56 protein-coding genes and 1 rRNA gene (1 of these 57 only partly in view) are annotated in these 57,303 nt (G+C 55.7%); 36 read left to right on the plus strand and 21 right to left on the minus strand.

Annotated features, from left to right (window positions below; translation table 11 throughout):
- Positions 1–8 precede the first annotated feature (8 nt).
- The 5 genes from rrf (at position 9) to J7395_RS13460 (ending at position 2,898) form a co-directional block, all read left to right on the plus strand.
- Positions 9–123 (plus strand): 5S ribosomal RNA (gene rrf, locus J7395_RS13440).
- 228 nt (positions 124–351) lie between these two features.
- Positions 352–651 carry a DUF2282 domain-containing protein gene (locus J7395_RS13445; RefSeq protein WP_062953136.1) on the plus strand — a complete coding sequence of 100 codons (300 nt, stop codon included), beginning with the start codon at positions 352–354 and terminating at the stop codon, positions 649–651.
- A 58-nt stretch (positions 652–709) separates the two neighbouring features.
- Entirely contained in the window at positions 710–1,597 is an 888-nt protein-coding gene (locus J7395_RS13450; RefSeq protein WP_247742180.1) for a DUF692 domain-containing protein, read from the plus strand.
- Positions 1,594–2,352, plus strand: coding sequence for a DNA-binding domain-containing protein (locus J7395_RS13455; RefSeq protein ID WP_209221848.1), 759 nt, complete (start codon positions 1,594–1,596; stop codon positions 2,350–2,352). Before J7395_RS13450 ends, J7395_RS13455 begins: the two co-directional genes overlap by 4 nt.
- Positions 2,353–2,355: 3 nt before the next feature.
- Complete coding sequence (locus J7395_RS13460; protein ID WP_209221849.1) at positions 2,356–2,898, plus strand: DoxX family protein; 543 nt, start codon at positions 2,356–2,358, stop codon at positions 2,896–2,898.
- An 8-nt stretch (positions 2,899–2,906) separates the two neighbouring features.
- On the opposite strand, the gene J7395_RS13465 is transcribed toward J7395_RS13460, so the two are convergent.
- The 3 genes from J7395_RS13465 to J7395_RS13475 form a co-directional block, all read right to left on the minus strand.
- The gene (locus J7395_RS13465; RefSeq protein WP_247742181.1) at positions 2,907–3,821 is read right to left on the minus strand and encodes a sigma-70 family RNA polymerase sigma factor; all 915 of its coding nucleotides are present in this window, start codon (positions 3,819–3,821) and stop codon (positions 2,907–2,909) included.
- Positions 3,800–4,150, minus strand: coding sequence for an antibiotic biosynthesis monooxygenase family protein (locus J7395_RS13470; RefSeq protein ID WP_209221850.1), 351 nt, complete (start codon positions 4,148–4,150; stop codon positions 3,800–3,802). Before J7395_RS13470 ends, J7395_RS13465 begins: the two co-directional genes overlap by 22 nt.
- A gap of 93 nt (positions 4,151–4,243) precedes the next feature.
- On the minus strand, positions 4,244–4,960 hold the full coding sequence (locus J7395_RS13475) for a GntR family transcriptional regulator (RefSeq protein ID WP_209221851.1): 717 nt from the start codon (positions 4,958–4,960) through the stop codon (positions 4,244–4,246).
- 358 nt (positions 4,961–5,318) lie between these two features.
- Here J7395_RS13475 and dctP point away from each other — a divergent pair, with 358 nt between their 5' ends.
- The 4 genes from dctP (at position 5,319) to J7395_RS13495 (ending at position 10,099) form a co-directional block, all read left to right on the plus strand.
- Complete coding sequence (dctP, locus tag J7395_RS13480; RefSeq protein WP_062961360.1) at positions 5,319–6,437, plus strand: TRAP transporter substrate-binding protein DctP; 1,119 nt, start codon at positions 5,319–5,321, stop codon at positions 6,435–6,437.
- Between the two features lies 1 nt (position 6,438).
- On the plus strand, positions 6,439–7,026 hold the full coding sequence (locus J7395_RS13485; protein WP_209221852.1) for a TRAP transporter small permease subunit: 588 nt from the start codon (positions 6,439–6,441) through the stop codon (positions 7,024–7,026).
- 6 nt (positions 7,027–7,032) lie between these two features.
- Positions 7,033–8,358: a TRAP transporter large permease subunit gene (locus J7395_RS13490; protein ID WP_062961362.1), complete on the plus strand. Its 1,326-nt coding sequence runs from the start codon at positions 7,033–7,035 to the stop codon at positions 8,356–8,358.
- Between the two features lie 157 nt (positions 8,359–8,515).
- Positions 8,516–10,099, plus strand: a complete 1,584-nt coding sequence (locus tag J7395_RS13495; protein WP_209221853.1) for a gamma-glutamyltransferase — start codon at positions 8,516–8,518, stop codon at positions 10,097–10,099.
- Positions 10,100–10,108: 9 nt separating this feature from the next.
- Here J7395_RS13495 and J7395_RS13500 read toward each other — a convergent pair whose 3' ends face one another.
- From J7395_RS13500 to J7395_RS13530, 7 genes are all read right to left on the minus strand, one after another.
- Positions 10,109–11,014, minus strand: coding sequence for an MBL fold metallo-hydrolase (locus tag J7395_RS13500; RefSeq protein ID WP_209221854.1), 906 nt, complete (start codon positions 11,012–11,014; stop codon positions 10,109–10,111).
- Positions 11,015–11,058: 44 nt separating this feature from the next.
- Entirely contained in the window at positions 11,059–11,868 is an 810-nt protein-coding gene (locus tag J7395_RS13505) for an SDR family oxidoreductase (RefSeq protein ID WP_209221855.1), read from the minus strand.
- Positions 11,869–11,959: 91 nt separating this feature from the next.
- A complete protein-coding gene (locus J7395_RS13510) occupies positions 11,960–12,523 on the minus strand; it encodes a cysteine hydrolase family protein (protein WP_209221856.1) in 564 nt (187 codons plus the stop codon).
- Between the two features lie 150 nt (positions 12,524–12,673).
- Positions 12,674–13,495 carry an alpha/beta hydrolase gene (locus J7395_RS13515; protein WP_209222536.1) on the minus strand — a complete coding sequence of 274 codons (822 nt, stop codon included), beginning with the start codon at positions 13,493–13,495 and terminating at the stop codon, positions 12,674–12,676.
- A gap of 312 nt (positions 13,496–13,807) precedes the next feature.
- Complete coding sequence (locus J7395_RS13520; protein ID WP_209221857.1) at positions 13,808–14,380, minus strand: hypothetical protein; 573 nt, start codon at positions 14,378–14,380, stop codon at positions 13,808–13,810.
- 109 nt (positions 14,381–14,489) lie between these two features.
- A complete protein-coding gene (locus J7395_RS13525; RefSeq protein WP_348541228.1) occupies positions 14,490–17,246 on the minus strand; it encodes a winged helix-turn-helix domain-containing protein in 2,757 nt (918 codons plus the stop codon).
- A gap of 172 nt (positions 17,247–17,418) precedes the next feature.
- Positions 17,419–18,438, minus strand: coding sequence for an aldose epimerase family protein (locus J7395_RS13530; protein WP_348541229.1), 1,020 nt, complete (start codon positions 18,436–18,438; stop codon positions 17,419–17,421).
- A 178-nt stretch (positions 18,439–18,616) separates the two neighbouring features.
- Between J7395_RS13530 and J7395_RS13535 the strand changes: the two genes are divergently transcribed.
- From J7395_RS13535 to J7395_RS13555, 5 genes are all read left to right on the plus strand, one after another.
- Positions 18,617–19,567: an ABC transporter substrate-binding protein gene (locus J7395_RS13535; RefSeq protein ID WP_062953026.1), complete on the plus strand. Its 951-nt coding sequence runs from the start codon at positions 18,617–18,619 to the stop codon at positions 19,565–19,567.
- A gap of 172 nt (positions 19,568–19,739) precedes the next feature.
- Positions 19,740–21,245 (plus strand): sugar ABC transporter ATP-binding protein, encoded by a 1,506-nt coding sequence (locus J7395_RS13540; RefSeq protein ID WP_209221859.1) that lies wholly within the window; start codon positions 19,740–19,742, stop codon positions 21,243–21,245.
- A gap of 41 nt (positions 21,246–21,286) precedes the next feature.
- Complete coding sequence (locus J7395_RS13545) at positions 21,287–22,315, plus strand: ABC transporter permease (protein WP_052268416.1); 1,029 nt, start codon at positions 21,287–21,289, stop codon at positions 22,313–22,315.
- Entirely contained in the window at positions 22,305–23,282 is a 978-nt protein-coding gene (yjfF, locus tag J7395_RS13550; protein WP_209221860.1) for a galactofuranose ABC transporter, permease protein YjfF, read from the plus strand. The genes J7395_RS13545 and yjfF overlap by 11 nt, the downstream gene beginning before the upstream one ends.
- A 55-nt stretch (positions 23,283–23,337) precedes the next feature.
- Positions 23,338–23,592, plus strand: a complete 255-nt coding sequence (locus tag J7395_RS13555) for a hypothetical protein (protein WP_209221861.1) — start codon at positions 23,338–23,340, stop codon at positions 23,590–23,592.
- 137 nt (positions 23,593–23,729) lie between these two features.
- On the opposite strand, the gene J7395_RS13560 is transcribed toward J7395_RS13555, so the two are convergent.
- Complete coding sequence (locus J7395_RS13560) at positions 23,730–24,479, minus strand: FadR/GntR family transcriptional regulator (protein WP_007092507.1); 750 nt, start codon at positions 24,477–24,479, stop codon at positions 23,730–23,732.
- Positions 24,480–25,103: 624 nt separating this feature from the next.
- Between J7395_RS13560 and J7395_RS13565 the strand changes: the two genes are divergently transcribed.
- From J7395_RS13565 to J7395_RS13590, 6 genes are all read left to right on the plus strand, one after another.
- Positions 25,104–25,877 carry an SDR family oxidoreductase gene (locus J7395_RS13565; protein ID WP_209221862.1) on the plus strand — a complete coding sequence of 258 codons (774 nt, stop codon included), beginning with the start codon at positions 25,104–25,106 and terminating at the stop codon, positions 25,875–25,877.
- A gap of 66 nt (positions 25,878–25,943) precedes the next feature.
- The gene (gene araD1 / locus J7395_RS13570; RefSeq protein ID WP_209221863.1) at positions 25,944–26,933 is read left to right on the plus strand and encodes an AraD1 family protein; all 990 of its coding nucleotides are present in this window, start codon (positions 25,944–25,946) and stop codon (positions 26,931–26,933) included.
- Positions 26,934–27,152: 219 nt separating this feature from the next.
- On the plus strand, positions 27,153–27,407 hold the full coding sequence (locus tag J7395_RS13575) for a type II toxin-antitoxin system prevent-host-death family antitoxin (RefSeq protein WP_082832882.1): 255 nt from the start codon (positions 27,153–27,155) through the stop codon (positions 27,405–27,407).
- A complete protein-coding gene (locus J7395_RS13580) occupies positions 27,404–27,658 on the plus strand; it encodes a Txe/YoeB family addiction module toxin (RefSeq protein ID WP_209221864.1) in 255 nt (84 codons plus the stop codon). The genes J7395_RS13575 and J7395_RS13580 overlap by 4 nt, the downstream gene beginning before the upstream one ends.
- A 221-nt stretch (positions 27,659–27,879) precedes the next feature.
- Positions 27,880–31,446: a hypothetical protein gene (locus tag J7395_RS13585; protein WP_209221865.1), complete on the plus strand. Its 3,567-nt coding sequence runs from the start codon at positions 27,880–27,882 to the stop codon at positions 31,444–31,446.
- Between the two features lie 366 nt (positions 31,447–31,812).
- Positions 31,813–32,748 carry a pirin family protein gene (locus tag J7395_RS13590; protein ID WP_209221866.1) on the plus strand — a complete coding sequence of 312 codons (936 nt, stop codon included), beginning with the start codon at positions 31,813–31,815 and terminating at the stop codon, positions 32,746–32,748.
- 128 nt (positions 32,749–32,876) lie between these two features.
- Here the strand turns inward: J7395_RS13590 and J7395_RS13595 are convergent, their stop codons facing one another.
- A complete protein-coding gene (locus tag J7395_RS13595; RefSeq protein WP_209221867.1) occupies positions 32,877–34,085 on the minus strand; it encodes an MFS transporter in 1,209 nt (402 codons plus the stop codon).
- A 126-nt stretch (positions 34,086–34,211) separates the two neighbouring features.
- Here J7395_RS13595 and J7395_RS13600 point away from each other — a divergent pair, with 126 nt between their 5' ends.
- On the plus strand, positions 34,212–35,189 hold the full coding sequence (locus J7395_RS13600) for an AraC family transcriptional regulator (protein ID WP_209221868.1): 978 nt from the start codon (positions 34,212–34,214) through the stop codon (positions 35,187–35,189).
- Between the two features lie 19 nt (positions 35,190–35,208).
- Here J7395_RS13600 and J7395_RS13605 read toward each other — a convergent pair whose 3' ends face one another.
- A complete protein-coding gene (locus tag J7395_RS13605; RefSeq protein WP_209221869.1) occupies positions 35,209–35,862 on the minus strand; it encodes a LysE family translocator in 654 nt (217 codons plus the stop codon).
- An 81-nt stretch (positions 35,863–35,943) separates the two neighbouring features.
- Complete coding sequence (locus J7395_RS13610) at positions 35,944–36,705, minus strand: IclR family transcriptional regulator (protein WP_209221870.1); 762 nt, start codon at positions 36,703–36,705, stop codon at positions 35,944–35,946.
- 137 nt (positions 36,706–36,842) lie between these two features.
- Between J7395_RS13610 and J7395_RS13615 the strand changes: the two genes are divergently transcribed.
- Together J7395_RS13615 and J7395_RS13620 are read left to right on the plus strand one after the other, a co-directional pair.
- Positions 36,843–38,558, plus strand: coding sequence for a thiamine pyrophosphate-requiring protein (locus tag J7395_RS13615; protein WP_209221871.1), 1,716 nt, complete (start codon positions 36,843–36,845; stop codon positions 38,556–38,558).
- Positions 38,559–38,691: 133 nt separating this feature from the next.
- Positions 38,692–39,102: a cupin domain-containing protein gene (locus tag J7395_RS13620; RefSeq protein ID WP_097050092.1), complete on the plus strand. Its 411-nt coding sequence runs from the start codon at positions 38,692–38,694 to the stop codon at positions 39,100–39,102.
- Between the two features lie 721 nt (positions 39,103–39,823).
- On the opposite strand, the gene J7395_RS13625 is transcribed toward J7395_RS13620, so the two are convergent.
- The gene (locus J7395_RS13625; RefSeq protein ID WP_209221872.1) at positions 39,824–40,720 is read right to left on the minus strand and encodes a LysR family transcriptional regulator; all 897 of its coding nucleotides are present in this window, start codon (positions 40,718–40,720) and stop codon (positions 39,824–39,826) included.
- 116 nt (positions 40,721–40,836) lie between these two features.
- Here J7395_RS13625 and J7395_RS13630 point away from each other — a divergent pair, with 116 nt between their 5' ends.
- The 4 genes from J7395_RS13630 to J7395_RS13645 all read left to right on the plus strand — a co-directional run bounded on the left by J7395_RS13630 (position 40,837) and on the right by J7395_RS13645 (position 44,706).
- A complete protein-coding gene (locus tag J7395_RS13630; RefSeq protein WP_209221873.1) occupies positions 40,837–41,466 on the plus strand; it encodes a hypothetical protein in 630 nt (209 codons plus the stop codon).
- A gap of 236 nt (positions 41,467–41,702) precedes the next feature.
- Complete coding sequence (locus J7395_RS13635; RefSeq protein WP_209221874.1) at positions 41,703–43,517, plus strand: alpha-amylase family glycosyl hydrolase; 1,815 nt, start codon at positions 41,703–41,705, stop codon at positions 43,515–43,517.
- A gap of 136 nt (positions 43,518–43,653) precedes the next feature.
- Positions 43,654–44,124, plus strand: a complete 471-nt coding sequence (locus J7395_RS13640; protein ID WP_209221875.1) for a hypothetical protein — start codon at positions 43,654–43,656, stop codon at positions 44,122–44,124.
- Between the two features lie 90 nt (positions 44,125–44,214).
- Positions 44,215–44,706, plus strand: a complete 492-nt coding sequence (locus J7395_RS13645) for a hypothetical protein (protein WP_062953044.1) — start codon at positions 44,215–44,217, stop codon at positions 44,704–44,706.
- Between the two features lie 26 nt (positions 44,707–44,732).
- Here the strand turns inward: J7395_RS13645 and J7395_RS13650 are convergent, their stop codons facing one another.
- Positions 44,733–45,632, minus strand: coding sequence for a LysR family transcriptional regulator (locus J7395_RS13650; protein ID WP_209221876.1), 900 nt, complete (start codon positions 45,630–45,632; stop codon positions 44,733–44,735).
- A gap of 99 nt (positions 45,633–45,731) precedes the next feature.
- On the opposite strand from J7395_RS13650, the gene J7395_RS13655 reads away from it, so the two are divergent.
- Positions 45,732–46,571, plus strand: a complete 840-nt coding sequence (locus J7395_RS13655; RefSeq protein WP_209221877.1) for an SDR family oxidoreductase — start codon at positions 45,732–45,734, stop codon at positions 46,569–46,571.
- 58 nt (positions 46,572–46,629) lie between these two features.
- Here the strand turns inward: J7395_RS13655 and J7395_RS13660 are convergent, their stop codons facing one another.
- Together J7395_RS13660 and J7395_RS13665 are read right to left on the minus strand one after the other, a co-directional pair.
- Positions 46,630–47,862 (minus strand): hypothetical protein, encoded by a 1,233-nt coding sequence (locus tag J7395_RS13660; RefSeq protein WP_062953047.1) that lies wholly within the window; start codon positions 47,860–47,862, stop codon positions 46,630–46,632.
- A complete protein-coding gene (locus J7395_RS13665; protein WP_209221878.1) occupies positions 47,855–48,685 on the minus strand; it encodes an HAD hydrolase family protein in 831 nt (276 codons plus the stop codon). Before J7395_RS13665 ends, J7395_RS13660 begins: the two co-directional genes overlap by 8 nt.
- A 285-nt stretch (positions 48,686–48,970) precedes the next feature.
- Between J7395_RS13665 and J7395_RS13670 the strand changes: the two genes are divergently transcribed.
- From J7395_RS13670 to J7395_RS13685, 4 genes are all read left to right on the plus strand, one after another.
- Positions 48,971–49,819 (plus strand): transporter substrate-binding domain-containing protein, encoded by an 849-nt coding sequence (locus J7395_RS13670; protein ID WP_209221879.1) that lies wholly within the window; start codon positions 48,971–48,973, stop codon positions 49,817–49,819.
- 176 nt (positions 49,820–49,995) lie between these two features.
- Positions 49,996–51,168, plus strand: coding sequence for a 4-hydroxybenzoate 3-monooxygenase (gene pobA / locus J7395_RS13675; protein WP_209221880.1), 1,173 nt, complete (start codon positions 49,996–49,998; stop codon positions 51,166–51,168).
- Positions 51,169–51,397: 229 nt separating this feature from the next.
- Positions 51,398–51,691 carry a DUF883 family protein gene (locus J7395_RS13680; RefSeq protein ID WP_062953051.1) on the plus strand — a complete coding sequence of 98 codons (294 nt, stop codon included), beginning with the start codon at positions 51,398–51,400 and terminating at the stop codon, positions 51,689–51,691.
- Positions 51,688–52,185 carry a hypothetical protein gene (locus J7395_RS13685; RefSeq protein WP_209221881.1) on the plus strand — a complete coding sequence of 166 codons (498 nt, stop codon included), beginning with the start codon at positions 51,688–51,690 and terminating at the stop codon, positions 52,183–52,185. The genes J7395_RS13680 and J7395_RS13685 overlap by 4 nt, the downstream gene beginning before the upstream one ends.
- 41 nt (positions 52,186–52,226) lie before the next feature.
- Here the strand turns inward: J7395_RS13685 and hpt are convergent, their stop codons facing one another.
- Together hpt and J7395_RS13695 are read right to left on the minus strand one after the other, a co-directional pair.
- Positions 52,227–52,763, minus strand: coding sequence for a hypoxanthine phosphoribosyltransferase (gene hpt, locus J7395_RS13690; RefSeq protein ID WP_062953053.1), 537 nt, complete (start codon positions 52,761–52,763; stop codon positions 52,227–52,229).
- Positions 52,764–52,957: 194 nt separating this feature from the next.
- A complete protein-coding gene (locus J7395_RS13695) occupies positions 52,958–53,620 on the minus strand; it encodes a glutathione S-transferase (protein ID WP_209221882.1) in 663 nt (220 codons plus the stop codon).
- A gap of 360 nt (positions 53,621–53,980) precedes the next feature.
- Between J7395_RS13695 and J7395_RS13700 the strand changes: the two genes are divergently transcribed.
- The 3 genes from J7395_RS13700 to J7395_RS13710 all read left to right on the plus strand — a co-directional run bounded on the left by J7395_RS13700 (position 53,981) and on the right by J7395_RS13710 (position 55,808).
- The gene (locus J7395_RS13700; RefSeq protein ID WP_062953055.1) at positions 53,981–54,199 is read left to right on the plus strand and encodes a DUF3126 family protein; all 219 of its coding nucleotides are present in this window, start codon (positions 53,981–53,983) and stop codon (positions 54,197–54,199) included.
- Positions 54,200–54,368: 169 nt separating this feature from the next.
- Positions 54,369–55,046, plus strand: a complete 678-nt coding sequence (locus J7395_RS13705; RefSeq protein ID WP_209221883.1) for a hypothetical protein — start codon at positions 54,369–54,371, stop codon at positions 55,044–55,046.
- Positions 55,047–55,154: 108 nt separating this feature from the next.
- The gene (locus J7395_RS13710; RefSeq protein WP_209221884.1) at positions 55,155–55,808 is read left to right on the plus strand and encodes an exopolysaccharide biosynthesis protein; all 654 of its coding nucleotides are present in this window, start codon (positions 55,155–55,157) and stop codon (positions 55,806–55,808) included.
- 14 nt (positions 55,809–55,822) lie between these two features.
- Here J7395_RS13710 and J7395_RS13715 read toward each other — a convergent pair whose 3' ends face one another.
- Positions 55,823–56,671: an oxidoreductase gene (locus tag J7395_RS13715; protein ID WP_209221885.1), complete on the minus strand. Its 849-nt coding sequence runs from the start codon at positions 56,669–56,671 to the stop codon at positions 55,823–55,825.
- A 148-nt stretch (positions 56,672–56,819) separates the two neighbouring features.
- On the opposite strand from J7395_RS13715, the gene J7395_RS13720 reads away from it, so the two are divergent.
- A protein-coding gene (locus J7395_RS13720; RefSeq protein WP_085643553.1) for a LysR family transcriptional regulator crosses the window boundary here: on the plus strand, positions 56,820–57,303 show its 5' portion. Its footprint extends 434 nt past the window's final position; the window shows 484 of its 918 coding nt (coding positions 1–484); the start codon lies at positions 56,820–56,822; its stop codon lies beyond the right edge, outside the window.

Below are 57,303 nucleotides of genomic sequence, written 5' to 3' on the forward strand. Positions count from 1 at the left end.
TTCGACGGCCCGGTGGCCATAGCGGCCGGGAACCACCTGATCCCATCCCGAACTCAGAAGTGAAACCTGCCTGCGCCGATGGTACTTTGTCTTAAGGCACGGGAGAGTAGGTCACCGCCGGGCCTTCCAAACACAGCAATTCATATTCCCTGTTCAACGACTTCATGAAACCCCTGACCTTAAATGGTCGGGGGTTTTGTCGTTTCACGCATCCGTGATGAAATGCCGGAAAACTCTCACACTGACTTGATGTTTCGTGTGCCGAAGTTGCAATGACGGTGGTCCGTTCGCCTGTTACCAAAAAGACATCGCCAGACAGGCGATCAGGTTTCACGCAAAAAGGATGACATCATGAAAAACGCATTGGTTCTGGGCGCGGCACTTTCGGCGGCGGTTTCGCTTGCGGCGGTTGGTCAGGCGCAGGCACAGGGTGCCAAGGAAAAATGTTTCGGTGTATCGCTTGCCGGACAAAATGATTGTGCGGCGGGGCCGGGCACCACATGTGCCGGGACATCGAAAGTCGATTATCAGGGCAATGCCTGGAAGCTGGTTCCGGCCGGGACATGCGAGGATATGAGCTTTACGACGGCGGATGGTCGTGAAGTGATGGGCAGCCTTGAGGCGCTTGAGCGCGATCTTCCGAAATCCTGACGTGATGGTGCCGACCGGTCTGGCCGGTCGGCATATTCTTTTTTCCGGGAGGTTTGCGATGATCAGTAACCCGCATGGCACCAGATTACCCGACCAGGCCGGTGTCGGTTTCAAGGGTGCGCATGCCGATGATGTGATCGGCAAGCCAAAACAGGTCGGCTGGTTTGAAATTCATCCGGAAAATTACATGGTGGCCGGTGGGCCGCGCCTTGCGGTGCTTGAGGCATTGCGCGCCGATTATCCGATATCGATGCATGGCGTTGGATTGTCACTTGGCGGCGGGGAGCGGCTTGACCCCCACCATCTGGCCGATCTCAAGCGTTTGGTGGATCGGTTTGAGCCCGCGATGCTGTCGGAACATATTGCATGGTCAAGCCATGACGGGCTTTACATGGCCGACCGGTTGCCAACACCGATGACACAAAAGTCGATTGATCAACTGGTTGAGGCGATTGACGAGGTACAGACGGCAACAGGGCGGGCAATCCTGATTGAGAACCCGACGTCCTATCTGGCGCTGCCGCAAAATTCGATCCCGGAAATTGATTTTATTACCGAAGCCGCGCGGCGTTCGGGCTGCGGGCTTCTGATTGATGTAAACAACATTTACATTTCGGCCTGCAATCTGGGCTTTGACGCCAGCGATTATGTTGATGCGATCCCCGGCGATCTGATCGGGGAAATCCATCTGGCCGGGCATGAGGCGGATGCCAATAGCAATGAGAAGGTTTTGATCGATACCCATTCGCGCCCGGTGGCCGATCCGGTCTGGGATCTGTTTGATCGCCTGATTGCGCGCATCGGGGCGCGGCCGACCCTGATTGAATGGGATAATGATGTGCCCGATTGGGCGACACTTCGGGCCGAGGCGGCGCTTGCGGACTTGCACCTTGAGGGGCGTCCTCAGCAGTTTTCGGGTGCCGATCCCGTGCGGGCGGCGTCATGAGTGAAGCAGGGGCCTTTCAGGCGGAATTTTCCCGCGCCCTGATGGCAGCAGACCCGTCGGCGCGGCCCGATGGCCTTGACCCGGCGATGGCGGGACGGTTTGCGATTTATCGCAATAATGTGCATCGCGGGCTTGGCGATGCGTTGATCGCGGCCTATCCGGTGGTGGCGAAGCTGGTGGGCGAGGATTTCTTTCGGGCGATGGCGCAGGGCTTTTTCCGGGCCGAGCAGGCACGCACCGGATCGCTTGCGCTTTATGGTGCCGGTTTTGCCGAATTTATCGATGGTTTCGATGCGGCGGCGTCGGTGCCGTATCTTTCCGACATTGCCCGGCTGGAACGGGCGCGGCTTGAGGTGCTGCATGAAGCCGATGAGGTGGTGCTGGATGCCAATTCACTTGCGGCTTTTGGCGATGATCTGGCGGCCTGCCGGTTTGTAGCGCATAGCGCCTGCCGGTTGGTGAACTCGTCCTTTCCGATCCATGCGATCTGGTTGCGGCAGCAGGCGGATCAGGACGGCAAAGAAGCAGCACCCGTCGTGCAGCAGGCGGAAAATATCCTGATTACCCGGCCCGGTATGACGGTGCGCCAGATCGTACTGGATGATGGGGGCGCGGTATTTGCCCGATGCCTTCTGGACGGCATGACGGTTGCCGAGGGTTATGACGCGGCAATCGAGTGTGATCCGCAATTTGATGTGACATCCGCGTTCGCCCAACTGATAGCGGTCGGTGCGTTTGCCGGTTTGAGGGAGTGAAAAATGCAAATAGCGATCAAAAAAATGACCGACCTGCATGCCAGCCTGTTTGGTGGTCTGGAGGCGCGGACCGATGGCTGGTTCATCGGGCTTTCGGCACGGTTGTGGTTTGCCGCGATTTTGCTGCCCTATTATTTCAATAGCGCGATGACCAAGCTGGCGGGGGATAGTTTCCCCAGTGCAGGGGCGTTTGCGCAGATCGTGCCGTCGATTGCCGATCAATATCTGTATGACACGGCGGCCATTCCGTTTTTCCCGTGGCATATCATCGTGATTGCCGGGACCTTGGCGGAATTTGTTTTGCCGGTTCTGATCGTTCTGGGCCTGTTTGCGCGCCTCGGTGCGTTTGGCATGATCGGGTTTGTGGTGGTGCAGAGTGTGGTGGATATCACGGCCCATGGTGCGGCGGCAGGCACACTTTTTGATGGGCTGCCTGATCAGTTGATTGATCAGCGGATGTTGTGGGTTTTTGTGTTGCTGATGCTGGTGATCAAGGGGGCGGGGGCGGTGTCGCTTGATCACCTTCTGTTGCGGAAAACCGGATAAGGCTTGGCTTATTGCAGTGTCCGGTGATGGGCAAGATGGCCGAGCTTGTCCGGGTTTCGCGTGACATAAAGTGCAGTAATGCGACCCCGTTCGATCTGCAGGGCGGTTGTTTGCAGGATGTTGCCGGCCTCGATTGTGATGAAGCCGGGCAGGCCATCGATCATGGCAAAACGCACCAGCCGTGACGGGGATTGTGCAAAGCCTTCTGCCATTTCCATATGACGTTGCATCACAGCGGAAATGCCGGTTAGCGGTACGGGTGTTGCGGGAACGCGGCCGCCACCATCAGCATAGGCGGCAACATCATCGGCTAGAAGATCGCGCAATGCCTGCAGATCCCCGGTGCGCGAGGCGGTGAAAAAGGCCGATGCGATTTTCATGCCCTGATCTTTTGGAACGGAAAAGCGCGGACGGGCGGTATGGATATTCTGCCGGGCGCGACTGGCAAGTTTGCGGCAGGTGGCGGTTTCCCGGTCAATGACCGGGGCGATTTCGTCAAAGCCCATGCCAAAGACATCATGCAGCAGAAAAGCCGCCCGTTCCAATGGTGAAAGCCGTTCAAGTGCGATCATCAAGGGCAGGGTGATGTTATCGTCAATCCGGGTTTCATCAGGTTCGAACACCGGTTCGGGCAGCCACGGTCCGATATAGGTTTCGCGTTGCCGTCGGGCGGATTTCAGAAGATTGAGGCAAAGACGGGTGACGATGGTGCGCAGGAAGGCGGCGGGTTCGCGGATGTCGGTGGGGTTGACGCCAAGCCAGCGCAGATAGGCTTCCTGTACGATATCCTCGGCATCGGCGACCGATCCCAGCATGCGATAGGCCAGCCGGGTGAGGCCGGGACGCAAATCGGTGAAAACGGGATCGGTCGGGCGTTCTGTCATGGATACCAGCCAGCGTGTCAGGCGGCGTTTTTTGCGCAATGGACCTGATCGACGTGATACAGGCCGGGCGAAACCGATTGGGCGATTGCGGCAAACTGTTTCAGGCTTGCCTGCGTTTCGGGTTTTTGCATGAAGGCCTCGAAATCGTTTTTTGAGGCCCACTGAGCGTAATTTACCACTTTTTTCCCATCCAGACTGCTGTGGATGGAGACCGACACAAAGCCGGGTTCATGCCGGATCGTGTTTTCGGTGATTTCCGATAGCAGGCGGGCAAGGTCGCGCTGCTTTTCCGGGGCGACATCATAGATATTGACAAGGGTAAGGTATGAGGCGGTTGGGTCAATACCTGCGATTGCGTTTTTGGTCATTCGTTCCTCCTGATAACCGGGTTCAGAAAGAATGACAAAACACGATGCCCGAACGTGACATCCGCCGCAGATTTTGTGGCCGGGTTGCCCCGGTTACTTTGCGATCATGAGTGCGCGATGGTCGCTTTCGGCGCGGAGTGTCGCCAGATATTCTTGGCTGACGTCATGGACTGACATGATGTGGGCGTATAGCAGTTCTTCGGCGGCCTTGTGATCGCCGCGCAGGATGGCATCGACGATGCCCTGATGTTCCTCGTGCGAGGAAGCAAGGCGGGGCAGGCTGTTGAACTGTACCCGGCGAAACGGGGCGACGCGCCGACGCACGGCCTGGGTGACTTCGACCAGCACATCATTATGGGTGCCGACATAGATCGCATTGTGAAATTCGCGGTTCTGGCTTTCATAGGCCGGGCTGTCGCCCGCGCGCATGGCATGGGCCAGTTCGTGATGGAGTTGTTCGAGTGCGTGACGCTCACCACTTGTCATGCGTTTGGCCGCAAGTCGCCCGCAGGTGCCTTCGAGTTCGGCCATGCTTTCAAACATCGCCGTCAGTTGTTCCGGCGTTGCCAACGAGACATAAACCCCGCGATTGGGGATTTTTTCGGCAAGTTCGGTCGCGGTCAGTAATTGCAGGGCTTCGCGGACCGGGGTGCGTGACACGCCAAAGCGTTTTGCAAGCTGGGTTTCTTCGAGCCGGGCACCGGGAACAAGCACGCCGGTAACAATATCGTCTTCGAGGGACTGGCAGAGTTTTTGCGCAATGCCGACCGGTTCGGGCGAAGGTTGCTGGGCCTGCTGCAAATGGATCATGTGCCGTTTCGACCCTTTGATCTTGTTGTCGGTTAATGTTCCGGGGCTCTTTCGGGGCACCCTATGCAACCGATGTATACATGATATTTCCCGTAAAATCCAAGCGCAACTGTCGCGTGCGGGATTCCGTCCCCGGCGATCATATGCAATATGTTCAATTAATATGCATATATGCAGTGCAACAATTATATATGATTAAAAAATAAACAATAAAAGTGACTTCGTTGGGGGTAAAATCAGTTAAGTTATTGAAATACAATAAATGGCACGTCGGTTGCAAGGTGTATACACAATGCGGGCCAAGATCCGTTCGATGATATTATCCGCGTATTGCGCTTTCTCTATCAGGGAGACACCGATGACCAACCTTAAAAGACGCGACTTTCTGACGAAGTCGGCATTTGGCACGGCAGCCGCCGGGGCGGCTGTTTTTGCCACGCCGCATATCGCGCGTGCCCAGGAGAGCTTTAACTGGAAAATGACCAATGCCTATGGTCCGGGTTCACCGTTCTACGTGACCGGCCCGGGCAGCCCCGAGGATTTCTGCAAACGTGTTACGGAAATGTCGAGCGGGCGTCTGAACATCCAGCATTTTGCCGCTGGTGAACTGATCCCGGCGCTTGAGGGCTTTGATGCCGTTCAGGCCGGTACGGTCGAAATGAATGCCGCCAATGCCTATTTCTGGGCGGGCAAGATTTTTGCCGCACAGTATTTCACCACCGTTCCGTTTGGCCTGAACTTCCAGGGTGTGAATGCGTGGCTGTATCATGGCGGCGGGCTTGAACTTTGGCATGAGCTGTATCAGCCCTATGGCCTGATTGCGTTCCCGATGGGCAATACCGGCGTTCAGATGACCGGCTGGTTCCGCGAACCGATTGAAAGCCTTGATGATTTCAATGGCCTGAAAATGCGTATTCCGGGCCTTGCCGGCAAGGTCTATCAGCAGATCGGGGTCGAGGTGAAACTGCTTCCGGGGGGCGAGATTTTCCCGGCCCTTGAACGTGGCGTGATTGATGCCGCCGAGTTTGTCGGCCCGTATCAGGACCGTCGTCTTGGTCTTCAGAAGGCAGCCAAATATTACTACACCACCGGCTGGCATGAGCCGTCCAACGTGACCGAGCTTCTGATCAATCAGAAAGCATGGGAAAGCCTTCCGGCGGACCTTCAGGCGATTGTCAAAAACGCCGCACAAGCGTGCAATCTTGACAGTCATTCCTGGTGTGAAGCCAACAACGCCGCGGCCCTTCGTGATCTGGTCGAGAATGAGGGCGTTATTGCCCAGACCCTTCCAGATGATGTCGTCAACAAGCTTAAAGGCATCACCAACGACACGCTGGAAGCCGAAGCGGCCAAGGACCCGCTGACCAAAAAGGTCCATGACGCATTCATGGCGTTCCGCGATACGCACCGTGAATGGGCGGCTGTTAGTGAAAAGCCCTATCACGGTATCATTTCATCCAAAGACGGGATGAGCTGATATGAATTCGACCCGTACTGAATCGCTTCCTGAACCGCTTCCCGACCGTGTGTTGGGACATATCGTCGATTTTGCCGGATGGGCGGCCGCGTTAAGCGGTCTTGCGCTTGTTCTGGTGGTCGGCGGCAATGTGTTGCTGCGCTATGTGTTCAATACCGGCAGTGTCGCCATGCAGGAACTTGAATGGCATCTGGTATCGCCGATTGCCCTTTTGGGGATGGCATATGGCATGCGGCATGGTGGCCATGTACGGGTCGATTTTCTTTATGACCGGCTAAGTGACCGGGCACGCGCGATGATTGATCTGTTTTCGGCGGTGCTGATGGTCATTCTTGGTGCGGCGATCATCTGGTTTGCCATTCCCTATGTGAACCAGTCGATCATGATGGGCGAGGGATCGCCCGATCCGGGGGGATTGCCTTATCGTTTCCTGCTTAAGGCATTTATCCCGGTCGGGTTCGGGTTGCTTTTCGTGCAGGCGATTGCGCAGGCCCTGATCAATTTCCGGCAGGTGACCGGTGCGGCCCAAACCGCCGATGATGCCGGTTACGCCACCCATAAAACCGCCACCGAAGTGCCTGGGGAATAATCGAACATGACTGGTAATGAATGGCTGGCCATTGGCATGGTCGGCGGCTTTTTCGGCTTCCTCGTGCTTGGGGTGCCGGTGGCGATATCGCTTGCGATTTCGGGTTTTGCCTTTGGCATTCTGGGATTTGGCACCGGGCTTTTTAACCTGCTGCCCGCGCGCATTTACGGGGTTGTGACCAACTATACGCTTCTGGCCCTGCCGCTTTTCATCTTTATGGGAGTGATGCTTGAAAAGTCGAAACTGGCCGAAGAACTGATTGATGTGATCGGCCATGCCATGGGCCGCCTTCGCGGCGGCATGGGGCTTGCGATTGTGATTGTCGGGGTTCTGATGGGGGCGTCTTCGGGCGTGGTCGGGGCGACGGTGGTGACGGTCGGTTTGCTGTCGCTACAGCCGCTGATCAATCGCGGTTATAACAAGGGGGTGGCGTGCGGTGTGATTTGCGCATCGGGCACGCTGGGGCAGATCATCCCGCCAAGCCTTGTTCTGATCCTGCTTGCCGATATTCTGGGGGAGTCTGTTGGGACGCTGTTTGCCGCCGCGATGGTGCCGGGGTTGATCCTTGCCGGGATGCTCGCCCTTTATCTTGTCCTTCTGGGGATTTTCAAGCCCGACATGGTGCCCGCGATCCCGCAGGATGAGCGCGATGCGCTCGCCACCCGTGACCTTATGCTGAAGATCGCCAAGGTCGTGCTGCCGCCGCTGGCACTTGTTTTTGCGGTTCTGGGTTCCATCGTTGGCGGGATTGCTGCCCCGACCGAGGCCGCATCGATGGGCGCGCTTGGCGCATTGCTTCTGGCGCTGTTTACCGGGCGGCTTAATTTCGGGGTGATGCGCGATGTGTTGCGCGATACCCTGATCACCAGTGCGATGGTGTTTTTCATCCTGATCTGTGCGCAGCCATTTGGCCTTGCCTTCCGCGGGCTGGGTGGCGAGGGGCTGGTGCATGCCATGTTTGAATGGGTGCCCGGTGGCGACATGGGCAACCTTCTGTTCATGATGGCGGTGATCTTTGTTCTTGGGTTCTTTCTTGAATGGATCGAGATTTCCTATATCGCGCTGCCGATGTTTTTGCCGGTGTTCATGAATAGCGGCATCGACATGGCATGGCTTGCGATCCTTGTGGCGATGAACCTGCAGACCAGCTTCCTGACGCCGCCCTTTGGCTGGGCCTTGTTCTTCCTGAAAGGGGTGGCGCCAAAATCGGTGTCGACCATGGATATCTATCGCGGGGTCATTCCGTTTATCGGTATTCAGGCGCTGGCCCTTGTGCTGCTGTTCATCTTCCCGGAACTGACAAGCTGGCTACCGGATCTTATTGGCTGGTAGCAACAGATTAGGTCCTGATCCGAAATATCAGGCGATTTGTCCACGATGTGAAAATCGCCTGATACCCGGATCATTTTCACGATAGATTTCAAAGAACAACAGGGCATGCCGGACACACGGCATGCCAAAGATTTTTGCGCCATCAGGAGGCCCCGAAATGCTCAGAACCAGAACAAGCCTTGGCGGGATGGTTACCGCCCCGCATCATCTGGCAGCCCAGGCCGGGCGCGATGTGCTGCGCGAGGGCGGCAACGCGGTCGAGGCAATGATTGCAGCAGCCGCCACCATTGCGGTTGTCTATCCGCATATGAATGCTGTTGGCGGGGATGGGTTCTGGCTGATTGCGGAACCGGGCAAGGACCCAGTGGCGATCCGGGCGTGCGGCGGGGCGGCAGGGCTGGCTAGCCCGGCATTTTACCGTGACCTTGGCCATGACAAAATCCCGGCGCGCGGGCCGCTGGCGGCATTGACTGTGGGCGGGGCAATTGGCGGCTGGATGGAGGCCGCAAAAATCGCACGGAAACTGGGTGGGACATTGCCCATCGCGCGCCTTGTGGCCGATGCGGTGCATCATTCGCGGGCCGGTGTGCCGATCACGAAATCGCAGCATGAACTGACGCGTGACAAGCTGCCGGAACTTCGCGATGCGCCGGGTTATGTTGCGGCTTATGCCGCGAATGGCGTGCCCAAAATTGGTGATGTGTTGAAACAAGCGGCCCTTGGCGCAACGCTGGAACGGCTTGGCGCCGTCGGGCTTGATGATTTTTACCGGGGCGATATCGCGCGCGCCAATGCCAAGGGGCTTGAGGCGTCGGGAAGCCCGCTTCGGCTATCCGATTTTGAATGCTATCACGCCAAAACCACCACACCGCTTTCGGTGAAGCTATCAAGCGGCACCGTTTTCAATATGGTGCCCCCGACGCAGGGGGCTGCGTCACTTATGATCCTTGGCCTGTTTGACCGGTTGGGCGTGACGGTGGGCGAGGGATTTGATCATATCCATGGCGTGATCGAGGCGACCAAACGCGCCTTTATCAAACGTGATGCCCATATCGGTGATCCGGGGCGGATGAATATTGATCCGATGTCGCTTCTGAGTGATGCGATGCTGGATGCCGAGGCGGCAAAAATCGATATGAAAACCGCATTGCCGTGGCCGCATATCGCCAAGCCTGGCGATACGATCTGGATGGGGACGACGGATAAAAACGGTACGGTCGTCAGTTACATCCAAAGTATTTTCTGGGAATTCGGATCGGGCGTTGTCGTGCCCGAAACCGGGGTCCTGTGGCAGAACCGCGGGGCGAGCTTTACACTGCATGACGGTCCGAATCAGCTCGGCCCCGGCCGGTTGCCGTTCCACACACTCAACCCGGCGATGGCACGGCTGAACAACGGCGATGTCCTTACATATGGCACCATGGGGGGCGAGGGACAGCCGCAAACCCAAGCGGCGGTGTTTACCCGCAATGTCCTGTTCGGACAGGATTTACAGGCGGCGATTACGGCCCCGCGCTGGCTGCTGGGCCGGACATGGGGTGCGGAAACCACGACCCTCAAACTCGAAAAACGGTTTGATCCGGCCCTGATCACGCAGCTTGAAAAAGCCGGTCATGCGGTTGAAGTCGTCGGCGATTTCGAAGACATGATGGGCCATGCGGGCGGCATTCTACTGCGCGCCAATGGCGTGATGGAAGGGGCGACTGATCCGCGTGCGGATGGGGTGGTTGCGGGGCTTTGATCATATCACTCAGGCCCTAACAAACCGGTAGGCATTGCCGTGGCGTTCGGCGTGGCCGACGCCGGGATAGGTCCAGTGATAGCCCAGCATTTTGATTTTTTCCGAGGCGGCGCGGTCAAGCAGCATCTGCCGGTTGGCAAGGGCCTGTTCCGGGTCGGTGTCAAAGCCGAAATGCCAAGCGGGATGGGCAAAAAAGATGATGTCGTTTGTGCAGGCATCCCCGGTGATCAGAAGGTTGTCATCACCGGCCAGTTCGAGCGAGATGTGGCCCGGTGTGTGGCCTTTGGTGTCGATGACCTGCATACCCGGTACGATTTCGTCACCGGGGCGAACAAGGTTCAGGCGATCCCGTATTGGGAGAAGATCGCGTTTTGCGCCCGTGGCAAAGCCATGCAGTGCCTTTGGCATGCGGGTTTCGAAATTGCGGTCGGTCCAGAACATCCATTCTGCTTCGGATATGAAGTAATCTGCGTTGGGATAGCGAACATTGCCGTCTGCGGTTACCGTTGCGCCGGAATGGTCGGGATGGGCGTGGGTGAAAACGACTTTGGTGATATCGTTTGGCGAGATACCGATGGTCGCAAGGTTGTGTTCCAGAATCCCGGCACTTGGCTGAAAATTGCCGCCCGATCCGGTGTCGATCAGGATCAGGTCATCGCCATACCGGATCAGGGGAATATTTGTCTGTACCGGTGCGCTTTGGGCATCCCCGCCCATCATCTGCAGGATGGCCAGTCGTTCGGTGTTGCTGGCATCGGGAAGCAGTATTTCGGCCGGCAGGGTGAGAAAGCCGTCGCTTAGTACCGTGATGTCAAAGGCACCATGACGAAACCGGTAAAAGTCGGTGGCGGCAAATGCCCTGTGCGACAGTACGGATATTCCGGCGACTGCCGAGGTCGCAGCAGTGCCGATCATGAATTTTCGCCGTGTGACCGGCATCGGGGGAAATGCCGCCCGGATCATGCCGGTTCACCTGTTTTGGCAAGGTTGGTATAACGCGGTGCGGGTTGGGCGAGGGACAGGAACGGGGCAATCGCATGGCGGGCTGTTTCCATGGCATCCCACATCGCCGGATCGGCCAGGGACGGGATGGTGACCAATTCACCCTGATCAAAGCCGGCAAGGGCGGCATCGACCATGTCACCGGCATCCATCATCATTTCCGTCGGGATCACGTTTATATCGAGCCCGGCGCGTTCAAAAAGTTCGGTGCGGGTAAAGCCCGGAAGAACCGCCTGCATCTGCACCCCGCGCGGGCCGATTTCGGCGGCAAGGGACTGGGTCAGTGACAGGACGAAGGCCTTGCTGGCGCAGTAGGATGCATTGAAACGTTCTGGCATCAGCGGCACGACTGATGCGATATTGATGATCGCGCCGCGACCGCGATCTGCAAAATTGTGGGCGGCGGCAAGTGTCAGCCGGTGAAGGATATCGACATTCAGAAACACCAGTTGGCGCAGGCTGTCCGGGTCGGAAGCCAGAACGTTTGCATTCGGGCCAATGCCGGCCGAATTGACAACCAGTGTCAGGTCGTCGCCGGTGGCGAGCCGGGCTGCGACATTTTCAAGATCGTCATGATTGGTCAAATCCGCCGGAAAGGCAGTGACCGCGACACCGTATTGCGTGGAAAGATCGGTGGCAAGCTGGTCAAGACGTCCGGCATTGCGTGCAACAAGCACAAGGTTATAGCCGCGTTTGGCAAGCCGGTCGGCATAGACGGCACCAATGCCCGACGAGGCACCGGTAACAAGTGCGGTTCCCTTTGACATGGCGGGCTCCTGCTTTCTGAGGTTTGAAACACGTAATGGGATGGGCGAAAAAGCGATGAAGGCAAACCGGGCCGGTCTGCCTTCGTGATGATCAGGCGGCCTTGGCCGCGGATCCGATGTAATCATCTGTCGACATCATGGTGGCATAGGCAAAGTCCAAGGCAGACATGAAGGCCGCATGGGCATATTTCGCAGGCACCGTCACACCATCAAATTCAAGATCGCGCGACGCGCAGGCATCATGGATCACCGTTACAGGATAGCCGAAATCAGCAGATGCACGGGTGATGGCATCAACGCACATGTGGCTCATATTGCCGCAAATCACGACTTCGGTGATGCCGTTACGGTCCAGGTGTTCCTTTAGGTCGGTATCGCGATAGGAATTGATCTGGTGTTTGAGCACCACATGTTCGTTTTCAAGGCTCATCACGCTGGGATGAAGGGCGGCACCCTTGGAGCCCGGCTTGAAAAACGGTGCGTCGGTGTTTTGGAATTCATGGCGGATATGGACCACCAGATCACCGGCCTTGCGGGCGCTTTCGATCAGACGGGCGGCATTCTTGGCGGCGGCTTCAACACCGGAAAGAGTCCATTTCCCACCGGGGAAATAGTCGTTCTGGATATCGACGACGATCAGGGCTTTCTTGGTCATGGTTCTGTTCCTTTGTTTCGAAACGGGGCCGCTTTCCGGGTTGCGGGCAGGGGGAGAGATGCATGGGTTGTGAGGGCGAGGTGCCTCATCCGAACCCGGAAAGCGGTTCTGTTCTGCCTGGTTTTTCAGGCAATCGGTGATGACGGAATGTCAGGCCCGAATAAAATCGAGAACATCCTGATTGAAGCGTTCGGTATGGGTTTGCGAAAGGCCGTGATCGGCGCCTTCGTAAATCTTCAGAACCGATCCCTTGACGATTTTCGAGCTTTCGAGCGCGGATGCGACGATCGGAACGATCTGGTCATCATCGCCATGCACGATCAGGGTGGGTTTATCGATCTTGCGAAGGTCTTCGGTGTAATCGACTTCGGAAAATTCGCGGATGCAGTCAAGCTGGCCCTTGATGCCGCCCATCATGCCCTGCGCCCAGAAGCTTTCGCGGATACCTTCGGAGATTTTCGCGCCTTCGCGGTTATAGCCATAGAACGGAATGGTCACATCGCGGAAGAATTGCGACCGGTCTTCAAGCGTGCCCTTGCGGATGCCATCAAACACATCCATTGGCAGACCGTTGGGGTTTTTGTCGGTTTTCAGCATCAGGGGCGGAACCGCGCCGACCAGAACGACCTTTGCAACGCGTTTTGTACCATGACGGCCCAGATAATGGGCGACTTCGCCGCCGCCGGTCGAATGGCCGATCATGATCAGGTCATTCAGGTCCAGATACTCGATCAGTTCGGCCAGATCATCGGCATACTGGTCCATATTGTTGCCATCCCAGGTCTGGGTGGAACGGCCGTGGCTGCGGCGGTCATGGGCGATTACGCGATATCCCTGCATGCCGAAAAATACCATCTGGGCGTCCCAGGTATCAGCCGATAACGGCCAGCCATGCGAAAACAGGATCGGCTGCCCTTTGCCCCAGTCCTTGTAGAAAATTTCGGTGCCATCCTTGGTTTTGATAAACGACATGCTCTGCGCTCCTGATTTTGTCGGGTTTGGATTGGTTGCGGCAAAGGACATTTTGGGAAGTGCGGTGGCCGCGACTGCCACCCCGCCCGCCAAAAGAAGGTTTCGCCGTGATGTTTCCATCGAAAATGCGTTTGACTGTTCGTTCATGATATCTGCTCCTGCTGATCTATCGTTTCTGATGCCGTGCCGATGCCGTTCTTATGGCGGGCATTTGTCTTTCGATGAAATCAGCGTGATGGAGTTCGGTCGCGAAAACGAGTTAAGCGTCGTAAATTGATGCAAATCGGAATTTCGGCTGTTTTGCATCGATAGTTAGTCGGGCAGGGGCGGTAATCGTGGACCGAGCTTTTCTTTGACAATCCGGATCATCGCGCAGGCGGCAAGCGAGGGGGAATCATCGGAATTACCGATGATCAAAAGTCCGCGTCCGGCGTCGTTTGCTGTGATCTGAAGATCGTCCGCGTCAATGAGGGCGACGGGCTTTTTTTCGGCAAGGAAAGCTTGCAAAACGGGTAACAGGCCGTGGCTTTCATCGTTCCAGATGTGACTTGAAAACCCGACGCAAAAGGCCGCGGCAAAATCGCAAACCGCGATCTGATCCAGACGCAGCGTATCGGCAATATCCTCGCGGGCAGCGCGGTCGGACTGAAATCGCAGCATTGCGGTTCTGGCGGCGGAGGAATGGGCATCCGCGTGGTTGGGTGAGGTGATGGTTATTGCCGGAAACCCGCCACCGGGAGATGCCAGAACGACTTCGGCCGGCATGTCGCGGAACAGATAATAGGCCGGGGCAATCCGGGTGATATTGAGACGATGATTGCGGATCGCGTCATCTTCATCCCCGGCGATTATCATTAAAAAGCGGACGGGAAAATTCTGGTCCATGGGATGGTCTCCTCTTCCGGGATATGATCTGCGGATCGGAGACATTCAGCGAGTTGCAAGTTGTAAATCGTTGTTAATCGAACGATGGTAAACGCCCGGTTTCAGGCCATTATGCGGTCTGGCAAAGTGCGAATGCGGCCATGTCCCTGCGGATGCGGTTCTCCCAGCCGATTGCGCCATCCTGACGGGCGAGTTCGAGAGCAAATGTCAGGCTGGTGCGTCCCTGTTCCAGACTGTTCTGGGTGTTGTGGCGGATCAGGATCGCACCGCGTACCCGGTGAAGTTCGGCCAGACACCATTTTTCGCCAGATTGTGTGCAACCGGCAATGGCGGCATCAATGGTTTTGATCGCAGCGTCATAATCGCCAAGAGCTTCCTGTGCCTGTGCCATGACGGATTGAAAATAGGATTGAAACAGCACGAAGCCACCATGTTGCAGGGTCGCAAGACATGATTGCATCAGGTGCAGGCAATCGCGGGGCCTGCCATTAATCAGATGCAGTTCCGCATCGAAACAGTCCGCATAACAGTGCCAAACATCAAGCGATAACGCCTTGGTATGGTCGCGCAATTGCGCGATATAGGTGGCAGCCAGATCATGTTTGTCTGACAGAATGGCAATCGGGCAGCCTGCTTCGGCCAGAAGGGTACAGAGCGAAATATCGTGCGAAATGTCTGTCAGATATTCAAGGGTTTCGGAAATCTTGCCAAGCGCACCCTCCGTGTCCCCCAGAACCCATGAAAGACGCGCCAGAATGACAATGGCCGTCACCCGCTGATCAAACTGGAAACGGATCGAATGCTGACCTGCCGAGAGGGCTTTGTAATCGGCAAGCATTTTGGTCAGGATATTTTGTGCATCCTTGTGCTGCCCCAGCCAGTGCAGGGTTGCACCATGCAATCGCTCTCCGATGACCCTGTCTGCGATATCGGGCGACGTTTGCGCCAGTTTCTGAAATTTTTTGGCCAGTTCAAGGCCAAGCCTTGGCTCTGCACGGTTGATGGCATCGACCCATAATGCCCAGATCGCCCGAAGCTGATAGTCAAGGTCGCCGAGATCTTCGGCAATGGCAAGGGCGGTGGTCCATGCGGCGATGCCATGTTCCGGCGCATTGATGGCACGTAATTGCGGCCAGCCAAGTGCGGCATAAAGCTGCATGCGGCTGCGTTCGTCGCGTCCCGGTTTGGCATCAAGATATGCCAGCGCCTGTGTCACGTGGTTCAGACATTCGTCGAGAAGCGACAGACGGAAAAACAGTGGCAGGGCCACCACCGTCAATCGTGCGCCAAGTACCGGATCGCCATCATCGCCAAAGGCCCATTGCAGGGCGACCCTTAAATTCGCGACCTGTTGGAAATCCTGATATTCCTGCCTGGCGCGCGCGGTGGCCGAGAGTTCGTAGCTCTTGCCATCGTAAAGATCGCATATATGACAGACGAACTTCTGCATGACCTGAGTCTTTTCGTCTTCGTCGTCGAGCTTTTGCAGGGCATAAAGACGCGTGGTATCAAGCAGGCGATAACGGGTTTCGGAGGGGGCCGCATCGGCAACGATCAGTGATTTGGCCACAAGCGATGGAAGAATATCGTGGGCATCGCCGTTGCTTAAGATCGCGTTGGCACTATCAATGGTGAAGGGCCCGCGAAAAACGGACACTTCCCGAAGTGCGCGTTGTTCGGCGGCGGACAGGATCATATAGCTCCAATCCAGGGTCGCGGTCAGGGTCTGATGACGTGGCAGGGCGGTGCGTCTGCCGCGTGTCAGAATGCGAAAACTGTCGGCCAGTGATTTTTCAAGGGGTTCTAGCCCGATGGTTTCTAGCCGTCCGGCGGCCAGTTCAATCGCCAGCGGAATTCCATCCAGCCGGACACAGATTTCAACAATATGTGCGAGATCGGCATCATCGGGGGCAAAGCCGCCAAGGAACCCGTCAGCGCGTTCAATGAATAACTGCACCGCCGGGGACTGCCGGGCGGTCGCAGTATCTTTGACATCGGGCAGGTCAAGGGCGGGAAGCCGGTGGACCCGTTCCCCATAAGCCCGCAGCGGTTCGCGGCTGGTCGCGAGAATGCGAAGACCCGGTGCCCGGTCGAGAAGTTCTTCGGCAAAGCTTGCGGCACTTTCGATCAGATGTTCGCAGCAATCGAGAACCAGAACGGCCTTGCCCGAATGCAGGTTGGCGGCGATTTCCCCGATGATATCATTGCTGCGTGGCAGGATGCCGATTGCCGATGCGACGACGGTTGGGACCAGATTGCCAAGTTCGACTTCCGACAAATCAATCCAGATCGTGTGTTCGGGGGCGGCTCCATTTGCGACGACCGCGCGGGCGACAATCGATTTGCCAATCCCGCCCGGGCCGACAATGGTCAGCAGTCGGGAGATGGATAATTGTTCTGTCAGGCTTTCAATCAGCTGGTCGCGACCAAAAACCCGCGATAAGGGCCTTGGCATGACAACAGGAGAACGGGCCGGGATGATATCGGATGTCGGCGTGCTGATCTTATCGGCGGGCGAACTGTTTCCATTGTCGGTATCGGGTGATTTTGTGACGCGTTGCACTGCTGCGATGAAGGTGTATCCGCGTCCGGGAATGTTGGCGATGAAGGCTGGTGCCTGTTTGGTGTCTTCGAGTGCCTTGCGAAGTGCGGATATATGCACCCGCAGATTGGCTTCTTCGACAAAGGTGTCGGGCCAGACATGCTTGACGATATCGGCATTGGTGTGCAATTCACCGGCATGGCCTGCCAGATAAAGCAGGATATCCATGGCTCGGCTGCCTATGGGCACAGCTTTTCCGTCACGCAAAAGAGCGCGCCGGGTAGGCAAGATCGTGAAGGGGCCGAATGAAAGCTCTTCTTCCACGCAACGATCACCCTGCGGACATTCCGCGAGGTGTGCCTCCAGATGGGTTTCTCAAATGGAATGACTATAAGGTATCACAAAAGTTGTTTTACACCAGCGCGTTATTGCGCTGCGTCATACTACTTTCGATGATATTTTAATGACCATGAGCCGGAAATGGGAATTGTCGTCGTTATGAGAACTCCCACTCGATCACATGCCGGTAAGTCTCGCCCGGATTGAGCCACGGGCTTGGGAAATCCGGGCGGTTGGGGCTGTCGGGGAAGGTTTGGGGTTCAAGGGCGATGCCGCCTGATTTGTGAAGGGGGCGGCCATCGGGTGTTTTCATCGCGTCGGTGAAATGCTGCGATAGGTAGAATTGCAATCCGGCCTCGGTCGAGAACAGTTTCATCGTCCGGCCGCTATCGGGATCGGACAGGGTTGCGATCTGTTTAAGTGGTCCGCGCGCGCCATTGAGGCAGAAATTGTGATCAAAGCCCTGATCGGCATTCAGAAGGTTCTGTGCGATCACGGCGGGGTTTCGGAAATCATAGCTGGTTCCGGCAACGTCGCGGCGCCCGGCAAGCGGGATCAGGCGATCATCAATCGGAAGATAGGCATCGGCATTGATTTGCAGGATATGCAGGGCCGCGCATTTATCAAACCGCCCTGTCAGGTTCCAATAGGCGTGGCTGGTCATATTGACCGGGCAGGTCTGATCGCAGGTTGCCGTGATTTCAAGGCGCAGCCGATTTTCAGCGACAATCGAATAGGTCGCGGTGGCCGCGAAATTCCCCGGATAGCCCTGATCGCCATCAGGGCTTTCGAGGTGGAAGGCGATTTTGTGATCAGAGTTTTGCGTAACCGACCAGTCGTGTCGATCAAAGCCGGTGATGCCGCCATGCAGGTGTGTGGGGCCTTCATTGGCGGCCAGTGTCACCCGGTCACCATTCGGGGCGATATAGGCCGAATTGGCGATGCGGTTGGCATAGCGCCCGCAGACCGCACCGATATAGCTGTCATGGGTGGCGTAGGAATCATCATCAGGCAGGCCGACAGTGATATTGGTTTCCGTGCCATCGTCATTACGCAGCCAAAGCTCCCGGATACGCGCCCCATAGGGGGATAGCAGGATTCGCATTTTTGCGGTCCTGATTTGCAGGGTTCCTGCCGGTGCCGGGTTCATCGGGATTGCTGTCGGGTTTTTCGACATGTCGCCTCATTTTATCTGCAAATAGCTGTTTTATTTAGACTTTGCGGTTTTTTCATCCGCTGTCAACCACGCTTTCTACGCGAAAGTGGGGAGGCGCATTTAGGCCGTTGAGTTCCTTCAAATCATATTGTATTACTATATGGCTTTTAGCAATAAAACAGCCTTTAGGGAGGAAATAATGAAAAGTCTCAAGCAGCTTGCAGTTTCGACAGCAGCCCTTGGTGTTGCACTTGGTCTGTCCTTTGCGGCACAGGCCGAAATGATGATCGGCTTCTCGCAGATCGGGTCGGAAAGCGGCTGGCGTACGTCCGAGACGGAATCAATCAAAGCCGAAGCGGAAAAGCGCGGCATTGATCTGAAATTCTCGGATGCGCAGCAGAAACAGGAAAACCAGATCAAGGCGGTCCGTTCCTTCATCGCCCAGGGCGTTGATGGCATTCTGCTGGCACCGGTTGTTGAAACCGGCTGGGATCAGGTGCTTCAGGAAGCCAAGGATGCCGGTATTCCTGTCGTTCTGGTCGACCGTGGGGTTGCGGCCGATGAAAGCCTGTATCTGACCAAGGTTGCATCCGACTTCGTGGTGGAAGGCGCGCTTGCAGCCGCATGGCTTGCAGCGGAAACCAACGGCGTTTGTGATGTTGTCGAGCTTCAGGGTACTGTTGGCTCGTCGGCTGCCAATGACCGCAAGGAAGGTTTTGAGTCCGTTGTCGGCAACTTCCCGGGCATCAGCATCATCCGTTCCCAGTCGGGCGATTTCACCCGTTCGGGCGGCAAGGAAGTCATGGAAAGCTTCCTGAAAGCCGAAGATGGCGGCAAGAACATCTGTGCGGTTTATGCCCATAACGATGACATGGCGCTTGGTGCGGTTCAGGCAATCAAGGAAGCCGGTCTTAATCCGGGGGATGACATCCTGATCGTATCGATTGATGCGGTTCCTGATATCTTCAAGGCGATGGCCGATGGTGATACCAATGCCACCATCGAGCTGAACCCGCATCTGGGCGCACCGGCCTTTGACGCGATCAAGGCATCCATGGACGGCCAGGAAGTGCCGAAATGGATCAAGGCCAATGGTCCGCTTTATCTGCCTGATACCGCTGCCGAAGAATACAAAATGCGCAGCAAGTAAGGCCGTTATCCGCAACCGTGCGCCTTACCGTGCGGTTGGGGTGACGCAACTGGCGTGATGTCTGAACGCATCCCCGTCTGAGGCGGGGGTGCGTTTGGACGCATCCGGGCATGAATTTCGTGCCGTGTATGATGTGTCAAAGCCAGTGAACATAAAGGGAGAGGGGCTATCCATGTCTGAGAAGACGCAATCCGTGCTGTCAGTACGCGGGGCGGGAAAGTTTTTTCCCGGCGTCAAAGCCTTGCAGGATGTCGATTTCGATTTGCGATCCGGTGAAATTCACGCGCTTCTGGGTGAAAACGGTGCCGGGAAATCGACCCTGATCAAGGTGATTACCGGAGTTCATCCGCGCGATGCCGGGACCGTCCTGCTTGACGGGCAGGAAATCCATCCAAATCATCCGGGCGACGCGCAGGCGCTTGGCATTTCGACGGTTTATCAGGAAGTGAACCTGGTTCCCACGCTGTCGGTTGCCGAAAACCTGATGCTGGAACGCCAGACGTTGAAATTCGGGTTTATTTCGTGGAAGAAAACCGAAAGCGATGCCAAGGCCGCACTTGAAACGCTGGGTCTTGATATTGATGTCAACCGGCCGCTGGGTTCCTATTCGGTGGCGATCCAGCAATTGGTCGCGATTGCGCGTGCGGTGGCACTGGATGCGCGGGTTCTGATCCTTGACGAACCAACCGCAAGCCTTGATGCCGAGGAAATCCGCACCCTGTTTCGCATCATGAACGAACTGCGTGCCAAGGGGCTTGGCATTGTGTTTGTCACCCATTTCCTGGATCAGGTTTACGCGATCACGGACCGCATCACGGTCCTGCGCAACGGGCGGCTTGTCGGCACGTTTGTCACCAAGGAACTCGCACAGATTGACCTGATCAATCACATGCTGGGCCGGGAACTGGCCGAAGTCAGTTCGCACCGCCATCAGGATGAAAGCAATTTCACCGGCAAGGGCCGCCAGATCCAGATCAAGAATCTGGGCAAGAAGCGCGTGCTTGAACCCGTGACGCTTGACCTTTCGGGCGGCGAGATTGTCGGTCTGGCCGGGCTTCTGGGATCAGGCCGGACGGAGCTTTCGGAGCTTATTTTCGGGGCGAAAAAGGCCGATAGCGGCCTTGTGTTCCTTGACGGGGAGCCGGTGATGCTGCGATCCCCGCGCCATGCCATCCGGTCGGGTTTCGGGCTTTGCCCCGAGGACCGCAAACAGGATGGTATTGTGGCCGAGCTTAGCGTGCGTGAAAACATCATGCTGGCCCTTCAGGGGCGGCGGGGCTGGCTGCGCCCGATTGCACGTGCCGAGCAGCAGAAAACAGCCGATGAGATGATCAAGGCGCTGGGGATTGCAACACCGGACAGTGAAAAGCCCGTCGGGCAACTGAGTGGTGGCAATCAGCAGAAGGTCATTCTGGCGCGCTGGCTGGTTTCCAAGCCGATTTTCCTTATTCTTGACGAGCCGACACGCGGCATTGATGTGGGCGCACATGCCGATATCATCAAGCTGATCAAGGAGCTTTGTGACGAGGGGCTGGCGCTGCTGGTGGCGTCATCCGAGCTTGAGGAAATCGTTGCCTTTGCTGACCGGGTTGCGGTGATGCGCGACCGCCAAAAGGTTTCCGAACTTACGGGTGCCGAAATCACGCAGGACAGGATCATCGAGGCGATTGCACGATGACCAGCTTGCAGGACAAAAAGAAATTACGGGAAAGCAGCACCATGTCTGCATCTTCTTTGCTGAGCCGGCAGTGGTTTGGCCCGGTGGCGGCCCTTGTGCTGATCATTCTGGGTATCGGGATCATATCGCCGGACTTTTTTGATATTCGCATCGTTGACGGGCATCTTTACGGATCGCTTGTTGATGTGGTGCATCGCGGCGCGTCAACCGCCCTTGTCGCGGTTGGTATGGCGGTGGTCATTGGCACGCGGGGCATTGATCTTTCGGTCGGATCGGTGATTGCGATTTCGGCCGCGGTGATGGCGGTTCTGATCCGTGATACCGATCTGCATCCCGCCGTCATCATCCTGGCTGCCCTTGGCGCCGGGGTGCTGTGCGGGCTGTGGAACGGGATGCTGGTGGCCTATCTTGATATCCAGCCGATCATCGCGACCCTGATCCTGATGGTGGCCGGGCGCGGGATTGCGCAGATGATCACTGATGGGCAGATCGTGACCTTCCACGGGGCGTTTTTCGAAGGGATTGGCAGCGGTTATCTGCTGGGTATTCCGTGGCGGGTGATCATTGCCGCGGTGGTGATTGGGGCGCTTTACGGCGTGATGCGCAAAACAGCCCTTGGCCTGTTTGTTGAATCGGTTGGCGGCAATGCACGCGCCAGCCGTCTTGCGGGTATTGATGCGCGCGGGATCAAGCTTCTGGCCTATGCGATTTCGGGGCTTTGTGCGGCCTTTGCCGGGATCATTATTGCCGCCGATATTCGCGGGGCAGATGCCAACAATGCCGGGCTGTGGCTTGAACTGGATGCCATTCTGGCGGTTGTTATTGGCGGTGCGTCGCTGATGGGCGGGCGGTTCTTTATCGGCATGACGGTGATCGGGGTTCTGATCATTCAGTCGCTGACCACGGGCATTTTGCTGTCGGGTTTGCCGTCGCAATATACCCTGATCGTCAAGGCGGCGGTGGTGATGGTGGTTCTGCTGGTGCAGGCACCGAAATCACGCGAACTGGCGGGCAAGGCGTGGGAAAAGATCGGCAGCCGGAAGGTGCGGGGGAATTCCGATGAAAATTAATGAACGTTATTACCCGTTACTCGCCACTTTGGCGGTGCTGGCCCTGCTTTATGGTTACGGGATTGCCGAACATCGGGCGTTTTCAGACACTTATGTTTTGGGTGCGCTTCTGACCGATAATGCGTTTCTGATCATTACCGCGGTCGGCATGACATTCGTTATCCTGTCGGGCGGGATTGATCTTTCGGTCGGCTCGATGATTGCCTTTGTCGGCGTATTGATGGCCGAACTGGTCACCGGGTTTGGTATGCATCCGTTGGTGGCGGTGGTGATTTCGATTGCGGTCGGGACGCTTTTCGGGGCCTTCATGGGGGTGATTATCGCCAAATTCGATATCCAGCCCTTTATCATCACCCTGGCGGGGATGTTTTTCCTGCGCGGGATGTGCTTTTTGATCAACCTTGATTCCGTGCCGATTGACCATCCGTTTGTCGCCGATTTCAGCGGATTTAAAATCCCGTTGCCGGGGCGTGGCTGGGTCAGTGCGGCGGCGTTGCTGATGCTGATGACGGTGATTGCCGGGGTGGTGATTGCGCATTACACCCGGTTCGGGCGCAATGTCTATGCCATTGGCGGGGACCGCCAATCGGCGGAATTGCTGGGCATTCCGGTGCAGGGCACGATCATCCGGGTTTACACTTTGTCGGGCTTTTTCAGTGCCTTGGCCGGTGTTGTTTTCGCGTTTTATACCGCGTCGGCCTATCCGCTGGCAGCCGTCGGGGTGGAGCTTGACGCAATTGCGGCGGTGGTGATTGGCGGAACACTTCTGACCGGGGGCATGGGCTTTGTGGTCGGCACCTTCTTTGGCGGGATCATCATGGGGGTGATCCAGACCCTGATCGCGTTTGACGGGTCGCTCAATAGCTGGTGGACCAAGATCATGATCGGGGCGCTTCTGTTTGGCTTTATCGTGCTGCAACGCCTGATTACCCGGTCATTTTCGGGGATGCGGGCCGGGGCGGGGTAAGCCACGAAAGGGCCGGGAACCGGTCATATCATAGCGTAAAATCCGGGCCGGGGCGGTGGTGCTGCCCCGGCCCGAATTGTTTTCAGGGGCGTTCATTCCGGCGGTCAGAACGCGGGTTTTGGGGCCGGTTTTTTATGAAGTTATTTTTCATAATCAATCCGATTTTTCATTTTTGGTGAATAATGGATCGGGAAGCGGCGTGGCGAAGATCGTGACCATGCGTTTCGGGCACGAAAAACCGGCTTTTATTTGTGTGAGGAATACGGGTTTTGGCCGTCATGAGACGAAAAACGGCTTTTTATTTGTATGAGGAATGCAAAAGGGGCCGTCCTGATGACAGCCCCGTTTTTGTCTTTTGCCGCACTTTGGGCGCGATGACATCGCCGGGTCCGTGAGGCGGGATCAAAGCGATATCCAAAGCGATATCACAGACTGGTCAAAGCAGTATCAGAGACCGATCACGTCCCAGTCATGTTCGCTTTTCATGCCGAGCTGCTGACGGAGTTGCAGCATGGTGCGGCTGAGCAGGTTGCGCATGGCTTCGCGGGCGTCGCCGGGTTCGCGGTGCGCGATGGCGCGGTAGACCGCGAAATGGTCGGGCAGGGATTTGACATGCGCCTTTGGCCCGCCCGAAGACAGGCGGAACGAGCCGATGAGCGCGGTTTCAATCAGCATGCCGAACGATTTCATGAAATCATTGCCCGACGCATCCAAAATCGCCTGATGGAAAACAAGGTCGGTGATATAGACGGCCTCGGTACCCAGTTCGGCATTTTCCATGCCGGTATAGGCGGCCTCGATGGTGGCGAGCTGTTCCTCGGTCGCGCGTTCGGCGGCCATGGCGGCGGTGTTGGGCTCGATGATCATGCGGGTTTCAAACAAGCCATACAGAAACGCCGGATCGGGATCGGGGAAATGCCAGGACAGAACATCGGGGTCCAGAAGGTTCCAGCTTGTGCGCGGTTTGACGCGCGTGCCGGTTTTCGGACGGCTTTCGATCAGCCCCTTGGCCGAGAGGATCTTGATCGCTTCGCGGAGCGCCGTGCGCGATACGTCAAGCGATTCACTCAAGGCCGCCTCGGTCGGGAGGACATCGCCCGGTGCCAGTTTGCCCGAAACGATCCGTGATCCCAGATCATGGGCAACGATGCTGTGCAGGCTGCGTTTGGCATAGGTTCGTGACATGGACGATGGCATTCAAATTCCTCCGGTGCGGTCTTTTGATATCTGTGTAAAGCGGTGGCTGGATCGGTGATCGCACTCTGACATTATTCATATAATATGAATTTATTTTAAGGGCAACTTCCGTGCGCCCGATAATGCCTTGTGCTGCAACGCATATATTTATTTCGGTGGCTGTGCGCCGCGGGTGATTGCACCCTATCGGAGGTGTCATTTTTATAGACCACTTATCACCAAATAAGAAGCAGTGAGTTTGGCATTGTCCCGGACCCGGATGTTGCCGGTTTGCGGCTTGACAGCAAGCCACATCCTGATAATTAATGTTATTGTATGAAGAATAAAAGAACAAGACTGTCAGGAGGAAGCGCCCCATCGCACGGCAACGGGTATTGTAAACGGGTATCATAATCCGGCCCGAAAGATGCGCGATGGTGGATTTTCGCAAAATTTGCGGGCAGGCGGGCGAGATGTTTTGCATTTACCCGATCACCTGACGTGATGTGATGCCCCTTACGTACCCCTTATCGGGTGCATCCTGCCAGTTTGAACCCTGATCCCCGATCATGGCGTGCCGGAGGGAACCGGCACCCGGATCAGGGATCAGCACACAAAGACCAGATGACGGGAGAGCCTACGATCATGTCCGATCGCATGCCAACGAACTATACCAGCCTTGCCGATAAATCGGTTTTCATCACCGGCGGTGCCACGGGCATTGGCGAGGCGCTTGTAACCGCCTTTGTCGAGCAGGGGGCGAAAGTCGCCTTTGTCGATATTGCCGAGGAAGCGGGCCATGCGCTTGTTGAAAAGCTGGGCAAGGATGCCAAGAACAAGCCGCTTTTCATCACATGCGACATCACCGATATCAAGGCGCTTCAGGATGCGGTGGCGCTGGCGGCCAAGGCCAATGGCCCGATCACGGCACTGCTGAACAATGCCGCCAATGACACCCGCCATAAATGGCAGGACGTGACGCCGGAATATTGGGATGAGCGCCAGGCGATCAATATCCGCCCGTCGTTTTTTGCCATTCAGGCGGTCGCCCCGATGATGCAGAAGGCCGGGGGTGGCGCGATTGTCAATTTCGGGTCGGTGAGCTGGATGATGGGACAGGGCGGCATGCCGGGCTATACCACGGCAAAGGCCGCAACCCATGGATTGACGCGCGGCATGGCGCGTGACCTTGGCAAGGATGGCATCCGGGTCAATACGCTGGTGCCCGGCTGGGTCATGACGCAGCGCCAGCTTGACCTTTGGGTTGATGAAGCCGCCGAGCGCGAGATTGACGAGCGCCAGTGCCTTAAAAACAGGGTGATGCCGAGCGACATCGCACGCATGGCGCTTTTCCTGACCTCGGATGAAAGCCGCATGGTCACGGCACAGAACTTTATCGTTGATGGCGGCTGGGTCTGATCGCGGTCTGATCGACCGGAAAATACCCCCGATTTTACGAACAGAGACATTATCAGGACAGATTTCATGAGACTGGTTCAATACAAGGATACGAGCGGCGCGCAGCATGTGGCCGTGGTCGAGGATGCCAAAACCCTGATCCCGCTTAAGGCGGTTGCCTCCACGCGCGAGCTTGCCAGCATCGCGATATCGCAAGGGGTGACAATGATTGAGGCGGCAAAGGCCCGCCTGGGCGACACCAATGTGGATTATGACGAGGTCGCCAAATCCGGCCGGTTGCTCCCCCCGATCACCCATGCCGATCCGGCGCATTTCCTTGTGACGGGCACGGGCCTTACCCACCTTGGCTCTGCCTCCGCGCGCGCCAACATGCACAAGGCCGATAACAAGGCGGCCGATGAAACAGATTCCATGAAGATGTTTCGCATGGGGGTCGAGGGCGGCAAGCCAAAAGCCGGCGAACAGGGCGTGCAGCCGGAATGGTTTTACAAGGGCGATGGCTCCGTCGTTGCCAATCCGGGCGCGGATATCCCAAGCCCGTCCTTTGCTCTTGATGGCAGCGAGGAACCCGAAATTGCCGCGATTTACGTGATTGACCCCGAAGGCAATCCGGTGCGCATCGGCTTTGCGATTGGCAACGAGTTTTCCGACCATGTGATGGAACGCCAGAATTACCTTTATCTGGCGCATTCGAAACTGCGCGCGTGTGCGATGGGGCCGGAACTGCTTCTGGGCGATCTGCCAAGCCATGTTGAAGGCACGTCACGGCTTTATCGCGATGGCAAGGTGATTTGGGAAAAACCGTTCCTGAGTGGCGAGGACAATATGTCTCATTCTCTCGCCAATCTTGAATACCATCACTTCAAATATGATCTGTTCTGCCGTCCGGGCGATGTGCATGCGCATTTCTTTGGCACGGCGACGCTTTCCTTTGCCGATGGCATCAAAACGCAGGATGGCGACGAATTCGAGATCGAGGCCGCCCCGTTTGGCCGCGCATTGCGCAACCGCCTCAAAACACAGGCGGAACGCAAGGTGACGATCAGGTCGATCTGATTGATCGGATCGATCTGACGCCCAAGGGATATCAGGGTTTTACCAAGGGGCCACGATAAAAGCCCCGTCTCCCTCCAGAGCACTTCGTGCCCCGGCTCAAGTTATTGGGCCGGGGTTTTGTTTTGGGGGAGGTATATATCCGGCGGCGACAAGTTATTAATTGTACAATTGTCCAATATGTTGTACATATGACTTGAGGGCAGATACAGGAGAGTTGCCGTGCAAGTGTTGCCATATAGCCGCGCCAGACAGGCGTTTGCAGATTTGATGAAGGCTGCGAATACCGATCATACACCGTTTCATATTACGCAGAAATCAGGTGATGATGTGGTGATCATCAGCAAGGCGGATTACGATGCCATGCAGGAAACCATGCACCTTCTTTCAAGTCCGGCCAACGCGCATCGCCTCAACAGGTCGATTGCCGAACTAGAAGCAGGTAATGGCGTTGAACGACCGCTTGTCGAAGAATGAAGCTGATCTGGAGCGAGGATGCTTGGCAGGATTATCTTTACTGGCAGGCAACCGACAGGAAAATGGTAACGCGGATTAACGGCCTTATCAAAGAGATCAAGCGCACGCCATACGAAGGGACGGGAAAGCCGGAACCCTTGCGCCACAATTGGTCGGGATATTGGTCACGGAGAATTAGCCAAGCAGATCGTCTGGTTTACAAGCATACAGATGACGCAATCTATATTGCACAGGCGCGGTATCATTACTGACTGAATTGTTGTGAGTAAGGGGGCAGCTCCCTTTTTCTTCAGTCCCTCCAGAGCACTTCGTGCCCCCGGCTCATGTTATTGGGTCGGGGTTTTGTTTTAGGTTTTTGCGGGAATAAGGACTGAATATTTTTCTGTATAAGTTGTGTTCGCTATTTGAGGTAGCAAGCATGAATGTTACTAAATAAGAACAAACTAAACTTCATCAGGGCTTGTAGTGGGTTATGCTAGAAAAACTCTCCAAATTTTCGATGCCTGTAGTCAGTTGGTTCAAGAATTCTGTTCCGGATAATTCTGATTATGTCGATCTTGCCCCTACAGATAAAGCCGATCCTGACGGAATTTATTCTGACGCTCTGCTTCATGCGACCAAAAATCCGAATGTTTATAATATTGCTCTTACCGGGCCTTATGGTTCGGGAAAAAGCAGCATCATCAAAGCCTTTCTAAGACGATACAAAAAACATTGGTTCCTCAAAAAACCAGTTTTGCAAATCTCTTTGGCCTCCTTTTTGCCGGAAGCGGCTGCACCTGATGGAGAAGTGACCAAGCAGGAGATCGAGCGAAGTATCTTGCAGCAGATGCTTTACGGGGCAGATGCAAATAGTCTCCCGCTATCAAGATTCAAACGCATTCGGTCTCCAAAGTGGTGGTCTTTGTTTGTGTGGCCGTTTGCTATTGTTGGAATGCTGGCGTGCTGGAAATTAATAGACCAGCGAGCCGCGATCTTGGATCTTTCGTTTTTTCAGCCACTAGATGAAACCAACTGGTTCAACCTAAGTTGTTTTAGCTTGGGGGTTGCATTCGTTTGGCTGGTATTGCATCAGATATATGTCAAAAGCCTCGGTATTTCTTTAAGGAGCATTTCGCTCAAGGATATCGAGATAAAGCCTCATGCCACCGAGCAAGAGTCCATTCTCAATCGTCATCTGGATGAGATCATATATTTCTTCCAGTCCACGGACTACGATTTGGTTGTGATCGAAGATTTGGATCGCTTCAATAATTCCGATATTTTCGTGACCTTGCGTGAGATCAACAGTCTCATCAATGCTAATGCAGGTGTCAAACGACAGATTCGTTTTCTCTATGCGCTTAGAGACAACATGTTTGTGAACACGGATCGAACCAAGTTCTTTGAGTTCATTATTCCCGTAATACCGATCATTAACAGCTCTAATTCAATCGACAAAATGATTGAACAAGAAGAACGCCTGTCTCTTGCAAAGCGTCTTGATCGTCAGTTTTTGAAGGAGGTATCTCGCTATCTGAATGACCTGCGCTTGATCCAGAACATCTTCAACGAGTATGTCATTTATCGCAAAAATCTCGTTACCACTCTCGATCCAAACAAGCTACTTGCTGTCCTGATTTATAAAAACGTATTGCCAAGCGACTTCGAAGAGCTGCACCGGGAAAAGGGTAAACTTGTTGGGATACTCCGTAAGTATGCTGAGTTGATCGCCAAATCAGAGAATAGTTACAAGGTACAAATATCAGAATTAGATAAGAAGATTAAGGATATTGAAAAGCAAGTTCCATCCAATTTGAACGAGCTACGCAAGATTTACGCGATGACTTTGATATCCAAGTTGCCTGTAAGCCTCACAGTCGTTCCATTTAATGGTAAGCAGAACATTCCGATTCAATCGCTTTGGAATGATGAAGTATTTGACCAAATATTTGAAAAGCCGCAGTTCACGTATCGATTTGGGTCTCAGAATTCTCGTCAAGTAAATCTAGTGGAAATGCAGAAAGAGATTTGTTCGGATAAGACCTATATCGAGAGAAAGCAGGAGATAACTTGCGAAAGGGATTCTGCTTCAGAAGCTATCATTGACCTAAGAGCTAAAATTTCTAGCATTCGAATGAGGAATTTCAATGAACTCATTCGAATGGATACAGAAGGTTCTGAGAAATTATTTGAGGTATTTGATGAGAATAAGGAGCTTGTGAAGTTTCTGGTTTTTGAAGGGTTCTTGGACGACACATATTATCAATACACCTCTCTTTTCCATTCCGGTCGCCTTTCGCCTAACGACAACAGGTTTCTGATCCAAATCCGGGCATTCAACAATCCCGAGCCAGATTTCCAGATCGACAATCCGAAGGAAGTCATTGATGAGATGCGCAAAGATGACTTCCGGCGGCATTTCGTTCTCAATGTAATTCTTGTTGATTGCATGCTGAGCAATCCAAAAAAGTACGATCAGCAGATCACACGGCTCGTGGAATTTATTTCTTCAAACTTTGACGACTGTGATGAATTTTTCCAAACCTATTATGAAAGGGGAAAACGTATTTCTGAGCTGTTGTCCGAACTGATTGGAAAATGGTCTGGATTTGTAACAACCGCACTCGAAAGCTCGGATAACGTCACTCATGTTGCAAGGTTTATCGCTCATCTACCCAAAGGGTATCTCACATCTCTTTATCAAAAAGATGTCCAAATATCGGAGTTCCTCTCCGCGAATTTGTCCGAGGTTTTGGCGCGGGGAATTGATTTCAAGCCTGAGCGTCTCAAGCTGATTCCTTTCAATGCGCAAGAACTAAAGACTATCCGCCCATATCCCACAGTAGCTCGGCTACTTACCGATGAAGGGCTATACAAAGTTTCTATCCAAAATATTGAATTTATCTTTAGAGATGTATTGGGGTTGCCCTCCGTGGAAGAGCTGCAAACCAAGCACTACTCGACTGTTTTAAAAAGCGGCAACACAGTCCTGATCAACAAAGTGGAAGATGACTTCGAGCACTATCTAAAAAGCATTCTTCTCGCGCTTGAAAATAATACTGAAGAGGATGTTGCAACGATTATCAATGTGCTTAAGCACGACAAGATCGAAAGCGAACACCTTGAGGTATTCCTCGAAAAGCAATCAGCAAAGCTGCCTTCACTCGATGATATTCCACCGCGTTTTTATAAGCCGATATTCAAGTTGCAGAAGATCGAAGCATCATGGGAAAACTGTCTCGCGTTTATTACTAGCGAAGCGTTTGACGCTGAAACTCTCACGGAATTCCTGCAAACACATGATGCAGAATCCGAGTTATCTTCAATGCCGCTTGACGGAGGTGACGCCACGCTGCCGTTGCGGAAATTCTTGTTCAATAATAATGAATTGGAAGACGGCTTTTACAGGACTTATGTTCGCGCACTTCCGAGAAAGTTCTCGCAATTTCCAGCCGATATCGGCCCAGAAAAATTGTTAATCCTAGTTGAGGAAGAAAAAATTATCTTTTCTGAGGCTGCCTTTTCCCATTTGGCAGATTACCAAGATTATCAGGTACTTTTCATTGTCAAAAATATCGATAACTATTTTGATATCAAAGACGAACTATCACTTGATGATGACTTCCATGAAAAGTTGTTGAATTCTCAGATAGTCGATGCTCAAAAGTTAAAAATCGTCGACGATATGGATTTAAACTTGCTTGCTGGTTTGCCAAGCCGTGCTTCTGTAATCGGAAACCTGTTTCATCGCACCGGCTTTGATATTAGTGGTTTGACGGCAGAGGCCGCTCAAGCATTGATCGTCAATACTGATCCGATCGAGGTGCAAGTCTCACTGTTTAACAAATGTCACAAGATTTTATCTGATGATCAAATCAGGCAGATATTAGAGCAAATGCCAGAACCCTTCTCTGACTTCAAACCGGGAGGGGGGCACCCAAGAATACCTATTACGGAATCTAATGTTGAATTGGTGACATGGTTGGATAGGCGCAAAATCATCTCATCTTGGAAAAAGCTATTTTCTAGTATTTGGGTTTACAACTACAGGTCGTGAAATGAGAACGAATATTGCCCAGTGCGACGTTACAGCACGGCTGAGACATGGATTCCCGCTTTCGCGGGAATGACGGGGTGGGGTGGCTTGGTTTGGTTCGGCTTGGCATGGCTTGGCATGGTGTCGGGATGGTTTGGCGGTTCCGGGTGACTTGCGGGGCGGTTGGGTGCAAGCTGTGTGTTCGGCCTTGGGCTTTGCTTTGGGCTCCGTTCTGTGTTCCGCTTTTGGCGACACAGCGTGGTGGTTCGGGGGACTAGCCGGATGGTCGCGGGCGCGCCAGTCTGCATCATCGCCATCGGGCCGTCGCACCGGCAGGGCCGATAAAGTCGCCATACCCGTCCAAAGACCCGCAAAAGGATGACGCCCATGAGTTGGAACCCCGCACTTGAACCCGGCTGCCCCGATATTGTCGATAGTGACGCCATCGAGACCCTGATCATTCCGCGGTCCCGCGATCTGGGCGGGTTTGAGGTCAGGCGTGCCTTGCCCGCGCCAAAGCGCCAGATGGTCGGGCCGTTCATCTTTTTTGATCAGGCGGGACCGGCCGAATTCCTGACCGGGCAGGGTGTTGACGTCCGGCCGCATCCCCATATCGGGCTGGGTACGGTGACCTATCTGTTTCGCGGTGATTTCCATCATCGCGACAGCACCGGGGCCGATCAGATCATCAAGCCGGGGGAGCTTAACTGGATGGTGGCCGGGCGGGGTGTTTCGCATTCCGAACGCACATCCGCCACGGCGCGAAGCGGCCCCAACAGCCTGTTTGGCATCCAGACATGGCTTGCCCTTCCCGAAGCGCAGGAAGATATTGCCCCGACATTCGCCCATCACAGCAAGGGCACCCTGCCGGTGATTGAGGAAGACGGCGTTTCGGTACGGCTGATCCTTGGTACTGCCTATGGCGCGGTCGCCCCGGCGACGATGTTTTCCGAAACGTTCTATGCCGATGTGAAGCTTGACGCCGGGCGGATGTTGCCGATGCCCGATGATCACGAGGATCGCGGGATTTATATCGTCGAGGGGTCGATTTCGGTCGCGGGGCAGGATTTTGACGCCGGGCAGATGATGGTGTTCCGCCCCGGTGACAGGATTACGGTTGTGGCCGGGGAGCAGGGCGCGCGGCTGATGATCCTTGGCGGGGCAACATTTTCAGGCCCGCGTTATATCTGGTGGAATTTCGTGGCCTCGTCCAGGGAACGGCTGGAGGAAGCCAAGGCCGACTGGCGGGCGGAAAACTGGGGCAAGGGGCGGTTTGATCTGCCGGTTGATGACCGGGATGAATTTATCCCGCTGCCAGAGTGAATTGGCAGAGTGAATTAGCCGAGTGAATTGGCATAAGGAAACCCCGGCAGTGGTGACACTGCCGGGGTGCACTGGGCCCGCCTGGTCAGGCATCAGGGTGGGGGTGGGGCGATGCCTCGGTCCTGACCTCAGGCCTGTTCGGTTGCGGGAACAGGGCTGGTCCGCAGACCCAGTGTAACGATGATCGATGCGCCCACCAGCAGCATGCCGGCGATGGTAAACACGCCAAGTGCGCCGCTGGCATCAAACAGAAGGCCGCCAACGCCAGAGCCCGTCGCAATCGCAAGCTGGAAACCCGCGACCAGAAGGCCGCCGCCGCTTTCGGCTTCGTCCGGGACGGTACGCGTGATCCAGGTGGACCATGCGACCGGCACCCCGCCAAAGGCCATGCCCCAGATCGCGACAAGAACGGTGGTCGGGACAATCGCCCCCTGAATGGTGACCATGCCGATCCCGGCCAGCCCCATGATCATCGGCATCAGGGCAATCGTCATGCGCAGCGACCGTGCGACCAGCGCGCCGCCGACATAGGTGCCGATGAAATTGGCAAGACCAAAGCCGAGCAGAATGCCCGAAACGCCCGCCGTGGCAACGCCGGTGATGTTTTCAAGGAACGGCCGGACATAGGTAAACAGGGCGAAATGGCCGGTAATGATCAGGACCAGCGAAAACAGGCCGAATTTCATGCGCGGGCGGCTGATGACCTCGACCAATGTGCGCAGCGTCGCACGGCCCCGCGGCGGCATTTTCGGCAGGGTCAGGAACTGCACGACGAGGGCGAGCACACCGAGTAGGGAGGCGAGCAGGAACACATCGCGCCAGCCAATCACATCGCCAAGATAGCTTCCGAGCGGGGCGGCAAAGATGGTGGCGGCCGAAACACCGCTAAACAGGATCGAGAGCGCGCGCGGAATGCTTTTTTCCGGCACAAGGCGCATGACGGTGGCGGCCGACATGGTCCAGAACCCGCCAAGCGCGATCCCCAGCAGCACGCGACCGGCCAGCAGTACTGCAAAGCTTGGCGCGGTGGCGACCATGATGTTCGAGATGGTCAGAAGCACCGAAAAGCCCAGCAGGACATAACGGCGGTCAATGCTGCGCGTGACGGTCGCGGTCAGAAGGCTTGTGATCAGGGCCAGAACGGCGGTGGTTGACATCGCCTGACCGGCCAGGCCTTCGGTAATCTGCAGGTCATCGGCCATCGGGGTCAGCAGGCTTACGGGCAGGAATTCGGCCGTGACCAGCCCGAAAACCCCCAATGTCATGGAAATAACCGCCCACCAGGCCGGCGCGCCTTGCGCAGCAGCAGCCGTGGGCTTATTTACTGTCTCAGTCATCGAATGTCCTCTCGGATAGAGTGTTTGTGCATTGCAAACAGAATAGAGTGGACTCGCCGGACGGGCTATGCCAGTTTCTCCTTGATTATTGATCAATCGTCCGAAAAAAACACCGGAACGGATGACATGCAGATGCTTTCCAGTGACCTGATCAGCGAGCTTTTGCTCGGCATGCGGCTTGACGGGCTGCATTACAACCGCATCCAGATTTCCCCGCCCTTTGGCGTGCGATTTGGTGATGATCCGACGCGCGCACAGTTCCATTTCATCGCGCGCGGGCGGGTTTACCTGCGCACCGATAGCGGGGTTGTTCATACGCTTGAGGCAGGTGATGCGGTGCTTTTGCCGCGCGGGGGCATACATGCGCTGCTGTCCGATCCGTCCATCCCGTGCCTTGATGTGACCGATTACAGTGTGACGACGATCTGCCGCCGGGTGGATGATATTCATGCCTGCAAGGCGGAGCTGTGCCGCAGCACCGATACCCTGATTTTCAGTGGCTGCATGGAATTTGACTTGGGCGGGATGCATCCGCTGGTCAGCATGATGCCCGAGGTGATGCAGGTCGGCACCCTGATTGATCGAAACCCCGAACTTTTACCGGTGCTGGAAGCCATGGCGCGCGAAGTTTCGACAGAGCGCGCCGGTTTTGCCGGGATCCTGACGCGCCTTGCCGATGTGGTATCGGCATCGATCGTGCGCGACTGGGTCGAATGCGGATGTGGTGATGCGCAAGGTTGGGTCGAGGCATTGCGCGACCCGCGCATGGGGCGTGTGATTGCCGCCATCCATCGCGATCCGGGTCGCAACTGGACCGTCGAGGCGATGGCATCGGAAATGGGCAGTTCACGCTCGGTCTTTGCCGAAAGGTTCCTTGATGTCACCGGGGTAACGCCGCTTCGTTATGTGACCGAGCTTCGCATGCGCCTTGCCAGCCAGTGGATTACACGTGATCGCATGGCGATTGATGTGGTGGCCGAACGGCTTGGCTATGGCTCGCAGGCGGCATTCAGCCGGGCCTTCAAACGCACAACCGGCAAATCACCGGGCACGATCCGCAGCGCCAAACCGGCCCGTGACGGGGTGCCGGTTCAGCTTGCCTGAGCGGCCATTGCGATTGTTCCTATGGCAGCGACAGCAGGGCCATGGCGACGGATGCGATCAGCAGGGCGGCAAACAGGATATTGATGATCCGCCCGAAACGCGGATCGGAAAGCAGGCGCGCAAAGCCCGCCCCGAAAACCAGCCACAGGCTATTGACCAGCACGATCACCAGCGCCAGCGCCGCGATTTTAAGGGCGTTATCAAGCCATAGGGAATGTGGCGCGATGGCGTGTGCGGCATAGACCGCGCCGATGGCGGCGAAGGCCTTGGGATTGGCGATTGCCAGCATCACACCGCCGCGGAAATCGGGGGCCTTGGTTTTAGGGCTGGGTGCAGGAGTGGTTTCAGGCTGATGGGCTGATCTGTTGGCTGTTGCGTGGGCAGGCCTGATCGGGGCGGTGGCGATTTTCCACGCCAGATAAAGGATATAGATCGCGGCAATCGCCGTCAGGATTTGCCCGGCAATTGGATGGGCGAGAAGGGCGGTCGCAATGCCGGTGGCGACCAGCAGCAAAACGGCCGTGGTGCCGATGATGATCCCGCCGAGATAGCCAAGGCTTGGCCGGATGCCAAAGGCCGAACCACTGGCGGCCAGGCTTATGGTCGCGGGGCCGGGGCTTCCCATCAGCGGCAGGGCCGCCAGCCAAAGCAGCAGCAGATTTTCAATCACCATGATGCGCGCCTTTCCGGTTTTGGGGCCATCGCCGGAAATGTCGCATGGTTTGCCGGATGTCGTCTTGAACGATTGTGACGATCAGAAATGCCCGTAAAGGGCGCGTGTTCCGTTTTCGGCGGCGTCGCGCAGGGCGGCAAGCAGCGTATCGCGTTTCTGTTCGATCAGGGTTGGGGAGGCGCCGAATACCGAAATGGCGGAAATCATGCGGCCATGCTGGGTCAGGATCGGGACGGCGACGGCGTAAATGTCGCTTTCGCGTTCGCCGTTATTCATCGAATAACCCTGTTCGCGGACGGTGCGCAATTCGGATTTAAGGGCGGTCAGATCGGTGATGGTGCGTTCGGTCATGCCGGTCAGGCGGATGCTATCGAAATAGCGGTCCTGCTGATCCGGGCCCATGAAAGCCAGCCATAGTTTGCCATGGGCCGTGCAAAAGGCATCAAGGCGCGAGCCGATGCGGATATCGACATAAAGCGAACGATCCGGCAGGGCTTTGGCGATGCAGACCGCCATGTCGCGGTCAAATTCGGTGGCCATGCAGGCCTCCCCCACGCTGCGCGCCAGATCGTCCAGCACCGGCTGGATCAGATTGGGCAGGCTGCCATCGCGCAGTACGCGATCCCCCAGATCGGCAAAGACATAACCCAGCCGGAAGACCCCGCGCGCGACCATGCGCAACGCACCGGCCTGTTCAAGCGTATGCAGGAACCGATGCGCGGTGATGGTGTTGATGCCAAGGGCCGCCGCCGTGTCGCTTGCGGTCAGTTCCGTTCGTCCCTCGGCAAAGAGTTCAAGGATGCGGAAGGCTTTGAGAACTGATCCGTTAAGCTGGCTTGGCATCCTGTTTCCTTTGGGCTGGGGACTTAGTGCGGCACGCGCATGATTTTGCATCGCGGTGCCTTGACGCATGCCCGATTTGGATAATAAACTATATTATAAATTAAATTTCAAATATAGAAATATGACAGGAACGTCAAATGAAAAGTGACAAGGCGCAAATCACGCTGACCGCAGGCGGGGCCGTTCTGGCGCGGATGAAGGCGATCGGGGTGGATTATATCTTTGCCAATTCCGGCACCGATTTTCCGCCGATCATCGAAGGGCTGGCGGAAGCCAATGCCAAGGATATCGAGCTTCCCCACGCGCTTGTCATGCCGCATGAAAATGCCGCGATGGGCATGGCGCATGGCTATTACCTTGCGACTGGCAAAACGCAGGCGGTGATGGCGCATACCAATGTCGGGCTGGCCAATTGCGCGATTGGCGCGATCAATGCCGCGACGGAGCATGTGCCGGTGATCCTGATGTCGGGCAGGACGCCTGTGATGGAACAGGGGCGGCTTGGCGCGCGCACCGTGCCGATTGGCTGGGGCCAGGAAATGCGCGATCAGGCAGCCATGGTGCGCGAGGCATCGAAATGGGAATACGAGCTTAAATTCCCCGAACAGGTGCCCGACGTTGTTGACCGTGCCTATGCGATTGCATCGTCCGTGCCCAAGGGGCCGGTTTATGTGTCCCTGCCGCGCGAGGTTTTGTGCGAACCCTGCCCGGGGGATGCGATTGACGCGCCGCTTCGCATGCAGCCGGTCCGGGTAATGTCGCCAAGCGAAAGCCTTGAGGACGCAGCACGCATTCTTGCCAATGCCAAGAACCCGGTGATCATTGCGCAGCGGGGTACGGGGACGGCCGAAGCCTTTGATCGCCTGTCGTCACTGGTGGATCAGTGGGGCATTCCGGTGGTGCAATATTGGGCGATCCAACTTGCGCTTGGCACCGATCATCCGATGATGGCGGGGATGGACCCGGCCCCGTGGCTCAAAGACGCCGATGCGGTTCTGGTGATTGATTGCCTGGCGCCGTGGTCGCCCGATATTCATACGCTCCGCCCCGATTGCAAGGTGATCCAGATCGGGCAGAACCCGCTTTATTCGCGTTTTCCGGGGCGCAATTTTGCCGCCGACCTATCACTTGCCGGGGAAACCGGCGAGGTGATCATGGCGCTGGCCGATGTGCTGGATCGCCATCATGGTGATCATCGCGAAATGTGTGCGGACCGTCGCGAAAAGGTCGCGGCGATCAATGCGGGGACGCGCAAAAAGGTGCGCGCGGCGGCCGATGCCGGATCGGTTGATCCGATGAGCAAGGCCTTTGTGTCGCGCTGCCTGTCGGAGGCGATTGCCGGGCGGTCGGCAACGGTGTTTTCGGAGCTTGGCTGTCCGCTGGAGCCGCTTTCGCTTTCGGAGCACAGTAGCTGGTATCAGGAGCCGCATTCCGGCGGGCTTGGCTGGTCCTTCCCGGCATCGATGGGCTATCAGTTGGCGGATAAAAACAAGCTGGTGGTCGCGACCATGGGGGACGGATCATATATGTTTGCCAATCCGACGGCGTGCCATCAGATCGCCGAGGCGCTGGAGCTTCCGATCCTGATCCTTGTTCTGAACAACAATGAATGGGGCGCGGTGCGGCAGTCGGTGACCGGGATGTATCCCGATGGCTATGCCGCAAAAACCAACCAGATGCCCCTGACCGGGCTTAAACCGAGCCCCGATTTCACCAAGGTCGCGGAAGCCAGCCGGGCATGGACCGCCAAGGCCGAACGGGTGGCCGATTTGCCGGAAATCCTGCGCCGTGCGATTGCGCATATTGATACCAACCGCACCCATGCGCTGGTTGAGGTGACGATTGCGCCGTAAGGGGTGGCGACATTGAGCTGATGATGAAAACCGGGTGTCATGGTGATGATGCCCGGTTTTTTATGATTTAACCGCGTCGCCGGATTATGATCGCCGGATTGTGCAACATCAAAACAGTGGGCATTCGCAGCACATGAAGAAACCGACGGAAAATCATTCGGATCAAGGCGGGGCGGCTGTGGATGTCCATGACGGGGTGAAGCTGCTTGATAGCGGTGTGAACTTTGTTGGCGAGCTGGTTTCCTATCCACCGGGCAAGGCACGCATCAAATCGGTGCTGGCGACGATGGCGCCGGGGCAGAAGACCGGCTGGCACAAGCATGGCGTGCCGACCTATGGATATATCCTTGAAGGGCAGATCACGGTTGATTACGGCGACGGGGGAAAAACCACCTATCGCGCCGGGGAAGGCGTGCTTGAGGCGATGGACTACTGGCATGAGGGGATCAATGATGGCGATATTCCCGCGCGTGTCGTTGTCGTTTTCATGGGGGCCGAGGGCGCGGAAAACGTAATCTATAAGCCCGAAGATCCATCCGACTGAGTTTTGATTCACTCCTGTAGGCAGGTGAAGGTAGCGATTGCACCTCAAGTGTTCGAGGTGGTGAACTTTTGAAACTTGTACTGGAGACTTTGGCCCGTTTTTTATTTTTTCGTCAGGTTTTCGCGTTATGATTGTGGTTGGGTTTGGGGATATTTGGGGGAATTAAAGCCCAGTGCGATACGGATTTCTGAGGCGTTATGTCGGTATGTTCAGAGCCAAGCGTTTCAGGGCTTTGGTATATGTGTGTCTCCTGTGGTCGATTATTTCCGGGTTTCTGATTTATAATGATCTCTACTCAACCTCGGTGGTTGATCAGATCATCATTGCAGTGGTGGGTTTTTTTATCACCATAGCGACACCTTTTCGATCAAGAACAATTAACGCTACGTTGATCCGCCCGGCTATCGTTTTCAAAGGATCGCAAGTTCGAAAAAGGTCGTGTCCGACGTGCTTTATGGTTGCAGGACATTTCTTTGGCCTGATTGCTCTTATGCTAAGGGAAGCTGTGATCGAAAAAGGGCATGATTGGTGGTTGCCTCTCTTTGCATATTTTATCGGGTTCGGGTTTTCCTATCCTTTGCTGTTCTGGCGCCCGCTAATCTTGAGGTCGTTGTTTGGTTTCGAGAAGCGAACCCGATTTGCTCGAGTGTTAGGTTGGGGAAGAGCAAGATAGATCATTGTACTTTTCCGGTGTCTTTTGTGCATAGCATGGCGGGTTTGATTACCGGGGTGTGTCTTTTAGCTGGTCAAAAATCCACTGTGCAACCGGGCCAAGCGGCCTGTCCTGACGGTGGGCGACGACAATGTCGAGTATCGGCATGTGATCCAGTCCGTCCCAGCTTTCGGGATCAAGCAGGGCGAGGGTTCCGTTGCGGATATGGTCCGCGACCATATGTTCAGGCATGCCGCCCCAGCCAATCCCGCGTAATATCATAGCAAGTTTGGTTTCAAGGTCATTGACCTTCCAGTAATTCAGGGCCTGAACGGCGTGATTGCGTTGCAGGGTCGGGGTATCGCGCGCGGATGTGATGATCTGGGTGTGGGCGTGCATCGCATCGATATGGATTTGTCCCGGAAGCCAGGCGAGCGGATGGTCCGGTCGTGCCACGGCGCACATTCTGACGCGACCGCAGGCGGCCCGGGCATAGTCGGAGCCAAAGGGAATGAATTCCGGCAAAATCGCAAGATCGGACGCGCCGTTATCAAGGACTTCTGTTGTCTGGATCGTGACCGTCGACAGGCTTACGCGGACTGTCGGGAATTTCCGGGCGAGAACCGCAAGGACATCCATCAGCGGGGCGTTTGATGCAAACTGGCTGATTGTAATCGTGATCGAAGCTTCGAGCCCGTCAGCGATGCCTTTGGCGTGTTGGCGGTAGCTGGAAATATCCGCCATGACCTTGCGCGCGTGGGGCAGCAGGGAATGTGCCGCCTTGGTCAGGGTTGGGCGATAGGCCGTCCGGTCAAACAGTTCCAGATTGGTCTGTTCTTCGAGTTTCTGGATCGTGTAGGTGACCGACGATTGTGTCCGGTTCAGATGCCGCGCGGTGGCGGCAAAGCTTCCGAGGTCGGCAATGGTGACGAAGACCCGCAATTGATCAAGGGTGATGCCGGACATAAAGCTTCAACTTTTTTGAATGAGATAATCACAAATATAGAATTTTTTTTATGGTCTGACACTCGTAAATTTTGTGCAGGAGCGAAATAGGGGAGGGGCACAAGGAGTGTAAGATCGTGCTGGGCGTTGATCCCCATGAATTTTTAGTGCCGTTGATCCGGCAGTCCGTTTTGATGATGCACCTGTTTGCATTCGCATTTGCGTTTGTTCTGGTGGCGCGGGCAGACATTGCGATGCTGCGTGGTCAGTATCAGGAAGGCAGGTATGACCTCGGCAGGGATGCCATTTACACGGCTTGGCTGTTGGGGCAGCTTTGGGTGTCCGGGGTGGCATTGATCGGGCTTGGCATCGGGTTTGATGTTGCCGCCATCACTGCGAACGGCAAGGTATTTGCCAAGGTTACGGTCGTCACTATCCTGACGATCAATGGCATTTTCCTTCACCTTTATGCTTTTCCGGTATTTGCCGACAAACAGGGAAAAGCGTCATCGGTCAGGCTTTTGATATGCACGATCCTTGGTGCGGTAAGTTCCGTGTCGTGGTTTTGTGCATCTGCGTTCGGGGCCGCACGCGTGGTTGCGCCGTGGCTGGGATATCAGCACTTCATGCTGTTTTATGGCATCAGTCTGGCGGCCGGGCTGTTCGTTGCGATTTTGTTCGTGCGACCGGTGTTGCGGCGTCAGCTTGAACGTCGGTCATCGGTTGTGCCGTCTGCCGGCTTTGTTGCAGGGGCGGTTGCCGAATAGCCGGAAACAGTCGGGATGCTTTCTGTTGGATGCGGAATATAAGGATTTCAATCACTACCCGGCCATGTGCCGGGTAGGTTTTCCTGCGACGTAATTGGCCGCCTTTAAGGCGGTATAAGCTTCTGAAGGGTTTGATTGCCTGCTTTGTTAGCACTTTGAAATCGTTGCTTGCATCATAGGCAAAATCATTATTTGATTAAGGTGAATTCCTGATTTGCCTGCCCAAAGGAGCCAGCATGGATCGCGTTATTGGAACCTCGGGGCGTATTGCGTTCGCAAGTGCAATGCGCAATCTGCTTGCGGATGTGTATCCGGAACATGATCACGCCGATCTGGTGCGCCGGGTGTTTGAAGTGCTGGACCTGCCGCTTGAGGGGGACGGGGCGGAGCCGTGCGAGGAATATCTGCGCAAATGGGATCAGCGCGATGCGTTTCTGATCACCTATGGCGACAGCATTTCGCGCGGCGGGCATCATGGTTTGCAAAGTCTTGGCGATTTTTATCGCACATGGCTGAAGGACTGGCTGACGGGCATTCATATCCTGCCGTTTCACCCCTTTACATCCGATGATGGGTTTTCCGTAAGTGATTTCAGCAGCTTGCGCCCGGAACTTGGCACCTGGGATGATGTGAAGGCATTGTCCAAAGATGCCACCGTGATGGCCGATCTGGTGGCCAACCATATTTCGGCGTCCCATGTGTGGTTTCAGCAGTTCCTTGCAGGCGACAAGCCCGGTGTTGATTACATCAAGACCGCGAGCCCCGATGATGATCTTTCCGATGTGGTGCGCCCGCGAAGCCACCCGCTGTTAAGCAAGGTCACGACATCGGACGGGGAAAAGCATGTCTGGTGTACGTTCAGTTATGATCAGGTCGATCTGGATTATGGCAACCCGGATGTGTTTTTTGAAATCCTGAAGATCGTTCTGGAATATCTTAAACACGGGGTGCGGGTCGTGCGGCTGGATGCCATCGGCTTTATCTGGAAGGTGGCCGGGACCAGTTCGATCAATCTGGATCAGACGCACAAGATCATCAAGGCATTGCGGCTTGCCACGACGGCGGTGCATCCGGATGTGCTGTTTATTACCGAAACCAATCTGCCGCTGCTTGAAAACCTGTCCTATTTCGGCAATCAGGACGAGGCGCATCTGATTTACAATTTCAGCCTGCCGCCGGTGATCATCCATGCGCTGTTATCGGGGCGGAGTGATTGCATTCGCAAATGCATCATGTCGATGCCACCGGCGCCGGCGGGCTGCACATTTTTCAATTTCACCGCCAGCCATGATGGCATTGGCCTGCGCCCGGCCGAAAACCTGATCCCGGATGCGGATATCGATGCCATGACCGATCATGCGCGCAGGATGGGCGGGCAGGTGAGTTACCGGTCGCTGAAGGGTGGCGGGCAGAAGGCCTATGAGCTGAATGTCACGCTGTTTAGCATGCTGGCCGAGAACTTTGCCGGGGATCGTACCTATGGGCTTGAGCGGTTTGTGATGAGCCAGGCGATTGCCATGTCGCTTGAGGGGGTTCCGGCGATTTATGTGCAGTCGATCTTTGCCACCGAAAACGATCAGGCGGGATATGAGGAAACCGGCATGCCACGCCGGTTGAACCGCAAAATCTGGCAGCTTGAGGAGGCCGAGGAACGGTTATCACAGGAAGGGATTGCCAAGCGGGCATTTGGCCAGTTGCGTGCGTTGATGTCGATCCGCATGGGGCAACCGGCATTCCATCCCAATGCGACGCAATACACCCTTAACCTTGGCCCGGAATTGCTGGGCGTGTGGCGGCAAAGCCATCTGAATGATCAGAGCATTTTCTGTGTGTTCAACCTGACCGATCAGGTGCAGGACCTTGATCTTTCGAAGATCAACCTGATCATGACGGAGGGCTGGACCGATCTTCTGTCCCAGCAGGTGATCGAGGATTTCAACGGTATCCTTGCGCTGGCACCCTATCAGATCGTGTGGATTTCAAATATCGACGGGCGCAATCGCATCGATAGCCGGTTGCTGCAACGCTATCGCGATGCGATGCCGGTTTGAGGAAGGCTTTCGGCCCGGTTGCTACGCTGTAATACTTAAAATCAGAAAGTCCTGATGTTTGCGCCTTGCAATGCCGCGTGATGCTTTCCTATGATCGATACAGAGTGAATGGACGTGTCGGGGAGCGTGTTGCGTGATGGCCTATGCGCAGGAAATTCGGCTGGATGGCCTGCCGGACGATGTGGACGGGCATGTTTCGCAATTGCTTGCGCTTTGGCAGGATGCCCGCCGCGACGGGGATATTCCCGATCGGGGTGAATTAAGCTGCGAGGTTCTGTCGGCGTGGCGCGATGATATCGGCATTTATGAATATCAGCCTGATCGCAACGATTTCCTGATCCGTATTGATGCGCCGAACATGATTGCGGCCAGTGGCGAGAATTATCAGGGGTCAACCCCGCGCCAGATTGATCTGGATTTCGGAACGGCGGTCTATCCGACCCTGTGCGAGGTGATCAGAACCGGGCAGGCGCAAATTCACATGATCGGGGTTGAGCGCATAGAGTGGGAAAACTGGCTGCGTTTGATGTTACCGGTGCGAACCCGGTGCCGGAAGGGGGCGCCTGTCATTCAGGTTCTGGTAGTGCATTTTCTTTATAAGGTGTGATACGGGCCGATTTTTCGGCCGGGACTTGTTATTTTACCTTGTATCCCCAATTTTACTAATATTGGGAGAGGCAGAAGGTCACACCGCAGAATGGCCGAGACGACAGATTTCGAACTTGATGAATTACCCGAAAATATCGGACCGCATGTTACCGATCTGGTCAGGGTCTGGTATGAGGCGCGCGCAGAAGATCCGGAGCAGATTGTACCGTCGCGCGACATTCTGACCGCAGAGCGATTGCGCCCGTGGATCGACGATATCACCATCTATGAATATATGCCGTTAAAGGAAGATTTCGTTGTGCGGATTGATGCGCCGTCGATTGTGGCGTTGAACGGCGAAAGCTTTCAGCGTGCCAGCCCGCGCGAGATCGATATGAAATACGGGTCCTGCCTGACGGCGGCATTGTTCAATACCATGATGTGCGGGCAGCCGACATTTTACCATGTTACCCTTGCCGTGCGCGCCGATCAGCATTGGCTGCGCGTTCTTCTGCCGGTGCGTACGCGGAACCGGGATGGCTATCCTGTCGACCAGATACTTGGCATCCGGTTCGACTATGAATACCAGTATGATATCTGACCTTTGCCGGTGTTGATGGCGATCAATCATGCCATACGGCGATGTTCTTTCAGAAGGTCGATAAAGGCGCGCAAGGCCGCAGGGACGTGGCGATGCCCCGGATAATAAAGATGCAGGCCGGGGAAGGGTGGTGTCCAGTCTTCGAGGCAGGTGACGAGATGCCCGGTTTTGAGATGTTCGGCCACAGAATGTTCAATGACGTAACCCAGCATTTTTCCGGCAAGGACGGCCTCGGTGATCAGTTTTGAACTGCCGATGGTCAGCGGACCATTGACGTCAATGCGCATCTGCTCACCCCGGCGTTCAAATTCCCATCGATAGATGCTGCCACCGGGCAATCGCAGCCTTGCACAGGCATGACTGGCGAGATCGGTCGGGGTTCTTGGCGCCGGATGGGATTTGAAATAGTCGGGTGTGCCAACAACGACAAAACGCTGTTCCGGCCCGACGGGGATGGCGATCATATCCTGGGGGACGTTTTCAAGCAGCCGGATACCGGCATCAAAGCCGTCGGCGACGATATCGATCAGCCGTCCTTCGGTGACGATGTCTATTTTAACGTCGGGATAGCGGGCGAGAAAATCATTGATGATCGGCATCAGGGTCAGGGTTGCGGCGTCTTCGGATGTGTTGATGCGCAGTGTGCCAATCGGCTTGTCACGATAAAGATTAGCGGTTTCCATGGCCGCCGAAATATCGTGAAGGGCGGGGGTGATGCGATCAAGAAAGGCGGTTCCGGCATCGGTCAGCGCAACGCTTCGGGTCGTGCGGTTAAACAGCCGCACACCAATGCGGGTTTCGAGCATCGAAATCGCATGGCTGAGCGCCGAGGGCGAAATCCCCAGTTCCTGAGCCGCGACCCGGAAGTTGCGATGCGCGGCGACGGCGGTAACACCATGAAGTTCCAGAAGGCTTGCGCGGTACATTGTGCGAAATCCTGCATTAGTTTATGCAATAATATCGCAATTATCAGAATAATAAAGACTGTCTACCTTTGGCCTATCGAATTGCCAAAGGAGAAAGCAATGCCAAAGACGGTTTTGATTACCGGGACATCATCAGGGGTCGGGTATGCATCCGTCGACCTGTTTGCTGAAGCAGGCTGGAACGTGATTGCGACCCTGCGTGATCCGGACAAGGTGCCGGATTTCCGTCATGCCGATCAGGTGATGGTATTGCGGCTGGATGTCGAGGACATTTCATCAATCACGGCGGCGGTGGATGCGGGCATCGCGCGGTTTGGGCGCATTGATGCATTGGTCAACAATGCCGGTTTTGGCCAGTATGGTTTGTTCGAGGCCCTTGATCGTGACCGGATACAGCGCCAGTTTGATGTGAACGTGTTTGGCGTGATGGATGTAACACGTGCCATCTTGCCGCATTTCCGGGCGAAAGGTGGCGGGGTGATCGTGAATGTCAGTTCCGGTGCGGGGATTTTCGGATTGCCGATGATTTCGGCATATTGTGCGAGCAAGTTCGCGCTTGATGGCTTTACCGAAGCGCTATCCTATGAACTGGCATCCCAGAATATCATCGCCAAGCTGGTCATTCCGCATGGCGGGATTGATCAGACCCGTTTCCACGAGAGGTCTGCGGCAGACTTCGTTTCGGATGACCGGCTGAAAGACTATGATGCGTTTCTTGCCAGAACCCGTGCGATGTTCGGGAAAATGGCCGGTGGCCGATTGATGAGTGCAGGTTATGTTGCGGGGGTTGTCGTGCAGGCCGTAACCGATGACAGCCGCCAGCTACGGTATTTTGTTGGTGACGATGCGCGCGGTTTCATCAAGGCGCGCCAGCATAACAGCGACGAAGATTACATGGCCCATATGCGCGGTTTCTTTGAGGCCGACATGCCGGGTTAAGGGACCATGGGCAAAGAAAAAGGGCAGCCTGGCGGCTGCCCTTTTGGTTTTTGGCCCATCAGTTTTTGCCAATTCCGGCATCGTTCAGGTCGTCTTCGACGGCAGCCGAAAGCTGTTCGAAGATATCGTCCATGGCACTTTCAACGCGCTGCCAGCTTGGGATGAAGGGGCTTTCGAGCGGGTTATCAAGGTAGTGCTGCCCGGCACTCATGATGACTTCGGCCAGGACCTCGACACATTTTTCTTCTTCGTCGCGATTGATTTTAAGGCCGTTAAACAGCGCGTCCGCGCGGTATTGTTCGATCAGGTCAAGGGCGGTGCGGTAATAGGTGGCCTTGAGCGTGCGGAAGGTTTCGTGCGAGAAAACGGTGCCCTGGGTTGCGAGTTTGCGGAACAGGGATTTGGCGATGTCGCTTGCCATGCGTGACAGGCCGTCATCCTTTTCGGCCGGGTCAAATTCGCGGTGCTTGTGATCATAGATATCGGCGATATCGACCTGTGCCAGACGGTGGACCGTATGGTTGCGATACATTTCCGAGAGCATTGAAATTTCAAGCCCCCAGTCGGACGCAACCCGCAGGCCATAGGCAACGTCGGTGCGGATGGCCATTTCGCCGGACAGCGAATAGCGGAAGCAATCAAGGTAATTGAGAAATTCGGTTTTGCCGACCACCTGTTTAAGCGCGCGGATCAGCGGGGTGACAAACAGGCGGCAGACCCGGCCCTTGAGCGTGCCATTGGCAACGCGGGCATAGTATCCCTTGGCAAAGGCGAAATTGAATGCCGGGTTGGCAATCGGATACATCAGGCGGGCGGGCAGATCGGGCTTGTAGGTTGCGATGTCGCAATCATGAATGCCGATGACCGAGCTTCGCCCGGATGCCAGCGTATAGCCAAGGCAATACCAGACATTGCGGCCCTTGCCCGGTTCATAGCGGGCCAGATCATATTCGGCCAAGCGATCATGGACGCTGCGCAGGCGCGGGCCGTCATTCCACAGGATGCGGACATGCTGTGGCAGGTCCTTGAAAAATTCCCGGGCATAGGCGTATTGGGTGGCATCGGCCCGGTCCAGCCCGACGACGATCTGATCGATATAGGTGGCCTGTTTCAATCCTTCGAGGATCGTGGTCATGGCGGGGGTTTCAAGTTCGGAATACAGGCAGGGCAGGATCAGGGTTTGCCGACGCTGGCGGGCGAAGGCGGTCATTTCATAAGCGAGTTCTTCGGGGTTGCGGTCGATGATGCGGTGCAGGGTCGTGATCGGCCCGCCCTGATGAAAATCAGCCATGAAGTACCTCGCTTTTGTTATTGGTATTGGTCAATTGATCGAGAAGGGCGTTGACGCCTGCATTCCAGCCCGAAGGGCCGGGTTCCGGGGCGATGATCAGTTTCTGATCCTTTATCAATGCGGTTGTTACCGAAGCATGTTTTTGCGGTATCTGGATTGCGAAATCGGCCGCCGCCAGCATGGTGGCGTCATTGGCGGAATCCCCCAATGCGATTGTGCGCGGCGTGATACCCGTTGAGGGAATAACGCCGTTTTGGCCCAATAGTTCCAGCATGCGGGCCATTGCGGCCCCCTTGTCGGTCGGGCCGCAAAGGGTGTGGAAGCGCCCGCCCTTGACCAGTTTCAGGCCGAATGTTTCGGCAATGGTCCGGGCGGTTGCGATATCGGCATCATCGGGTTGCCAGATCAGCGGGTCGGAACAGAAACGATCCCCGGCGCGCGCGGCATCATCAATCGCAAGCCCGGTGGCATCGGCGATGATGTCGGGCGATGAGGTGCGGAAGCTTTGTACCGGAACCGCAACGGCCGCCCGGATCGCACCACGGGCGGCATCGATGGTTTCGGTGGCAGGGCCGGGTTGTTCGGTCTGATCACCCAGACGGATGACACCGCCATTTTCGCCGATCAATCCATCAAACAGATGATCGGTGGCATTGATATGGGAAAGTTCGGCCAGGGTTTTTGACGAGATCGCGATCAGGGGAATGCCAAGCTTTTTTACGCGGGCAATCGCCGGGGCCGCCGGGGCCCAGGAATAGGTGTCATGATCAAGCAGGGTGCCGTCAAGATCGGTGAAGATTACGTAGTGACTGTTTTCTGTCATCGTCCCGTTTGGTCGGTTTCAGAAGGCTTTTGACGGGGCCGGTGCAGTGACCGGAAGTTACCTTAGCACACAGGTCCGGGCAGGGCGACAGCCGAAAGATTAAATTTTATGCGATGTTTCATGTTGATGAAATTAAATGCATTTTAATTCGACGCTATAAAAACTGTGATTTCTGTCGTTTAATGTCAGGCACGGCGTATCAACATAAACAAATGCCGAAAAACAATAAAATCGACTTATCGGGGTGAGGCGGCATTCAATGCCGTAACCATGCAGGAGCAGGGCGTGGGGAAAAGACAGACGGGCGTTATCGCGCCACGGTGGCTGGTGATGCTGTTGCAGATCGTTTGGGGGACGGTCTGGGGCATTTCCGGGGCTGTTGCGCAGGAAGGGAACGCAGGCCCGGAAAGATCACAACCAAAACCGGAAGTGCTGTTTGCGGTTGGCGAATGGCCGCCGATGATCACGGAAAACGTACCGGGTTTTGGCATCCATACAGAGCGCGTAACCGAAGCATTCGTCGCGATGGGGTATCGGGTGCGCTATATCTTTTTGCCGTGGCGCCGGGCCTATGAATTGACCGCACGGGGCGAATATGCCGCCACCTTTAGCTGGATCTGGACGCCGGAACGTTCGGCGGAAATCATTTATCCCGACCATCCGGTCGCACGGGCCTATCAAAAAGGGTTCTATAAAAAATCCCGTTTTCCCGACGGACTGGAGATAGACCGGATTGCCGATCTTGATCCGCTGGGGCTGCGCCCGGTCGGTGTGGCGAGTTACTGGTACGAGGTGGAGTTTCGCCGCCACGGGATTGAGGCGGATATTGTTACATCATCGGAAGCTGCGTGGCGGTTTCTTGATGCCGGCCGGGCCGATATCTTTTTCGAGGAGGAGCAGGTCGGCTGGCAGGACATGAAGCGTATTCTGGGCGAGGAGGCCGTGGCGAATTACACCACCACACAGCCGGTGCAATCGGACGATATGTTCATCCTGTTTTCCCGAAATCATCCGATGGGTCCGGCCTTGCGGGATGCCTTCGACCGGTTTCTCGACACGCCGAACGGGCAGTCGATGTGCCGCCGATGGGGTGTCTGCAAAAAATCTGGCGAAAATCAGTCTGTGCCGAACTGAGATTTGTAAAACCGGTGCGATATGTTGATATAATCGTTCGGATATAGATGTTCGATTTGTCCCATCCTTTTCCCGGTTTATCCATTCTTCCCGTGTGAAATCAGGCGTATTCTTTCCTTGTTGGAACGGTTCTTGTTCCAGAAAACCAACAAGAATAGTCGAGTGAGGATTACGTCATGCATGTCCCTGTCGCCATTATCGGCTGCGGTCCTTCGGGGTTGCTGCTTTCGCATTTGCTGCATGTGCAGGGAATTGACAGTGTGATCCTTGAACGCAAGGACCGCGCCTATGTCGAGGGGCGCATCCGGGCCGGTGTTCTTGAGATGGGGACGGTTGGCCTGATGGAGCGGGTCGGCGTTGATGCCCGCATGAAGCGCGAGGGCATCATTCATGGCGGGATCTATATCAGTGTCAATGGCAAGCGCCAGCATGTGAATATCGAAGAACTGACCGGTGGATCGACCGTGATGATTTACGGCCAGACCGAGGTGACCAAGGATCTGATCGCGGCCCGCCTTGATCATGGTGGCGAGATCGTGTTCGAGGCGGAGGATGTCAGCCTGCATGATATCGAGACTGACAAACCGCGTGTTCGATATGTCAAGGATGGCAATCCGGTCGAACTGACCTGCGATTATATTGCGGCCTGCGACGGGTTCCACGGGGTCGGGCGGCAGACGATGCCGTCATCGAAACTCAGGACTTATGAAAAGGTTTATCCGTTTGGCTGGCTGGGTGTTCTGGCGAAGGCCAAGCCGGTGGCGGACGAGCTGATTTATGCCAGCCATGACCGGGGATTTGCGCTTTGTTCGATGCGATCCGAGAGTGTTGTGCGCCATTATGTGCAGGTGCCGAGCAGCGAGAAGATCGAAGACTGGTCGGATGACCGGTTCTGGAACGAGCTTCGGGTCCGGCTTGGCGAGGCCGATGCCGAACTGGTGAATGAGGGCGAAGTGTTTGAAAAAAGCATCGCACCGCTTCGAAGCTTTGTTGCCGAGCCGCTAAGCCACGGGCGTCTGTTCCTGGCGGGCGATGCGGGGCATATCGTGCCGCCGACCGGGGCCAAGGGGCTTAACCTTGCGGCGAGTGATGTTCATTACCTGTCCGAGGCCTTGATCGGGAAATTCAAGCAGAACCGGGATGATTTGCTTGACGCCTATTCCGATACCGCGCTTGCGCGCGTGTGGAAGGCGGAACGGTTTAGCTGGTGGATGACATCGATGCTGCACACATTTGATGACCATCACGATTTTGACGGCCGTATTCGCCGCGCCGAACTGGAATATATCCTGTCATCGAAGGCAGGTTTGACGACGCTTGCAGAAAACTATGTCGGTTTGCCTTACTGATCGGCATGGTTCGGAGCCCCACGCTCCGTAATCCGCCCAGATTTCTGCAAGGGATGAACGGCCCGTTCCCACGACGGGCCGTTCTGTTTTTTAAAGGTGCGGCAAAGCCTGCGCCCTGTCTTGCCGGGCCTGCCCCGAAATGATCATAATCTTTTGGGGAACCATGAGGGTGCCTGTGCCGTTAAAGGGGTGTTGAAAACGAATATCCCAATGAAGACAGGAGCACGAAATGGCTGCCAATACTGAAACTGCCGCCAACAATGCCAAACTGCAGGCTGATGTTGATGCCCTGCGCAAGGATCTTTCGGAGGTTACCAAGACGCTTAAGGCGATGGGTAACGAAAGCGCAAGAACCAAGGCACAGGCCGCAGCCGAACGTGTCCGTGAAGTATCGGGCCAGGCACGTGACCAGTTTGACCATGCGCGCGAAGTCGCGGTGGATCAGGTGCGTGAGCGCCCGTTGACGACGGTTGCCCTGACATTTGGTGTCGGCATGCTGGTCGGCCGTCTGTTGCAGAAATGATCGACCAACTGACCGACGCAATCGGTGAGATGGCAAGAGCCGCGGCAATCAAGCTTGCGGCTTTTGCCGCGATCGGCCTGATCGTTCTGACCGGTATCGGGTTTTTGCTGGCGGCGGCCTATGTCGGGCTTGCCGCGAAGTTCGGGGCGATTGCGGCTGCAACCGGCATTGGTGCGGGTTTGATCGCCCTTGGCCTTGTCGCACTTGCGGTCATGATGCAGCGTGATCCGAGCGATGCGGTGGCCAGGCAGAGTGGTTCTGCAAAAGCACCGGCACGCAGCGAGGATGCGATGCTGTTTGATATGCTGATCCATGCGGCATCCGCCGGTTATGCCACCGGGCAGGGCGACCCGAAACGCATGCAGGCGGGGCTGGACAAGCTGGCGCGGGATTTATCCGATCTTGGCGCGTTTGATTTTCCCAATGCGGCGGGTAATGACGATGCGGACCGTCCAGCACCAGCATCAGAAACGGATACAAAAATGGCGGGATAACCATATGGTTCCCGCCATTTTTATTTCAGATTGCCGAAACCTTATTCGCCGTGGAAATGCACCGTGCCGATAAAGGGCAGGTTGCGGTTGGCCTGAGCGTAATCAATGCCATAGCCGACGACAAATTCATCGGGAATGTCAAAGCCGCAATAATGGATCGGAATTTCGACTTCGCGACGTGACGGCTTGTTCAGCAGGGTGCAGATTTCAAGCCGGTTCGGATCGCGGGTTTTAAGCAAACGGACCACTTCCGAAAGCGTATAGCCGGTATCGATGATGTCTTCGACCAGCAGCACGTCCTTGCCGCGGATCTGACCATCAAGATCCTTGATGATGCGGACATTGCGCGAGCTTTCGGTGGAATCGCCGTAGCTTGAGGCGACCATGAAATCGACTTCGACCGGAACGGTCAGTTTGCGGGCCAGATCGGCGATGAAAACGAACGATCCGCGCAGCAGACCGACAACGATCAGTTTTTCGGTATCCTTGAAGTTTTCATTGATCCTGGCGGCAAGCGCATCGATCTGTGTGGCAATTTCGTCCGCCGTTATCAGCGGCTTGACATCATAATCGGCCATCAATCTCGGTCCTGAAGCGTTATGGGATGATTTCCCGCTTGCTATCACAAGCCGCCCCCCATGACCAGCCCGTGAATGGTAACAGAAGTATAATCCCGTAAAATTCATACCCTGTTGCGCGCCCTGATTGTGCAACAGGGCGCATATCTATACGACGGCTTTTTCATCAGATGGAAATTGGCAGATGGGGTGGGTCAGGCGGCTTTGAAAATCACCGGTTCATCGCCTTCGTGCCATTGGTCATATCTGACCATCGCGGTTTCAAACCAGCGGGAATTCAGGAAATCATCAAGCCAGCGTTGCAGATGGACAAAGGGTGCTGCATCAAACGCATCCCTGTCGGTATTGGCGAACTGTCGGACGAAGGGTGCAATCGCAAAATCGGCCAAGGCCGGGCGGGTGCCAAACAGATATTTGCCAACCGCCAGACGGCCATCTAGCCGGTTCAGGATTTTTTCCGCATCACGGCGATGTTCGACCGGGTCCGCGTCCTCGTAGCGGTTGAAATATTTATAGCGGTCCAGATGATGTTTGAACGGGCCATCATTTTGCGAAATCAGGGCCAGCATGTCTTCGAGCGTGCCGCTTTCGGGTTCGAGCCATTTTTCCGGATCATTTTCCGCCAGCGCCCAGACCATGATTTCAAGGCTTTCATCGATCACGCTGCCATCGGGCAGGATCAGCACGGGCACGGTGGCCTTGGGCGATGCATCGATCATGGATTGGGGTTTGTCGCGCAGAACAACTTCGCGCAGTTCGACATCCATCCCGCTTGCCAGCAGGGCCATGCGGGCGCGCATCGCATAGGGGCAGCGACGGAAACTGTATAAAACCGGACATGCTGTTTGCTTGCTCATATTACCCGATTAGCCTTTGGCGCACCGCATTGCAACCGCTTATCGGGCACAAATTCCATTGTCATGCGTTAGACATTCACCCACAACCTTCCCATGTTCTGGAAAGGGAAAGACGGGATATTCATTTCGCGGCAAGGGCAAAACGGGATCGCCCGAAAGCGTTAAGGTAAAAAACTTGGGTCAAACGCCCCTTTTTTGCGCAAGCGGGGTTGATTTCATGGCACAGTTTGTGAAAGGACAATGCCCGTCATTTATTTCGCAAGACCCGCTGGGGGACGTGCTGGCGCGCATGCCGCGCCGTTTGCCCCGAACGCGGTCAGAAGACCAAAGCCGACCTGACAGAAGCAAGGGACCAGTTACATGACACCGACCGAAATCGCGCGCGTTACCGATTATCTGCGCCGTACTTTTGATAATCCGAAAATTGCCGTCGATGCGCCCAAGCGCAAAGGCCACCCGATTGAAATGCGCGTTGGCGACGAATTTGTCGGTGTTGTGCATCGTGACGAGGACGAAGGCGAAGTCAGCTATTCGCTGAATATTGTGATCCTTGAAGAAGACCTGCCGCCGGCCCCCTAAGACCGGTTGCCACAAGGTTCTGCAAAACGCCCCGTGCCAATCATGGCCGGGGCGTTTTTGTTTGGGCATGGCGCGGTTTGAAACAAAATGCCCGCTGATACGTTCGTTAACGGGGCCGCCAAGGCCCGCGTGCAGCCTGCACATTTCGCCACCGTTAGACGAGGTATCGATGATCGCATGGATAGAGCAGCACGGCACAATGCTTCAGATACTGATCAGCTTTGCGACATTGCTGGTCTGGATTTTCTATGCCCAACTGCTTTTTCAAAGCTATCGCCGGGCCAGACGCCCCAAAATCGTGATCAACCAGTTGCTTGATCATGCGCAAACCGCGCGGTTCCTGATCAGTAACATGAGCCAGGAAGCCATCCATATCGAAACGGTTTTGCTGTGCATTGATAACGGCAATGACCGTGTCTGTCAGGTCATCACTGATGCCGAACCCGGCGAGGGATATGATGCCCGAAACGAGGACGGGGCGCATGACGGGATGGATGAAAGCCGTGCGCTTTCCGAACGGCTTGACGATGTTACCCTGCAGGGGCCATTGCCGCCGGGGAAATGTATCGAACTTGGTTCGGTCAATCGTCTGCTGGCCCGGGTGCGCCGCCAGATCGCAAGAACATCGGACGATAACGAACAGAAATTCCCAGGCCGGGATCGCGATTGCCGGATCGAGATCATCGTGATCGGTGTTTACAGTTCCGAAAAGGGTGTGATCGGGGCCAGCCGAACCTTTGTCTATGACCGGGAATTCCGGCTGCGTCCCGAAGAAATCAAAACCACGCAGCATACCGGCTTTTTCGCGCGGCGCGAGATGGGCAGACTGCATTCGCAATATATCTGAGCCGGGAAAAGGCAAGGGGATCCCGGCCAGCCATTTCATCATATCGCCACGGATTGATCACAATCGTTGGACATATCAGGGGGTGATCGCAATCAGTTACGGAATATCATGACACGAACCGACGATCCGCTTCCCAAAGACGGGGCAAGGCTTTCATCGATCTTTGATGCAATGTTGAATGATGGTGCCGGTGTGGTGCCCGCGCAGGGCGAAGCAAATGACATCAGCCCCGATATCAGCCTGGGCGCGCTGTTTGATGCTATGGGTGAGAAAAGCCAGGGGGCGTTGATTGTCCTGTTTGCGCTGATTGCCTGTGTGCCGGTACCGGGACCGAACGCGATCCTGACCATTCCGCTGGCGTTTCTGGCGCTGCAACTGGTGATCGGGCGGAAAAAACTTTATCTGCCCGACTGGATGCGCCGCCGCAGGATTGGCCGCCGTCGCCTCGGCGGGCTTTACCGGCATATGCGGCCACGGCTGATCTGGCTTGAAAACCGGATGTCGGATCGCTGGCAGTTCTTTGTCCCGGCACAGCGCATGCCGGTGATCGGGCTGATCTGTCTTGTCATTGCCTTCATCATTGCCATCCCGATCCCGGTTCCCGGTGCGAATAGCATCCCGGCACTTTGCCTTGTCGTTGTCGGTCTTGGACTTGTGCTGTCAGACGGGGTGGCGATTGCCGCCGGGATACTGGTTGGCGGGGTGGCGGCAACCGGGATTGCGGGCCTGACATGGTATAGCGTGACGGCACTGGCGGCGTGATGCCGCGCTGGCAATTATGCGTCGAAATCCGTTGATGTGGTGATGTGTTCCCATTGGGTGAATTCGCGCTGCAGGTCATCAAGTTTGGTGCGCCCCAGCGACAGCGCATCGCGCCCCAGCAACAGATGCACCGGCGGATTGGGGACGTTCAGGATATCCATCACCGCCTTTGCGGCTTTGGCGGGATCACCGGCCTGATTGCCGCTTTTCTTCTGGCGGGCATCGCGGATCGGATCAAACAGGGCGTCATAATCGGAAATGCTGCGGTCGGAGCGGACCATGGAACGCCCGGCCCAGTCGGTGCGAAATGAGCCCGGCTCAATCGCGGTGACATGAATGCCAAGCCCGGCGACTTCGCTGGCAAGTGTTTCGCTGATGCCTTCGAGGGCGAATTTGCTGCCGCAATAGTAGGAAATGCCGGGCATGGTGATGAAGCCGCCCATCGAGGTGATATTGAGGATATGGCCGCGTCTGCGTTGGCGCATATGGGGCAGGACGGTCTTGATCATCGCGACCGCGCCAAACACATTGACCCGGAACTGGGCTTCGAGTTCGGCCAGCGGGGATTCTTCGAGCAATCCTTCGTGACCATATCCGGCATTGTTGATCAGAACGTCAATCGGGCCGATATCGGTTTCGATCTGCTTGATCGCGCCGGGGATCGCCTCAAAATCCGTCACATCAAGGATGACGCCGGTGGTCTGTGCCGGGGACAGGGCGGTGAAGGCGGCAAGGTCGGCCTGTTTGCGGACCGTGCCGATGACATGGTGGCCTTCGGCAATTGCGGCCATGGCAAAGGCGCGGCCAAAGCCGGAGCTGACGCCGGTGATCAGGATGTTTTTCGGATTTGTATTCGTGGTCATTTGCGATGGTCCTTTGTGCAGTCAGGCAAGCCATGCGAGGCAGGCTTGGGAACGTGATGTGTTGGGATGTGATGACCAAGGCTAGTGATATCTGATTGTTTGGTATATGGGTTAAAGTCTGCATGGACTGTTTAAAAAGGAGTGCATTATGCGCGGGCGGGAATATGCCGAACTTGAAGCCTTTGTTGCCGTGGTCGAAGAAGGCAATTTCAGGCGTGCGGCGGCACGGCTGCGCATTTCGGCATCGTCGTTAAGCCAGACGATTGGCAATCTTGAAGACCGGCTGGGTGTGAACCTTTTGCAGCGAACCACGCGCAGCACGTCGCTGACCGAGCCAGGAAAACGGCTTTTTGAACGGTTTCGTCCGGCGATGGCTGAAATGGCCTTTGCGGTGGAAGATATCATGCAGTTTCAGGGGCGACCGGCGGGGACGGTGCGGCTTTTGCTGCCAAGGCTTGCGCTTGCCACCCAGATCGAGCCGTGGCTTGGTGCGTTTCACGAAAAATATCCCGATGTGGTCCTGGAACTTGTGATCGAGGATGCGCCGCTTGATATCGTGGATGCCGGATATGATCTTGGCATTACGCTTGGCGAGTTGTTGCAGAAGGATATGGTCGCGGTCAGGCTTGGCC

The organism is Thalassospira sp. A3_1 (assembly GCF_017744215.1).
GTDB lineage: Bacteria > Pseudomonadota > Alphaproteobacteria > Rhodospirillales > Thalassospiraceae > Thalassospira > Thalassospira lucentensis_A.

Bases quoted from the DNA above. Each gene is read 5' to 3' on its own strand.
- J7395_RS13445 (WP_062953136.1), top strand. From the start codon at position 352: ATGAAAAACGCATTGGTTCTGGGCGCGGCACTTTCGGCGGCGGTTTCG.
- J7395_RS13450 (WP_247742180.1), top strand. From the start codon at position 710: ATGATCAGTAACCCGCATGGCACCAGATTACCCGACCAGGCCGGTGTC.
- J7395_RS13455 (WP_209221848.1), top strand. From the start codon at position 1,594: ATGAGTGAAGCAGGGGCCTTTCAGGCGGAATTTTCCCGCGCCCTGATG.
- J7395_RS13460 (WP_209221849.1), top strand. From the start codon at position 2,356: ATGCAAATAGCGATCAAAAAAATGACCGACCTGCATGCCAGCCTGTTT.
- J7395_RS13470 (WP_209221850.1), bottom strand. From the start codon at position 4,150: ATGACCAAAAACGCAATCGCAGGTATTGACCCAACCGCCTCATACCTT.
- J7395_RS13475 (WP_209221851.1), bottom strand. From the start codon at position 4,960: ATGATCCATTTGCAGCAGGCCCAGCAACCTTCGCCCGAACCGGTCGGC.
- dctP (WP_062961360.1), top strand. From the start codon at position 5,319: ATGACCAACCTTAAAAGACGCGACTTTCTGACGAAGTCGGCATTTGGC.
- J7395_RS13485 (WP_209221852.1), top strand. From the start codon at position 6,439: ATGAATTCGACCCGTACTGAATCGCTTCCTGAACCGCTTCCCGACCGT.
- J7395_RS13490 (WP_062961362.1), top strand. From the start codon at position 7,033: ATGACTGGTAATGAATGGCTGGCCATTGGCATGGTCGGCGGCTTTTTC.
- J7395_RS13495 (WP_209221853.1), top strand. From the start codon at position 8,516: ATGCTCAGAACCAGAACAAGCCTTGGCGGGATGGTTACCGCCCCGCAT.
- J7395_RS13500 (WP_209221854.1), bottom strand. From the start codon at position 11,014: ATGATCGGCACTGCTGCGACCTCGGCAGTCGCCGGAATATCCGTACTG.
- J7395_RS13505 (WP_209221855.1), bottom strand. From the start codon at position 11,868: ATGTCAAAGGGAACCGCACTTGTTACCGGTGCCTCGTCGGGCATTGGT.
- J7395_RS13510 (WP_209221856.1), bottom strand. From the start codon at position 12,523: ATGACCAAGAAAGCCCTGATCGTCGTCGATATCCAGAACGACTATTTC.
- J7395_RS13515 (WP_209222536.1), bottom strand. From the start codon at position 13,495: ATGTCGTTTATCAAAACCAAGGATGGCACCGAAATTTTCTACAAGGAC.
- J7395_RS13520 (WP_209221857.1), bottom strand. From the start codon at position 14,380: ATGGACCAGAATTTTCCCGTCCGCTTTTTAATGATAATCGCCGGGGAT.
- J7395_RS13530 (WP_348541229.1), bottom strand. From the start codon at position 18,438: ATGTCGAAAAACCCGACAGCAATCCCGATGAACCCGGCACCGGCAGGA.
- J7395_RS13535 (WP_062953026.1), top strand. From the start codon at position 18,617: ATGAAAAGTCTCAAGCAGCTTGCAGTTTCGACAGCAGCCCTTGGTGTT.
- J7395_RS13540 (WP_209221859.1), top strand. From the start codon at position 19,740: ATGTCTGAGAAGACGCAATCCGTGCTGTCAGTACGCGGGGCGGGAAAG.
- J7395_RS13545 (WP_052268416.1), top strand. From the start codon at position 21,287: ATGTCTGCATCTTCTTTGCTGAGCCGGCAGTGGTTTGGCCCGGTGGCG.
- yjfF (WP_209221860.1), top strand. From the start codon at position 22,305: ATGAAAATTAATGAACGTTATTACCCGTTACTCGCCACTTTGGCGGTG.
- J7395_RS13560 (WP_007092507.1), bottom strand. From the start codon at position 24,479: ATGCCATCGTCCATGTCACGAACCTATGCCAAACGCAGCCTGCACAGC.
- J7395_RS13565 (WP_209221862.1), top strand. From the start codon at position 25,104: ATGTCCGATCGCATGCCAACGAACTATACCAGCCTTGCCGATAAATCG.
- araD1 (WP_209221863.1), top strand. From the start codon at position 25,944: ATGAGACTGGTTCAATACAAGGATACGAGCGGCGCGCAGCATGTGGCC.
- J7395_RS13580 (WP_209221864.1), top strand. From the start codon at position 27,404: ATGAAGCTGATCTGGAGCGAGGATGCTTGGCAGGATTATCTTTACTGG.
- J7395_RS13585 (WP_209221865.1), top strand. From the start codon at position 27,880: ATGCTAGAAAAACTCTCCAAATTTTCGATGCCTGTAGTCAGTTGGTTC.
- J7395_RS13590 (WP_209221866.1), top strand. From the start codon at position 31,813: ATGAGTTGGAACCCCGCACTTGAACCCGGCTGCCCCGATATTGTCGAT.
- J7395_RS13595 (WP_209221867.1), bottom strand. From the start codon at position 34,085: ATGACTGAGACAGTAAATAAGCCCACGGCTGCTGCTGCGCAAGGCGCG.
- J7395_RS13600 (WP_209221868.1), top strand. From the start codon at position 34,212: ATGCAGATGCTTTCCAGTGACCTGATCAGCGAGCTTTTGCTCGGCATG.
- J7395_RS13605 (WP_209221869.1), bottom strand. From the start codon at position 35,862: ATGGTGATTGAAAATCTGCTGCTGCTTTGGCTGGCGGCCCTGCCGCTG.
- J7395_RS13610 (WP_209221870.1), bottom strand. From the start codon at position 36,705: ATGCCAAGCCAGCTTAACGGATCAGTTCTCAAAGCCTTCCGCATCCTT.
- J7395_RS13615 (WP_209221871.1), top strand. From the start codon at position 36,843: ATGAAAAGTGACAAGGCGCAAATCACGCTGACCGCAGGCGGGGCCGTT.
- J7395_RS13620 (WP_097050092.1), top strand. From the start codon at position 38,692: ATGAAGAAACCGACGGAAAATCATTCGGATCAAGGCGGGGCGGCTGTG.
- J7395_RS13625 (WP_209221872.1), bottom strand. From the start codon at position 40,720: ATGTCCGGCATCACCCTTGATCAATTGCGGGTCTTCGTCACCATTGCC.
- J7395_RS13635 (WP_209221874.1), top strand. From the start codon at position 41,703: ATGGATCGCGTTATTGGAACCTCGGGGCGTATTGCGTTCGCAAGTGCA.
- J7395_RS13640 (WP_209221875.1), top strand. From the start codon at position 43,654: ATGGCCTATGCGCAGGAAATTCGGCTGGATGGCCTGCCGGACGATGTG.
- J7395_RS13645 (WP_062953044.1), top strand. From the start codon at position 44,215: ATGGCCGAGACGACAGATTTCGAACTTGATGAATTACCCGAAAATATC.
- J7395_RS13650 (WP_209221876.1), bottom strand. From the start codon at position 45,632: ATGTACCGCGCAAGCCTTCTGGAACTTCATGGTGTTACCGCCGTCGCC.
- J7395_RS13655 (WP_209221877.1), top strand. From the start codon at position 45,732: ATGCCAAAGACGGTTTTGATTACCGGGACATCATCAGGGGTCGGGTAT.
- J7395_RS13660 (WP_062953047.1), bottom strand. From the start codon at position 47,862: ATGGCTGATTTTCATCAGGGCGGGCCGATCACGACCCTGCACCGCATC.
- J7395_RS13665 (WP_209221878.1), bottom strand. From the start codon at position 48,685: ATGACAGAAAACAGTCACTACGTAATCTTCACCGATCTTGACGGCACC.
- pobA (WP_209221880.1), top strand. From the start codon at position 49,996: ATGCATGTCCCTGTCGCCATTATCGGCTGCGGTCCTTCGGGGTTGCTG.
- J7395_RS13680 (WP_062953051.1), top strand. From the start codon at position 51,398: ATGGCTGCCAATACTGAAACTGCCGCCAACAATGCCAAACTGCAGGCT.
- J7395_RS13685 (WP_209221881.1), top strand. From the start codon at position 51,688: ATGATCGACCAACTGACCGACGCAATCGGTGAGATGGCAAGAGCCGCG.
- hpt (WP_062953053.1), bottom strand. From the start codon at position 52,763: ATGGCCGATTATGATGTCAAGCCGCTGATAACGGCGGACGAAATTGCC.
- J7395_RS13695 (WP_209221882.1), bottom strand. From the start codon at position 53,620: ATGAGCAAGCAAACAGCATGTCCGGTTTTATACAGTTTCCGTCGCTGC.
- J7395_RS13700 (WP_062953055.1), top strand. From the start codon at position 53,981: ATGACACCGACCGAAATCGCGCGCGTTACCGATTATCTGCGCCGTACT.
- J7395_RS13705 (WP_209221883.1), top strand. From the start codon at position 54,369: ATGATCGCATGGATAGAGCAGCACGGCACAATGCTTCAGATACTGATC.
- J7395_RS13710 (WP_209221884.1), top strand. From the start codon at position 55,155: ATGACACGAACCGACGATCCGCTTCCCAAAGACGGGGCAAGGCTTTCA.
- J7395_RS13715 (WP_209221885.1), bottom strand. From the start codon at position 56,671: ATGACCACGAATACAAATCCGAAAAACATCCTGATCACCGGCGTCAGC.